Raw genomic sequence first — 57,671 nt, 5'->3', positions numbered from 1 at the left:
GCTCATAGCCTGCATCGGCGGCAAACTCAGCGCGCCTTGCGGTGTCATCAGGTGGGTCAGTTCCCCGGCCAACAGTTCATCCAGCAGTTGCTCCTGTTCAGCGCAGAGCGCCGCGCTACGGGCCGTGGCTTGCGCAAAATGCGGCCAGCGCTGGCTGAGCAGTGGTACGATATGCAAACGGAGGAAGTTACGATCGTAGGCATCGTCCTGATTGCTCTCATCTTCAATCCACGAAAGCTGGTGCACTTGCGCCCATGCCAGCAGTGAGGCACGCGACGCATTCAGCAAGGGACGAAGCAGATACCCGCTCGCAAAGGGCATACGGGCAGGCATGGCAGAAAGCCCCGCCGGGCCGCTTCCGCGTTTAAGCGCCAGCAGGAAGGTTTCACACTGATCGTCCAGATGCTGCGCCGTAACCAGCGCCTCGCCATCCTGTAACGCTTCAGTGAACGCCTGATAACGCGCCTGCCGGGCCTGCGCTTCAATTCCCAGCCCTTCCTGCGCCAGCGTCACGCGTACAACGTCTAACGGGACATTCCACGCTAAACATTGTTGCTCACAATGCGTAACCCAGGCATCCGCGTGCTGGCTCAAGCCGTGGTGAATATGTATTGCCCGCAGCGTGATGGACGGATTTTCCTGCCGCCAGCATACCAATTGATGCAGCAATACCGTGGAGTCCAGACCACCACTAAAGGCCACCAGAAACTGGCGGTGAGGCTCAAGGGATGAAGTAAAAGCAGGCGTCGTCATGATATTGTCACTAGAAGGCTAAGCCCGGCACGTTATCGGGCCGGGATCAGGGTTGCAAGCCCTACTGCTGGTACAGTTCCAGCGGCAGGCCGTCGGGGTCATTAAAAAAGGTAAAGCGTTTGTCCGTAAACGGATCAACGCGAATCGCTTCGCAGGTTACGCCATGCGCCTGCAAATGCGCGACCGCCGCATCGAGATCGTCAACGCTAAAGGCCAGATGACGCAGGCCACAGGCTTCCGGGCGACTTGGACGCGCAGGCGGAAACGGGAACGAAAACAGTTCAATCACATACTGCCCGTTCAGCGCCAGATCGCCCTTCCAGGAATCGCGCTCTTCGCGATAAAACTCGCTCTGCAGGGTAAACCCCAGAATGTCGCAGTAGAAGGCCTTACTCTTCGCGTAGTCGGTGGCAATAATGGCAATATGGTGAATCCGTTTTAAACCCAACATTCTTATGCTCCTTTATCGTTTTCAACACGTTACCTGTGCCGGGGCTTAACGCGCAACCTCTTCGCCGCTTTTTAAGACTCGAACCCGGTAAACACCGTTCTCATCACGTTTCGCACCATGAATATCCGTCTCAAAGCCCGGATAGTGACGCCCCACCGAGCACAGCATAAGCAGGAAATCGAGCACCGCACGGCTCTCTTCGGTGATCATCTCACCCGGCATCAACAATGGTACGCCCGGCGGATACGGCAGGATCATATTGGCCGAAACGCGCCCCACCACCTCTTCCAGCGCCACCGTCTCAACATCACCTTTAATCTGACGCTGCCACGCCTGATGCGGCGTCATCTTCATTTCCGGCAGCACGTCAAACGCACGCAGCATTAAACGCGGCAGATCGTGCTGGCGGATCAGTTTGTGGATCCCCTGCGCCAGATCCTGAATGCGCATATTGCGGTAAAAATCCGGATCTTCCGCGTAGAGATCCGGCAGCATGTTTTTCACCCGCAGATTAAGATCGTAGGCGCGCTTAAACTCCGTTAACCCGCGCAGCAGGCCCATTGCTCGGGTTTTATCAATACCGATGCTAAAGAGAAACAGCAGGTTATAGGGCCCGGTTTTCTCCACTACCACGCCGTGCTCATCAAGATATTTCGCCACCAGCGCGGCAGGAATACCCTCGTCGCTCATGTTGCCCTGCTCGTCCATACCTGGCGTCAGGATAGTCACTTTGACCGGATCGAGGAACATATGATCGCTGTCGGCATCGGCAAATCCATGCCAGTCTTCTCCCGGCGAGACCGGCCAGCATTCTGCTTCGTCGATCTCTTCTGGCTGCCAGATGTCAAAGAACCAGCTATCCGACTCTTCACGCAACCGCTGAACCTCTTTGCGGAAATGCAACGCACGCTCCACCGAACGGGTGATCAGTCGCTTACCAGGGTTGCCGCGCAGCATCGCCGCCGCCGTTTCAATTGAGGCGACAATCGGGTAACTCGGCGATGTCGAGGTGTGCATCATAAAGGCTTCGTTGAAGGTATCTTCATCGTAGTCGCCTTTGATGTGAATAAGCGAAGCCTGTGACAGTGCGGCCAGCATTTTATGCGTCGACTGCGTTTCGAAAAACACTTTCCCCGGCACACGATCGCCGCTCATGCCGCTTTTTCCCTGATATATCGGGTGGAAGTGAGTATACGGCACCCATGCAGAGTCGAAGTGAATCGACGGGACATCCAGCGTTTGCTTGATCCAGTTGGTGTTATACAGCAGGCCATCGTAGGTGGAATTCGTGATCACCGCATGCACCGGCCACTGTGCGTTTTTCGTCGCATCCACTTTTTGTTGCAGGCTATCGCGGGTAAATTCATGGCGCGGGATGCCCCCGAGAATACCGAGCGCGTTCCTCGTCGGCTTCAGCCACAATGGCACCACATCGCTCATCATCAGCAAATGGGCGAGCGATTTATGGCAGTTACGGTCAATCAACAACGTGCTGCCCGCTGGCGCGGCGTACATACCGACAATTTTGTTCGATGTTGAGGTTCCGTTGGTCACCATATAACTTTGTTCAGCACCAAAAGTACGGGCGATGTACTCTTCCGCTTCCAGATGCGGGCCGGTGTGATCGAGTAGCGAACCCAGCTCGGTGACGGAAATCGAGACATCCGCCTTCAGCGTATTGGCGCCAAAGAAATCATAGAACAGGCAACCAATCGGGCTTTTTTGATACGCCGTTCCCGCCATATGACCGGGCGTACAGAAGGTGTATTTACCCTCATTCACATAGGTAAACAGCGCCTTGGTGAACGGCGGCGTAATGTTATCGAGGTACTCATCGGTGTACTGGCGGATGCGGGTAGCAATATCACCAGACTGCCCCAGCGCATATTCAAAGAACCACAGCGCCATCCGCAGATCGTGAACGCTGACATCCATCGTCGAATGGGTATTAATGAAGGCGTAGAGCGGAAGATATTCGTTTAGCTGATTGATGTCGCTACACAAATCAACATTGTATTCATCCCAGTCGAAGATAACACCGCAGATACGCGGGTTATGTTCGATAAATTTCAGCAGGTCTGCGCTGTTTTGTGGCCAGATAATTTTGAAGCCCTGCGCCAGCAGCGCACTTTCCAGCTCCTTGATAGGTTCATCTTTGTAATAGACGCCGTGCGGCCCCATAATGGCGATGATATTCATGCGCTTCTCCTGACGGATCCCTGAGATAAGCATAGTAACAACCAGCCCAGTGCTGTGCACAGATGTATTCATCTCAAATATCATTCGCACTATCCAGCAGCGCAGAAATGAAAAAGGACCGAATCATCGGCCCTTTTGGGAAAGCATCTACATCTCTATCGTTATTATTCTGCTTTCGCTTTTTCCGAGTTCTCAGCAATACGACGTAAGTACTCGTTATTCTTGAACGCGACCATGATCAATTCAAAGGTCATTCGGCAGCCAATCAGGCTAAATATCATCCCAAAAAAGCCAGAGATGAGACTTACGGTGAACATGCTATATATACCGGCCCCCAGCACGATCACCATCGCGATCCAGTAAAAAAACACCAGAACCCGCGGCATTAACAGGTGGTCAAATCCCAGAATTACTTTCAATGTTTTCATCCTTAAAAAAAACGAAATAACGCTATAGTTTAGCGTAGTTATTATAATATCAGATTCTCAAAATGGCAGTATTACAGCAGGTTGGATACGGACTCATAAGGTACGAATCAGGAGAGAAATAATCGAACGTCGAGCGATATAAAAAAGGCCACCCTGGGTGGCCTTTTTCAGGAAAGTCATATTTACGCGTAGCCGTAGCTCATCAGGCGCTGATAACGACGATTTTTAAGGTCGTCTGTGCTCAGCACGTCAAGATCGGCCAGATCTTCCAGCAGTTGTGCTTTCAGTGATGCCGCCATGGCTTCCGGATTACGGTGGGCGCCGCCCAACGGTTCAGGAATGATAGAGTCAATCAGTTTCAGCTCTTTCAGGCGCGGGGCAATGATGCCCATCGCTTCTGCGGCCAGCGGGGCTTTGTCCGCACTTTTCCACAGAATGGACGCACAACCTTCCGGTGAAATCACCGAATAGGTGCTGTACTGCAGCATATTCACTTTATCACCCACGCCAATCGCCAGCGCACCGCCGGAGCCACCTTCACCGATAACGGTACAGATAACCGGCACGCTCAGACGTGACATTTCACGCAGGTTACGGGCAATCGCTTCAGACTGACCGCGTTCTTCCGCGCCCACGCCAGGGTACGCCCCCGGGGTATCGATGAACGTGATGATCGGCATCTTGAAGCGCTCAGCCATCTCCATCAGACGCAGGGCTTTACGGTAACCTTCTGGTGCTGGCATACCGAAGTTGCGACGGATTTTCTCTTTGGTTTCACGCCCTTTCTGATGACCAATGATCATCACCGGACGTCCATCCAGACGCGCGATCCCGCCCACGATAGCTTTATCGTCAGCATATGCGCGGTCGCCGGCCAGTTCGTCAAATTCGTCAAACGCCAGGCGGACATAATCCAGGGTGTACGGGCGCTGCGGATGGCGCGCCAGTTGGGCTACCTGCCATGCGCCAAGATCGGCAAAGATTTTGCGCGTCAGCTCTACGCTTTTTTCACGCAGACGATGCACTTCTTCGTCGATGTTAATATCCAGTTTCTCATCCTGACGGCTAACCGCAGTCAGAGAATCGATTTTCGCTTCCAGCTCTGCGATCGGCTGTTCAAAATCAAGGAAATTCAGACTCATAGTATTCCTGTATTAGTCAAACTCCAGTTCCACCTGCTCCGAACCAATAAGGCCACGCAGATCGTTAAGTAAACGATCGCTCGGAGAGACACGCCACGTTGCACCGAAACGCAACCGCGCACGTGCATCCGCCCTCTGATAGTAGAGATGTACTGGAATTGTCCCAGAGCGGTGGGGTTCCAGAGACTGACGGAGTCGGTTTAAAAGCTGGTCATCAATTTGCCTGTCCGTCAGCGAGATAGCAAGCCCGCGAGCGTATTTTTCCCGGGCTTCGTCAATATCCATAACTTCGCGGGCCATCATTTTAAGCCCGCCGCTGAAGTCATCAAAGCTGACCTGTCCGCTGACGATAAGTATGCGGTCTTTTTCCAGCAAATGCTGGTATTTATCCAGTGCCTCGGTAAACAACATGACTTCGAGACGCCCGGAACGGTCATCCAGCGTGCAGATGCCGATACGATTGCCGCGCTTGGTGACCATTACCCGCGCCGCAATGACGAGCCCCGCAGCCGTGGTCACTTTACCACGTTCTGTCGGATGCATGTCTTTTAGCCTGTAGCCTCCGACATAGCGCTCAATTTCTTTTAAATACTGATTGATCGGGTGGCCCGTCAGGTACAGACCCAACGTTTCCCGTTCACCATCCAGCACCACCTGCTCCGGCCACGGCTGGCAGTTGGCGTAGGACTGTTCAATTTGTTCCGGCTCTTCCGCCAGCACGCCAAACATATCGGCCTGCCCGATGGCTTCCGCCTTCGCGTGTTGATCCGCCGCTTTCAACGCATCGCCAAGCGAGTTCATCAACGCCGCGCGATGCGGGCCTAGCCGGTCGAACGCGCCGGACATGATCAGTTTTTCCAGCACGCGACGGTTTAGCTTTTTGGTATCAGTGCGCGCGCACAGGTCGAACAGTTCGCGGAAATAGCCGCCATTGTTACGCGCTTCGATGATAGCCTCAATCGGCCCTTCACCGACGCCTTTAATCGCGCCGATACCATACACGATTTCCCCGTCATCATTAACGTGGAAATGATATAAACCGGAGTTAATGTCTGGCGGCAGGATTTTCAGCCCCATGCGCCAGCACTCATCCACCAGCCCGACCACCTTCTCGGTGTTGTCCATATCCGCGGTCATTACCGCCGCCATAAACTCTGCCGGGTAGTGCGCTTTCAGCCACAGCGTCTGGTAGGAGACCAACGCATAAGCGGCGGAGTGAGATTTGTTAAACCCGTAACCGGCGAATTTCTCCACCAGGTCAAAGATTTTCATCGCCAGTTCGCCGTCAACACCGCGTTTTTTCGCGCCTTCTTCAAACGCGCCGCGCTGCTTGGCCATCTCTTCAGGCTTCTTCTTACCCATCGCACGACGCAGCATATCCGCGCCGCCAAGGGTATAGCCGGAGAGTTCCTGGGCAATCTGCATCACCTGTTCCTGGTACAGGATGATGCCATAGGTCGGCTCCAGAACCGGTTTCAGGCATTCGTGCTGCCACTGAACGTCCGGATAGGAAATTTCTTCGCGACCATGCTTACGGTCGATAAAGTTATCTACCATCCCTGATTGCAGCGGGCCCGGACGGAACAGGGCCACCAGGGCTATCATATCTTCGAAGCAGTCAGGTTGCAGACGTTTAATCAGGTCTTTCATGCCGCGCGATTCAAGCTGGAATACCGCCGTGGTTTCCGAGCGTTGCAGCATGTCGAAGCTTTTCTTGTCATCCAGCGGGATGGCGGCAATATCCAGCGGGGGCTCGCCATTTTTCTCGCGGCGGGCGTTGATCATCTCCAGCGCCCAGTTGATGATAGTCAGGGTACGCAAACCAAGGAAGTCGAACTTCACCAGCCCGGCGTATTCAACGTCGCTTTTATCGAACTGGGTAACCGGGTGCTGACCCGCTTCATCACAATAAAGTGGCGCAAAATCGGTGATCTTTGTTGGCGAAATCACGACACCACCGGCGTGCTTACCGGCGTTACGGGTGACCCCTTCCAGCTTACGCGCCATGTCGATCAGCGCTTTTACTTCTTCGTCCGCTTCGTAGATTTCCGGCAGTTGCGGTTCTGCTTCAAACGCTTTTGCCAGCGTCATACCTGGATCGGGCGGCACCAGTTTAGAGATACGATCGACGAAACCGTACGGATGGCCCAGTACGCGCCCTACGTCACGGATAACCGCTTTTGCCGCCATTGTACCGAAGGTGATGATCTGCGATACCGCATCACGGCCGTACATTTCCGCCACGTGATCGATAACCCGGTCGCGTTTCTCCATACAGAAGTCAACGTCGAAGTCAGGCATTGAGACACGTTCCGGGTTAAGGAAACGTTCGAACAGCAGGTCAAATTCCAGCGGGTCGAGGTCGGTAATTTTCAGCGCGTATGCCACCAGAGACCCCGCACCGGAGCCTCGCCCCGGGCCGACTGGTACGCCGTTATCTTTCGACCACTGGATGAATTCCATTACGATAAGGAAGTAACCGGGGAAGCCCATCTGGTTGATAACTTTAAGTTCTGTTTCCAGACGTTCATCATATGGCGGACGACGCTTTTTACGCTCTTCCTCGTCCGGGAACAGAAACGCCAGACGCTCTTCCAGGCCCTCATGAGATTTGGCGACCAGGAAGTCTTCGGTGCTCATATCGCCGGTTGGGAATTGCGGCAGGAAGTATTCACCCAGACGCACCGTAACGTTACAGCGCTTGGCAATCTCTACGGTATTTTCCAGCGCTTCCGGGATGTCGGCAAACAGCTCGCACATCTCCTCTTCGCTGCGCATATACTGCTGCGGCGAATAGTTACGCGGGCGTTTAGGGTCATCGAGCGTAAAGCCATCGTGGATGGCGACGCGAATTTCGTGCGCGTCAAAGTCGCCGGTTTCGAGGAAACGGACATCATTGGTTGCCACGACCGGCAGTCCACGCGCTTCCGCCAGCTCAACGGCGGCATGCAGATAAGACTCTTCGTCCGGACGACCGGTACGAATCAGTTCGAGGAAATAGCAATCAGGGAAATGTTCTTCATAGAACGAGACGCACTCCTCAACCAATTGCGCATTGCCACGCAGCAGGCAGCGCCCGACATCGCCCATGCGGCCACCGGAGAGCAGGATCAGCCCCTCTTTCAGTTCAACCAGCCAGTCACGATCGATCCACGGACCCGCGGCGCCGTACCCACGCTGATAGGCGCGCGAAATCAGCAGTGTCAGGTTCTGGTAGCCCGTATTATTGGCCGCCAGCACGGTGAGCTGCGTCATTTCATCGCCAAGCAGATCGCACTGCACGTGGAAATCTGCCCCAACGATCGGTTTGATCCCCGCACCATGGCCCGCACCATAGAACTTCACCAGACCACACAGGTTGGTGAAATCGGTGATCGCCAGTGCAGGCTGGCCTAACGACGCCGCCTTTTTCACCAGCGGCGCCGTTTTCGCCAGGCCATCGATCATGGAGTAGTCACTGTGCACCCTAAGGTGTACGAAACGTGGTTCAGCCATTGTTAGATCCCGCGTTGCTTACTGAGGGCGTAGATAGAGTCAGGATACCAGACCCAGTGCCCGTTTAACCGGGCCAAAACTGCGTCGGTGGTGCTCGGTGGCACCGTATTCTGCCAGCTTTTCCAGATGAAAAGCGGTTGGGTAACCTTTGTGCTGGGCAAAGCCGTACTGCGGAAATATACCATCAAGGGCAGCCATTTCGGCGTCGCGCGTCACTTTCGCAATGATAGATGCGGCGCTGATTTCCGCCACCCGGCTGTCGCCCTTCACCACCGCCATTGAAGGCATCGGTAACGCAGGGCAACGGTTGCCATCGATGAGCACGTATTCCGGCGCGATACTCAAGCCCGCTACAGCGCGCTGCATCGCCAGCATCGTGGCATGCAAAATGTTCAGTTCGTCGATTTCATGGGGTTCTGCGCGGCCCAGGCTCCAGCAAAGCGCTTTCTCTTTGATTTCATCAAACAGCGCCAGACGGCGTTTTTCGCTCAGCTTTTTAGAATCATTCAACCCAATAATCGGGCGGGCGGGATCGAGGATCACCGCCGCAGTCACCACGGCGCCGACCAGCGGGCCACGGCCAACTTCATCCACACCCGCCACTAAATGGGTGTGCGGATAAACAAATTCAATCATCGTGCTAACTCCAGAACCGCGTCAGCTGCCTGCTCATCGGCATTACAGCGGATTTGCAAATGCAGTTCGCGGAAAGTGTCGTGCATCGCATGGCTGGTTTTGCCATTCGCCAGCAGCGGCAGCAGCGCATCAGCAAGCGCCTGCGGCTGGCATTCATCCTGCAACAGTTCTTTCACCAGCTCGCGCCCGGCAAGCAGGTTTGGCAGCGACACATAATCAGTTTTGACCAACCGTTCCGCCAGCCAGAAAGTGAAGGGTTTCATACGATAACCCACCACCATCGGGCATTTCGCCAGCATGCATTCCAGCGCCGCCGTACCTGAAGCCAGCAGTGCCGCATCGCTGGCCACCATCGCTTCACGCCCCATGCCATCCAGCAGGTGAACGTGGAGATCCGGCGCAACCTCGGCCTTAATGCGTTCGAACTGTTCACGGCGTTTGGCATTCACCAGCGGGACCACCACTTCGAGATCCGGATAGTGATGACGCAGGATTTGCGCCGTTTTCAGAAAATCAGCGCTGAGCATTTCCACTTCCGCGCCGCGGCTGCCCGGCAGCAAGGCCAGACAGTGCGCATCGTGCGGAATACCCAGTACATCTCGCGCCGCATTTTTATCGGGGTCCAGCGGCATGGCGTCGGCCATGGTGTGTCCAATAAAGCGGCAGGGAACGTTAAATTTGTCGTAAAACGCTTTTTCGAAAGGCAGAAATGCGAGCACCAGGTCGGTGGCTCTGCCTATTTTGAAAACGCGTTTCTGTCGCCAGGCCCAGACGGACGGGCTGACATAGTGAATGGTTTTAATGCCCTGCTTCTTCAGGTTGCCCTCAAGCGTGATGTTGAAATCCGGGGCATCAATGCCGACGAAAACATCGGGTTGCAGCGCAGTAAAACGCTTTGTGAGATCGGCACGAATGTGTAACAGACGACGCAAGCGCCCGAGGACTTCGACAATCCCCATCACCGCCAGCTCTTCCATCTCATACCAGGCTTCACAGCCTTCAGCCTGCATACGCGGGCCGGCAACGCCGACAAACCGCGCATCAGGAACCCGGGCTTTTAGGGCACGGATCAGGCCTGCGCCAAGAATATCGCCGGAAGTTTCTCCGGCGACCAGGGCAATCGTTAATGGACGCTGCTCAGTCATTAACGAATCAGACCGCGAGTTGAACGCGCGAAGAATTCCGTAAACGCTTTAACTTCCGGGTACTGCTCAGCCAGTGCAGCGATTTCAGCTTTCGCTTCATCCAGCGTTTTACCATTACGATACAGTGCCTTGTACGCGTTACGGATAGCAGTAATCGCCTCACGGCTAAAGCCGCGACGTTTCAGACCTTCGATGTTCACCCCAAACGGCGTGGCATGGTTGCCCTGCGCAATCACGAACGGTGGAACGTCCTGCGCAACGCCGGAACAACCGCCAACCATCACGTGCGCACCAATGATGCAGAACTGATGGACCGCGGTCATACCGCCGATAATGACGTAGTCGTCGAGCGTAACGTGGCCTGCCAACGTGGCGTTGTTGGCAAGGATGCAGCGATCGCCAAGCTGGCAATCATGCGCAACGTGCGCGTTGATCATCAGCAGGTTATCGCTACCCACCTTCGTCAATCCACCGCCCTGTACTGTGCCACGATGAATGGTGACGCTTTCGCGAATGCGGTTGCGATCGCCAATCTCCACACGGGTAGGTTCGCCAGCATATTTCAGATCCTGGTTCACTTCACCGATGGAGGCGAACTGATAAATCTCGTTATCACGGCCAATTTTGGTGATGCCGTTAACAACAACGTGAGACTTCAGTACGGTACCTTCGCCGATTTCGACGTTGGACCCCACAATACAAAACGGGCCAATGTGAACGTTAGCGCCGATAACGGCACCGTCTTCAACAATGGCGGTAGGATGGATAAAGGCGGTTTTATCAATCACGGATCAGGCCTCCCGGCTACGCGCACACATCATAGTCGCTTCGCAAACAACCTTGCCGTCAACCAGCGCAACGCCTTTAAAGCGAGTCAGGCCGCGACGGGTTTTCTCGAAGGTGACTTCCATAATCATCTGATCGCCAGGCACAACCGGGCGCTTGAAGCGCGCTTCGTCGATACCTGCGAAGTAGTAAAGTTCGCCGGGTTCCAGTTTACCTACGCTTTTGAACGCCAGGATACCGGTCGCCTGCGCCATCGCTTCCAGAATCAGCACGCCAGGTAAAATCGGCTTACCAGGGAAGTGCCCCTGGAAAAACGGCTCATTTACGGAAATGTTTTTCACTGCGCGCAGAAAACGACCTTCTTCAAAATCCAGCACGCGGTCAACCAGTAAGAACGGGTAACGGTGCGGCAGAAGTTCTAAAATCTCTTCAATGTGCAGAGTATGAGTGTCGGTAGTCAAAATACTCTTCCTGTCAAAATATACTGAATGGCAATAATAACACGGCCTGCCGGATTTTCAGAAAGCCGACAGGCCGATAAATGTCGCTCCGTCATCACAAGGCTCAGCCCTGTCAATTCGGCGACAATCCAATGTGGGTGACTGTTTAGTCTTGTTGATTGATCTTGCGCTCTACAGCTTTCAGGCGCTTGCTCATATCATCAATATTCATCACCAATGCTGCTGTCTTACGCCACGCCTTATTCGGCTGAAGCGGAATACCAGAAGAATAGACGCCAGGCTCAGTAATCGGGCGCATCACCATGCCCATTCCGGTTACTGTCACCTTGTCGCAAATTTCCATGTGTCCGTTAATGACGCTGGCGCCGCCAATCATGCAGTAACGGCCAATTTTCAGGCTACCTGCCATAATGACGCCACCGGCGACGGCGGTATTGTCGCCAATCACCACGTTGTGCGCAATCTGACACTGGTTATCAATGATAACACCGTTGCCGATTACCGTATCGTCAAGTGCGCCACGGTCAATGGTGGTACAGGCGCCAATCTCCACGCGATCGCCAATAATTACGCGACCTAATTGTGGGATCTTCACCCAGTTACCGCGATCGTTGGCATAACCAAAACCATCCGCGCCGATCACAGTGCTGGACTGGATCAGGCAATTCTCACCGATCTCGATGTCGTGGTAAATGCTGACGTTTGCCCACAGACGCGAGCCGGCTCCGATTTTCGTCTTTTTACCGACGAAAGAGCCTGCGCCAATCACCACGTTATCGCCAAGCACAACGTCAGATTCAATCACCGCGTTCGCGCCGATAGAGACGTTTTTGCCGAGCGTCGCCGTAGGATCGATGACTGCGCTGGGTGCGATATCCTGCGCCGGTTGCGGCGTGGTATCTAAAATTTGGGCCATACGGGCGTAAGTCAGGTAGGGATTCTTCACTACCAGCGCCGCGCTTTTGGCAAAAGGAAGATCGTCTGCGGTCATGACAACGGCAGAGGCCTGGCAAGCGGCCAGGTGCTCACGGTATTTAGGATTCACCATGAACGTAATATGGCCTGTGGTCGCGGATTGCATGGACGCGACAGCGGTGATGACGATATCGCCATCACCGTGTAATTCCGCATCCAACTGCTGCGCGAGATCAGCCAGTCGAATTGAAGGCATTACTTATTTAACCTGTTTCAGTACATCAGCGGTGATGTCTTTAACATCGCTGCTGTTGAATGCAACGGCGTTAGCGTCAACAACCAGGTCGATGCTCTGGCTGTTTGCAACAGATTTCACCGCAGTCTGGATACGAGTAACCAGTTTGCCGCGCTCTTCGTTGGTGCGACGCTGACGATCCTGCTCAAATGCCTGGGCTTTCTGAGCGAAAGTCTGGCGCTGAGAAGTGATGTCTTTTTCCAGCTTGGTGCGATCTGCACCTGCTTTCATGGACTGCAGACGCTGCATTTTAGACTGCAGGTCGCCTTCCATACGCTGAAGTTCACCGGCACGGCCTTTGAACTCATTTTCCAGCGTGCTGGAAACACCGGTTTTCTGTGCAACTTGTTGGAACAGGTTGCCCATGTTAACAATTGCGATTTTATCTGCTGCCTGAGCAGACGCAGCCATTGCTAAACCTAAACCTGCAGCTACTAACCACTTTTTCACAATAAAACTCCTTACCATCCCATGCGTACCCGAAGGTACCGTTTTTTATGTGGCCCGAAGGCCACTTAACGCTATGCCTATACAGCGTCACTACACTGCACTGCATTCCTTTGCAAGTGAGCAATTACCAGGTTTTACCAATGTTAAACTGGAACTGCTCGGCTTTGTCTCCATCGTATTTCTTGAACGGCTGGGCGTAGGAGAAGACCAACGGCCCCAATGGGGACATCCATTGTAATGCGATACCCGCAGACATACGGATGTTGCTTGGATCGCTGTAGTCAGGGATCCCCGCAGCACGCGTTTCTGCAGTGTCTTTCCAGTTAGTATCCCACACGGTACCCGCATCCCAGAAGACAGAAGTACGAATAGAGTTCGCGTATTTATCGCTCACAAACGGCGTAGGTACAATCAGTTCCATGCTGGCAACAGCCATGGCGTTACCGCCGACTGCATCATCTGAATCACAGATGCCTGGCTTACCGTCTTTAGTCACTTCGCAGTTATCGGTGCCAGGGCCATAGTAAGCGGCTTTAGGACCGATGTTGTTCGACTGGAAGCCACGCACAGTGCTGGAACCACCGGCATAGAAGTTTTCATAGAACGGCAATTCTTTGCCGCCCAGGCCATCACCGTAACCCCAACGCGTACGACCCAGAACAACCCACTTGTGGTCGTCATCAATTGGGAAGTAGGACGCGGTATCCAGCGTGACTTTATAGAACTCGTTATCAGAGCCCGGAATCGTGACCTTACCGTTCAGGTTAACGCGCGAACCGTCCGTCGGGAAGTAGCCGCGGTCCAGTTTGTTATACGTCCAACCATAGTTGAAGGTGAAGTCATCCGCCGAGAAGTTATTATCATCAGACGTCGTGCTGGCATTCTGACCAATAGAATCCAGATAACGGTTCATCGCTACCTGCGGCTGCATGTTAGACAGGTCGTTATGGACATAGCCCAGACCCGCACGCAGCGTGTTGTATTCGTTGATCGGGAAGCCCAGCGTGCCATCTACACCATAACTTTTGTTGGTGTAGGAGGAGAGGTCCGCATCATCTGCTTTAAAGTCATTGTAGAAGATACGACCGCCGAGGCTCACGCCATCGACCGTAAAGTACGGGTTGGTCACAGAAAACTCAGAATAGGTCTGGTAGTCGTTCTTGGTCCCGTTGATACCCACGGAGTAGCCCGTACCTAACCAGTTATCCTGCTGTACGCCAACCTGGAAGCTGACGCCGCTTTCTGTACCGTAACCAATACCGAAGTTGAAGCTACCGGTGTTACGCTCTTTCACCTTGTAAACCACATCCACCTGGTCCGGGCTACCCGGAACGCGTTGGGTGTCGGTATCGACGGTTTCGAAGTAACCCAGACGGTTCAGACGCTCTTTACCCTGGTCAACTAAATCGCTGCCCAGCCATGCCCCTTCCATCTGACGCATTTCGCGACGCAGAACGGCATCTTTGGAAGTGTCGTTACCTTCAAAGCGGATTTTGCGCACGTAGAAACGGTTACCCGCATCAACGTTCACATGCAGCTTAACGGTTTTATCCGCATCGTTGATTTCCGGCTGAGACTGAACGCGCGGATAAGCGTAACCATAGCGACCCAGAAGCTTTTTAATATCATCTTCCATTTTGGTCACTTTGGTGCCGTTATACAGCTCGCCCGGCTCGATTTTAGTCAGCGCTTCGATTTCAGCGGAGTGCCCGGCCAGATTACCGCTCACCTGTACGCTATCGAGTTTGTACTGATCGCCTTCCGTCACGTTAACGGTGATGTAGATGCCTTTTTTATCAGGCGTCAGGCTCACCTGCGTGGAGTCGATGTTGAAACGTGCGTAACCGCGATCCAGATAGTAGCTGCGCAGGGTTTCAAGGTCGCCCGCCAGTTTCTGTTTCTGATATTTGCGATCGCCCACTACGTTCCACCACGGCACTTCATCACGCAGCTGGAAGTTCGAGATAAGATCTTCTGTGCTGAACGCGTGGTTACCCACGATGTTGATCTGCTGGATTTGCGCGGAGACGCCTTCCTGGAAGACCAGTTTCAGGTCGACACGGTTACGCGGCAGCGGGGTGACAACGGCTTTTACGCTCGCGCTGTATTTACCCACGCTGTAGTAGAAGTCTTCGAGCCCTTTTTCGATATCCGAAAGCGTGGTGCGGTCAAGAGATTCACCTACGCGAACGCCAGATGCTTCAAGGTTCTGCTTGAGCATGTCATCTTTCACCGACTTGTTGCCGGAGAAGGTGATGCTGGCAATCGTTGGACGCTCTTTCACCTGAACCAGTAACGTATCGCCGTCTCTCAGAACGCGAACATCCTCAAAGTTGCCAGTGGCAAACAGAGCGCGGATGGTATTACTGATATCGTCATCAGTTATGGTATCACCAGGACGTACTGGCATACTGAGGAGGGCCGCACCAACAGCGACTCGCTGCAAGCCTTCGAAATGAATGTCCTTCACTACGAACCCGTCAGCACCGTATACGGTCGCGCTGCTAAACAGCAGCGACGCTATAAGCAACTTTTTCATCGCCATCGTTATTATGCGTTCTTCCTAACTAACTCTCATAACCGAGAGAAATCATTGAAAAGTGCAAGCCCCATTAACAACACCAGCAATATTGAGCCAATGCGATAACTAAAGTCTTGAACTCGCTCGGATACCGGACCGCCCTTCAGCTTTTCAATCGCCAAAAACAGCAGATGGCCCCCATCTAACACGGGGAGCGGGAACAGGTTGATGATGCCCAGATTTACACTGATGAGCGCAAGAAACATCAGATAGTAAATCAACCCGTACTCCGCTGACATCCCAGCCCCCTGAGCGATCGAAATCGGCCCACTGAGGTTGTTCAGTTTGACGTCACCGGTGATCAATTTTCCCAGCATGCTAACCGTCAGCTTCATCAACTGCCACGTTTTATCCGTGGCCTGGGCGATGGCGCTGAACGGCCCGTACTGGCGCACTGTTTTGTATTCGTCAGGCAGCGGGATAACTTTTGGTACCACACCCGCAAACCCTTCCGCCTTTCCGTTACCGTGTTTTGTATCCGGTATCAGCGTTAAAGACAAGGGACTCCCCTGCCTTTCGATATCTAACCGCAGGCCTTTACCGGGATTATCACGCACCAGCGTGACAAACATCATCCAGTTTTCCAGCGGTTGACCATCGACTTTAACGATCCTGTCGCCCGCTTGCAAACCGGCTTTGCTGGCAGCAGAGTCGGCCTGAATCTCGGCAAGGACAGGTTCAATCTGCGCACCGCGCGGGCGAATACCGAGTGAAGCGATAGGATCTTCTTTATCCGGTTCGAACGCCCAGTGCTGCAAATTCAGGATTTTATCCTGGCGCTGTTCACTTCCGAAAGGGGCAACAGTGAGGGTGGCGCGCTCGTCGCCAATTTTAGCGACCATCGCCAAACGCACTGCATCCCAATCAGGCGTTTCGATACCATCTACGGCTTTTAGTTCCGTACCAGGTGCAATTTGTGCTTCTGCCGCAATCGAATTGGGGGTTATTTCACCGACAACCGGACGAATGCCAGGGACGCCGATGATAAACACCAGCCAGTAAGCGAAGATGGCAAAAAGGAAGTTGGCGACAGGGCCGGCAGCAATAACGGCGGCGCGTTGGCCGACCGTTTTATTGTTGAATGCGAAGTGGCGCATCTCCGGTGCAACCGGCTCGACGCGCTCATCCAGCATTTTAACGTAGCCGCCCAGGGGGATAAGGGCGATAACAAATTCGGTGCCGTGTTTATCAACGCGACGCCAGAGCGATTTCCCAAAACCAATTGAAAAACGCTCTACGCGAACGCCACAGCGGCGAGCAACCCAGAAGTGACCAAATTCATGGACGGTGATCAATACACCCAGGGCAACAATAAATGCCGCCAGATTCCAGAGTATGCTCAGCATAGACCCATCCGTTAAATCGTCCTGAAAACTAACAACAGCAAGCACGCAAAGACCGGAACCGCCGCCGTCAGGCTATCAATACGGTCCAGAATTCCGCCGTGGCCGGGGATCAAATGTCCACTGTCCTTGATGCCGGCTTCACGTTTAAACATGCTCTCGGTCAAATCGCCAAGCACAGATGCCAGCGCAGCGACAATGGAGCATATTAATAGCGTTGAGGGGGCTACGTCCAGATTTGCCCACAATCCATAGGCCCAGGAAATAACCGCAGCCGTTAACAGGCCACCGATGAATCCTTGCCAGGTTTTCCCCGGCGAAACTTTAGGCGCCAGCTTATGTTTGCCAAACAGTTTGCCAAACATATACGCGCCGGAATCCGCACCCCATACGAGGATCATGACATACAGCAGCCACAGCGCACCGCTGTAGTGATTATCGTCGTAGTGCCATGCGCGCAACGCCACCATGCCCCAGAAAAACGGCACGATAGTCAGCAAGCCAAACAGCAGACGTAACGTCTTCGAATGACGCCACGACGCGGCTGACCCTGGATAGGTCAGAACCAGCACCAGCGCCACAATCCACCACGCAAGCGAGGCCCAGAGCGAAATCTCAACAACGGGTTGATGGAGATTATGATGATACTCCGGAAGCAAGAAGAGCATCACCGCCAACAACAGGCCGCAAAGTACCGCCAGCCATACCCGCTGCGTACGCGAGCTAAATCCGCTCAGTTGTCCCCATTCCCACGCGGCCAGCATACAGACGACCAGCGTAACAATGGCGAACCCGACTGGCGGCAGCAAAAACAGCGCCGCAATAACAACGGGTATTAAAATCAATGCAGAAATCAGGCGATACTTCAGCAAAAGCTACCCCCATCAGGCCTATTCGCCACCAGGCTCGGTGCCGCCGAAACGTCGCTCACGATTTGCAAAAGCATGCAGCGCACCCTCAAAGTCTTGTTCATCGAAATCGGGCCAAAGAACATCGGTAAAGTAAAGTTCAGCATAGGCAATTTGCCAGATAAGAAAATTACTGATGCGATGTTCTCCCCCTGTCCTAATTACTAAATCTACGGGAGCCAGTTCATGCATGCAGATTTGCTGACTCAGCAGATCTTCACTGATGTTGTCGGGACGGAGTAACCCTTCCTGAACCTGTTCAGCCAGTCGCTGAACTCCCTGAATAATATCCCAACGCCCACCATAATTAGCGGCGATATTTAACGTCAGCCCGGAATTATTTTCGGTTAACGCTTCCGCTTTACGGATGCGCTCCTGTAGGCGGGCATTGAACCGGCTGGTATCACCGATGATACGCAACCGCACATTGTGGCGATGCAGGCTTTTTACTTCGCTATCAAGCGCCCACACGAAAAGCTCCATCAATGCGCTAACTTCTTGCTCGGGGCGGTTCCAGTTTTCACTGCTGAACGCATAAAGGGTTAATGCCTCAATGCCATTATTCGCCGCATACGACACGGCGCGGCGAACAGACTTCGCCCCAGCTTTATGTCCAAAGGCGCGAATCTTCCCTTGTCTCTTCGCCCAGCGACCATTGCCGTCCATGATGATAGCCACATGGCGACACCCGTGGGCAGGCACATTTTCGCTGATTGGTTGATTAGCAGACAACATAACGCGTTTTTAGTCCATGAAAAGGAATGAGCGGTACCCCGGAATACTGATATTTCTGTCGCAAAAAAGCCGTGTTGAAGCACGGCTTGCACGATTGCCCCTGAAAATAGAGGCGCAATCGGTGGCGCAGACTATATCACTGAAGCCAGACGCTAACAAATACCATGACAGTTCACAGGCTGATAATCCTCAGCTTGCGAAACGCGTCACTTGTTTTCGCGCCACATCACGCGCATGCGCGTCAATTACCAGCACCTCATCGACGGAATGAGGCTCTGTAAGCGACATCGCGTCAAGCACAGCCAGGTTCGCCGCCGCAATATCGGTAAAGCGAATCTGCGAATCCAGGAATGCAGCAACGGTAATTTCGTTCGCCGCATTCAATGCGGTTGTCGCCGCCTGCCCCTGCTCGAACGCGTCCATCGCCAGCTTAAGGCAAGGATAACGATCGTAATCCGGTTCGCTAAACGTCAGCGCGCCCAGTTTGCAGAAATCGAGCGGCTTAACGCCGGATTCCGCACGTCCAGGCCAGGCCATCGCATTGGCGATAGGCGTGCGCATATCCGGCTCGCCGAGTTGTGCAATGACGCTGCCGTCTTTATAGCGCACCATCGAGTGAATCACCGACTGTGGATGAATCACCACTTCCATTTGCGCAGCGGAGGCGTTAAACAGCCAGCGGGCTTCAATGTATTCGAGACCTTTATTCATCATGGTGGCAGAGTCGACGGAAATTTTACGTCCCATCGACCAGTTCGGATGACGGCAAGCCTGATCCGGCGTCATTGCGCGCAGTTCACTGATTGGCGTCTCACGGAACGGACCACCAGACCCGGTAAGCAGAATGGACGTGACGCCATGCTGCCCGAGATCAGCGTACCCCAGGTCTTGCTGAAAAGTTTGCGGCAAACTCTGAAAGATGGCGTTATGTTCGCTGTCGACCGGTAAAAGTTGCGCGCCGCTGGCTTTCACCGCTTCCAGGAACAGGCGTCCGCAGGTCACCAGGGACTCTTTGTTCGCCAGTAAAACCGTTTTGCCGGCATGAATAGCGGCAAGCGTCGGGACCAGGCCCGCCGCGCCAACGATGGCGGCCATCACCTGATCAACATCGTCCAGCGCAGCCACTTCACACGCCGCCTGTTGCCCACACATCACTTCGGTGCGGCTACCGTGTTCACGCAGAGCGATTTTCACCGCTTCGGCGCTATGGGCGTCATCCATCACCGCGAAACGCGGGGAAAACTCCAGACACTGCTCGACCATGCGATCGACGTTTTTACCGGCAACCAGCGCGGCAACGGAGAAATGGTCAGCGTTATGGCGTACAACATCCAGCGTGCTACAGCCAATTGAGCCCGTTGAGCCAAGAACGGTTATTTGCTTCATGAAAGGTCCAGCTTAGCGACTTGAAGGGTGAAGAGTATAAATGCAAAACGCCGCCAGCAAAGCGATACGCTTCCTGTACGGCGTTATTCCTGCAAACAAATGCAGATTAGAACTGCATCAGTTCCGCTTCTTTCTCTGCCAGCGCCGCGTCAATTTTCTTGATAGCCGCGTCGGTCAGTTTCTGCACGTCATCCTGAGAACGGCGATCGTCATCTTCGCTGATCTCTTTGTCTTTCAGAAGCGCTTTCACTTTGTCGTTCGCGTCACGACGGACGTTACGCACAGAGACACGCCCCTGCTCAGCTTCACCGCGCACCACTTTGATCAGGTCTTTACGACGCTCTTCAGTCAGCGGCGGCAGCGGAACGCGAATGTCGGTGCCTGCAGAGCTTGGGTTCAGACCAAGATCAGACGCCATAATCGCTTTCTCTACAGCCGGGCCCATAGAGCGATCGAACACGTTGATTTTCAGCGTACGGGTATCTTCTACAGTGACGTTCGCCAGCTGACGCAGCGGAGTCGGGGTGCCGTAATACTCAACGACGATGCCGTCCAGCAGGCTGGGAGAAGCACGACCCGTGCGTATTTTGCTGATTTGGTTTTTGAACGCTTCTACGCATTTGTCCATGCGCACTTCAGCATCTTTTCTGATATCGCTAATCACGTTACGAATCCTTGAAAACTTGTCTCAGTCAGACCAGACGGTAGCACAGATGCGCTAAGTATAGTCCTGTTTAAAATATGCCACCGGGTAAGTGACCCGCATGATTAAAGCGGAATCTTACCCGTATTTGGCCTCGACGGAAATTATTCCGTGATTAAAGTGCCTTCTTTTTCGCCCATGACCACACGACGCAGTGCGCCAGGTTTGTTCATGTTGAAGACGCGAATCGGCAATTTGTGGTCACGAGCCAGCGTAAACGCCGCCAGATCCATGACTTTCAGTTCTTTATCCAGTACTTCGCTGTAAGTCAGCTGTTCGTACATGGTCGCCGTAGGATCTTTCGCCGGGTCAGCGGTAAACACACCGTCGACTTTGGTGGCTTTCAGTACCACGTCGGCTTCGATTTCAATACCGCGCAGGCAGGCTGCGGAGTCGGTTGTGAAGAACGGATTACCGGTACCCGCGGAGAGGATCACCACGCGGTTGTTGCGCAGCAGGCTAATCGCCTCTGCCCAGCTGTAGTTGTCGCACACGCCGTTCAGCGGAATGGCAGACATCAGGCGAGCGTTCACATAGGCGCGATGCAGTGCGTCACGCATTGCCAGGCCGTTCATTACCGTGGCCAGCATGCCCATGTGGTCGCCCACAACGCGGTTCATACCCGCTTTCGCCAGACCTGCACCGCGGAACAGGTTACCGCCGCCAATCACTACGCCAACCTGAATGCCCAGTTCAACAAGTTCTTTAATCTCTTGCGCCATACGGTCAAGGATGCTTGCGTCAATACCGAAACCTTCAGTCCCCTGCAATGCTTCGCCGCTCAGTTTAAGCAGAATGCGTTTGTAGACGGGTTTTGCGTTGGTAGCCATTTTCTTTCCTGCGAGTGTCACGAATGGGATGATTTAAATCAGGTGACATCATGCGCTTCCTGCCGATTTGCCCCTATAAGAGCTGGCTGATTTTCACATGACGGGTACAAAAAGGAGCCGCCCTGAGGCGGCTCCGAACAGTACAATTAAGACTGTTTAGACATTGCAGCAACTTCTGCTGCGAAGTCAGCTTCAACTTTCTCGATGCCTTCGCCCACTTCAAAGCGGATGAAGCCAGTCACGTCAGCGTTGTGCTCTTTCAGCAGCTGGCCCACGTTTTTGCTCGGGTCCATGACGAAAGGCTGACCAGTCAGAGAAACTTCGCCGGTGAATTTCTTCATGCGGCCTTCAACCATTTTCTCTGCGATTTCTTTCGGCTTACCAGACTGCATCGCGATATCCAGCTGTACCTGGTATTCTTTCTCTACCACTTCAGCAGACACGTCTTCTGGTTTAACGAATTCTGGTTTGCTTGCAGCAACGTGCATTGCCAGGTGTTTAACCAGCTCTTCATCTGCGCCTTTAGCCGCAACCAGAACACCGATGCGCGCACCGTGCTGGTAGCTACCCAGAACGTCGCCTTCCAGGATTGCAACGCGACGGATGTTGATGTTTTCACCGATTTTAGCAACCAGTGCAACACGCTCTTCTTCGAACTGTGCTTTCAGGACTTCAACGTCAGTCACTTTGCCAGCAACAGCTGCGTCCAGAACTTTGTCTGCGAACGCCTGGAAACCACCATCTTTAGCAACGAAGTCAGTCTGGCAGTTAACTTCCAGAATCACGCCGAAGTTGCCTTCGATTTTGGTTTTGATCACGCCGTCAGCAGCAACGTTGCCTGCTTTTTTAGCTGCTTTGATCGCGCCAGATTTACGCATGTTTTCGATTGCCAGCTCGATGTCGCCGTTAGCTTCAGTCAGTGCTTTTTTGCAATCCATCATGCCTGCGCCGGTACGTTCACGCAGCTCTTTTACCAGGGATGCGGTAATTTCAGCCATTCTAAAATCCTCGGAAGAGTGATCCGCCCGGCCTGATAACCGAACGGATTTAAAAAAGTGAAAAAGGGGCCATAAAGGGCCCCTTAACCAAACTTGATACTACCTGGTCTATAAGGGGGCTCTAACGAGCGTTCCTTATTACTCAGCTTCTACGAAGCTTTCTTCAGCCTGGGAAGCCAGGTCAGAAGAACGGCCTTCACGAACGGTAGCCGCTACAGCGCTCAGGTACAGGGTTACAGCACGGATTGCATCGTCGTTACCCGGGATAACGAAATCAACGCCGTCTGGATCGGAGTTGGTATCAACGATAGAGAACACTGGAATACCCAGGTTGTTCGCTTCTTTGATAGCGATGTGCTCGTGGTCAGCATCGATGACGAACAGTGCGTCCGGCAGGCCGCCCATGTCTTTGATACCGCCCAGGCTGTTTTCCAGTTTCTCAAGCTCACGAGTACGCATCAGCGCTTCTTTCTTGGTCAGCTTGTCGAAAGTACCGTCCTGAGACTGAGTTTCCAGGTCTTTCAGACGTTTGATGGACTGACGAACGGTTTTCCAGTTAGTCAGCATGCCGCCCAACCAGCGATGGTTCACGAAGAACTGGTCGCAGCTGTTAGCAGCTTCTTTCACCGCTTCGCTTGCAGCGCGTTTAGTACCAACGAAAAGGATTTTACCTTTACGAGCAGAGATCTTGTTCAGTTCAGCCAGAGCTTCGTTGAACATCGGTACAGTTTTCTCAAGGTTGATGATGTGAACTTTGTTACGCGCGCCGAAGATGAAAGGCTTCATTTTCGGGTTCCAGTAACGGGTCTGGTGACCAAAGTGAACACCAGCCTTGAGCATGTCGCGCATGGAAACAGTTGCCATGATTTAAAACCTCTATAGATTAAGTTGGGGTTATGCCTCCACGTATCCCATATTACCGACCCCGAAGGGCACCCCGGAACATGTGTCGATACGTGTGTGTTGTTACACAAAGTGAGATTGTCGCTTCAGTCCATTCTGTGTATATCAAATGGAACGGAAGTCCGGCGCGCTTTATACCACAAATACGCCGCCGACACCAATACTTGTTGGCACTCTATGCTGTAACTGATTCTCAATCTGGTAGTGGATGCTTCAGACTGTTAACATTGATAGCACTTACACAATTATTGTCGATAAATTCGACCCTGATGGACAAACTCCATGGCTATTTCTATTAAAACACCTGAAGAAATCGAAAAGATGCGCGTCGCGGGTCGTCTGGCAGCCGAAGTGCTGGAGATGATCGAGCAGCACATCAAACCGGGCGTAAGCACCGGCGAACTGGATCGCATCTGTGACGACTGGATCGTCAACCACCAGCATGCGATCTCCGCCTGCCTCGGCTACCACGGTTATCCAAAATCAGTCTGCATCTCCATCAATGAAGTGGTTTGCCACGGGATCCCGGATGATGCTAAGCACCTGAAAGATGGCGATATCGTCAACATTGATGTGACCGTGATTAAAGACGAGTTCCACGGTGACACCTCAAAAATGTTCATCGTCGGTAAACCAACTATTCTGGGCGAGCGCCTGTGCCGCGTCACCCAGGAAAGCCTTTATCTGGGCATCAAGATGGTAAAACCAGGCATCCGCCTGCGCACCATCGGCGCGGCAATCCAGAAATACGCGGAAGCAGAAGGTTTCTCTGTGGTGCGGGAATACTGCGGCCACGGTATTGGTCGCGGCTTCCACGAAGAACCGCAGGTACTGCACTATGATGCAGATGACGGCGGTGTCGTGCTTAAAGAAGGCATGACCTTCACCATCGAACCGATGCTGAACGCCGGTGATTACCGCATCCGCACCATGAAAGATGGCTGGACGGTAAAAACCAAAGATCGCAGCTTGTCTGCTCAGTACGAGCATACTATTGTGGTAACGGCAAACGGCTGCGAAATTCTGACGCTGCGTAAGGATGACACCATCCCGGCTGTCATCTCGCACGACGAATAATTGATTTGCCTGATGGCGATGCTTTCGCATCTTATCAGGCCTACAAATTGCACTATCCCGTAGGCCGGATAAGGCGCTTGCGCCGTCATCCGGCTTTTTACATGGGTGGCGCAAACATAAATGAATACTCTTCCTGAACAGCTCGCGAATACCGCACTCCCCACCCTTCCCAATCAGCCGCAAAATCCCGGTACCTGGCCTGCGGATGCGCTGAACATGGTCACAATCAAATCCCATCTTGATGATTTCCAGCGCTGGCTGGGTGAAGCCTTTGATAGCGGAATTTCCGCCGAACAGCTCATCGAAGCACGCACCGAATTCATCGACCAGCTCCTGCAACGCCTGTGGCTTCAGTACGGTTTTGGCGATGTGGAAGATGCGGCGCTGGTTGCCGTTGGCGGCTACGGGCGCGGTGAGCTGCACCCGCTCTCGGACATCGACCTGCTGATTTTAAGCCGTAAGAAACTGCCCGATGAGCAGGCGCAGAAAATTGGCGAGCTGTTAACGCTCCTCTGGGATCTCAAACTGGAAGTGGGTCATAGCGTACGAACGCTGGAAGAGTGCCTGCTGGAAGGTCTTTCAGACCTGACCGTCGCCACCAACCTGATTGAATCACGCCTGTTGATTGGCGACGTCGCCCTGTTCCTGGAACTGCAAAAACACATTTTCAGCGAAGGCTTCTGGCCATCAGAAAAATTCTTCCCGGCGAAAGTGGAAGAGCAAAACGCGCGCCACCAGCGCTACCACGGCACCAGCTATAACCTTGAGCCGGATATTAAAAGCAGCCCCGGTGGCTTGCGCGATATCCACACTTTACAGTGGGTCGCCCGCCGACACTTTGGTGCCACATCGCTTGATGAAATGGTTGGTTTTGGCTTTTTGACTGAAGCCGAGCGCAATGAGCTCAATGAGTGTCTGCATCTGCTGTGGCGCATCCGCTTTGCACTGCATCTGGAACTTAACCGCTACGACAACCGCCTGCTGTTCGACCGTCAGCTAAGCGTCGCCCAGCGCCTGAACTACGGCGGCGAAGGCAATCAGCCGGTTGAGCACATGATGAAAGATTTTTACCGCGTGACGCGTCGCGTCGGCGAGCTCAATCACATGCTGCTTCAGCTGTTTGATGAAGCGATTCTTGCCCTGACGGAAGATGAAAAACCGCGTCCGATTGACGATGATTTCCAGTTACGCGGCACGCTAATCGACCTGCGCGATGACACGCTGTTTATGCGCGAACCGCAGGCGATTCTGCGCATGTTCTCTCTTATGGTGCGCAACAGCACTATTACCGGAATTTACTCCACGACCCTGCGCCACCTACGCCATGCACGTCGTCATCTGGCGCAGCCGCTGTGCTATATCCCGGAAGCCCGCTCGATTTTCCTTAGCATGCTGCGCCACCCCGGCGCGGTGAAACGCGGCCTGCTGCCAATGCATCGCCACAGCGTGCTGTGGGCCTACATGCCGCAGTGGTCGCATATCGTCGGTCAGATGCAGTTTGACCTGTTCCACGCCTACACGGTGGATGAACACACCATTCGCGTGCTGCTCAAGCTGGAAAGCTTTGCCGAAGAAGAGACGCGCCCGCGCCACCCTTTGTGTGTCGATCTCTGGCCGCGTCTTACCCATCCCGAACTGATTCTGATGGCCGCGCTGTTCCACGACATCGCCAAAGGACGCGGGGGCGATCACTCGATTCTTGGCGCGGAAGACGTGCTGAAATTCGCCGAACTGCACGGTCTGAACTCCCGTGAAACGCAGTTGGTTGACTGGCTGGTACGTCATCACCTGTTAATGTCCGTCACCGCCCAGCGGCGTGATATTCAGGACCCGGAAGTGATTAAACAGTTCGCTGAAATTGTGCAAACGGAAAACCGTCTGCGTTATCTGGTGTGTCTGACGGTTGCCGATATTTGTGCCACCAATGAAACCCTGTGGAACAGTTGGAAGCAAAGTCTGTTGCGCGAACTCTATTTCGCCACCGAAAAACAGCTGCGCCGGGGAATGGATAATACGCCGGATATGCGCGAGCGCGTGCGTCATCATCAGATGCAGGCGCTGGCCCTGCTGCGCATGGATAACATCGACGAAGAGAAGCTGCATCAAATCTGGAACCGCTGCCGCGCCAACTACTTTGTACGCCATACGCCAAATCAACTCGCCTGGCATGCCCGACATCTGTTGCAGCACGATCTCGCGAAACCGATGATCCTGTTAAGCCCACAGGCCACCCGTGGCGGCACCGAGATTTTCATCTGGAGCCCGGACCGCCCTTACCTCTTTGCGGCGGTATGCGGCGAGCTGGACAGACGTAACCTTAGCGTGCACGACGCACAGATTTTCACCACCCGCGATGGCATGGCGATGGATACCTTTATCGTGCTGGAGCCCGACGGCAGCCCGCTCTCATCCGATCGCCATGAGGCTATCCGTCTTGGGCTGGAACAGGCGATTACCCAACGTAGCTGGCAGGTGCCGCAGCCGCGTCGCCAGCCGGCAAAATTGCGTCACTTCTCCGTCGATACCGAGGTGAGTTTCCTGCCAACCCATACGGACCGAAAATCATTTCTTGAACTGATTGCGCTCGATCAGCCAGGTCTGTTAGCGCGCGTCGGGAAAGTGTTCGCTGACCTCGGAATTTCCCTTCACGGAGCCAGAATTACGACAATTGGTGAACGAGTAGAAGATTTATTTATAATCGCCACTGCCGACCGGCGTGCGCTTAATAATGCGCTGCAATTAGAGGTACAACAACGGTTGACAGCAGCCCTCAATCCAAACGATAAAGGGTAATCATTTTTTTTACACAGATGGAAAGAGTAACAATGCAGCAATTACAGAACGTTATTGAGTCCGCTTTCGAGCGTCGCGCCGACATTACCCCAAACAATGTCGACACCGTAACCCGCGAAGCGGTAAACCAGGTTATTTCATTACTGGATTCCGGCGCGCTGCGTGTCGCTGAAAAAATTGACGGCCAGTGGGTCACTCACCAGTGGTTGAAGAAAGCGGTTCTGCTCTCTTTCCGTATTAACGATAACCAGGTTATCGATGGTGCGGAAAGCCGCTACTTCGATAAAGTGCCGATGAAATTCGCCGACTACGACGAAGCGCGCTTCCAGAAAGAAGGCTTCCGCGTGGTGCCGCCAGCGGCCGTTCGTCAGGGTGCGTATATTGCTCGCAACACCGTATTGATGCCGTCTTACGTTAACATCGGTGCCTACGTTGACGAAGGCTCTATGGTTGATACCTGGGCAACCGTTGGCTCCTGCGCGCAAATCGGTAAAAACGTTCACCTGTCCGGCGGCGTCGGCATCGGCGGCGTACTGGAACCGCTGCAGGCTAACCCAACCATCATCGAAGATAACTGCTTCATCGGCGCGCGCTCTGAAGTAGTCGAAGGTGTGATTGTCGAAGAAGGCTCTGTTATCTCCATGGGCGTATACCTGGGTCAGAGCACCAAAATCTACGACCGCGAAACCGGCGAAGTCTTCTATGGTCGCGTTCCGGCGGGCTCCGTTGTCGTCTCCGGCAACCTGCCGTCGAAAGATGGCAAATACAGCCTGTACTGCGCGGTTATCGTGAAGAAAGTGGACGCCAAAACCCGCGGTAAAGTGGGCATTAACGAACTGCTGCGCACGATCGATTAATCATCGCGACAACGGGTGACATGAAGTCACCCGTTTTTACATCATGGACGACCAATGATTTCTCGCAGACGTTTTCTGTTAGGGGCAGCCGCTACGCTTGGCGCCGCAAGCGGTATAAGTTACGCCCATTACTGGGAGCCAGGCTGGCTTGAGGTTATCCACCAGCGAATCCCTTTCTTTCATTCTCCCTCACCTTCTACGCCCCCCTTTAAAATCCTGTTTCTGGCGGATCTTCATTACTCGCGTTATGTTCCTTTATCCCTGATTTCAGAAGCAATCACTCTGGGGCTTGCACACGATCCTGACCTCATTCTGTTGGGTGGCGATTATGTATTATTTGATATGCCGCTGAATTTTCCGGCATTCATTCAGGTACTCTCGCCACTGGCCGCGCACGCGCCGGTTTTTGCCTGTTTCGGCAACCACGACCACAAAGTTGGCAGCCCGCACAATGATGCGATAAGTCAGGCAATTATCCATGCGGGTGTAACGCCTTTATTTAATCGCACCACGGTTATTACCAAGGGGAAACAACAATTTGAATTAACCGGCGTGGGCGATTTATGGTGTGGGCAATGTAACAGCGCAGCGGTTCCCGGCTGGCGCAACGGCATATTACCGCGCCTGGTGCTGGCACATAATCCCGATAGCAAAGCAGTACTGCGCGATGGCATATGGGATTTGATGCTGTGTGGGCATACCCACGGTGGGCAAATGCACATCCCGCTGATTGGCGAACCTTTTGCGCCCGTCGAGGACAAAAGGTATGTCGCAGGGCTGAATGCGTGTGGCGAACGACAAATCTACACGACGCGCGGCGTGGGAAGCTTATATGGATTGCGGCTGAACTGCCGGCCTGAAGTGACGATTCTGGAATTGGTTTAAAGGGAGAGAAAATGATGGATTATTATCTGGGCGGCTATCTTTTATTGCATTGTTTGCCAATTAAACATTCACAGCCACAATTGAATGGTAAACCGTTACTCACCTGCAGTACCTGTTTTAATGAAAGCCTTCTCGATGATTGGTCGTACTGCTGGCTCGGTTTTGATAAAAATGCTCTTTACGACGCCACGTCGACAATAAGTGAACATCTTGCCGCTGCATTTTCTTTAAATAGTGAGAGATGGGAACAAATTTGTGTCTGGGCCAATGAAAATTATGAGCGTGAAAAAATAGGTTGGCCCGATCTCTTCATGGATGCCGATACCGCCATTGAGTACAAGCAAACTTTTTTTCCTGATTTAAGCCACTGTTATCTTCTTGCTTTGTATTTCTCCGAAAAAGACACCTTACGATTTATCGATTCATGGCAACCTCGCGGCGTGATGGAAGGTGCACCGGGCATTCATCAGAAACTGAGTGTTATGCAACCGGAAGAGCACAATGAAAATGAGCGGTTGCTTGGTTATGATATCGTCGGCCTTGATGGCGGGTTCCATACCTCCCACTGTCACGGTCTGCACGACATCCTCCACCAGCGCTTCGGCCTCACGCTCAATGAACACGGTCTCTACAACAGCATTCTCGACTGGCAACCCGTCGTTGACTATATGAATGATGAAAAGACCGCATGCGAACCGGTACCGTGGGGTATCGCTAAGATAAAACAGGTAATTTTCTAATTTTTACGCCATGATAATAGTCGGGCAAAAAGGCTTTCGTGCGATCTCAGTCGAGCCGGGGCCACCGGGCTGGATGATAAGATAATCAAAATTAACTGACTCCTTTTGAGGTACCGCTATGTACGATAATCTGAAAAGTTTGGGCATTACCAATCCTGATGAAATCGATCGTTACAGCCTCCGGCAGGAAGCCAACAACGATATCCTGAAAATCTACTTCCAGAAGGATAAGGGTGAGTTTTTCGCTAAAAGCGTGAAGTTTAAGTATCCGCGTCAGCGCAAAACCGTTGCCGCCGACGGCGTTGGGCAGGGTTACAAAGAGGTGCAGGAGATAAGCCCTAACCTGCGCTATGTGATTGATGAACTGGATCAGATTTGCCAGCGCGATCGTACCGAGGTGGATCTGAAGCGTAAGATCCTGGACGATCTGCGTCACCTGGAGTCGGTGGTGACCAATAAGATCAGCGAGATTGAAGCGGATCTGGAAAAACTGACGCGGAATAAATAGCCCCTCACCCCGGCCCTCTCCCACAGGGAGAGGGAGAAAACCGGCGCGCGAAATAACCGTTGTGCACAGTCAGTCCCCTCTCCCTCAGGGAGAGGGTTAGGGTGAGGGTGGTCCGCGGTTCAGCTACGGCTGCTCATCCAGCTGCAACGCCACATACAGCAGCAACCTATCGTCAAAATTACTTAAATCCAGCCCCGTTAATTCTGAAATGCGATTCAGGCGGTACTCCAGCGTATTACGGTGAATAAACAGCGCCTTCGATGTTGCCAGCGGCTGCACATTATGGCGGAACCACGCCGCGAGAGTGCGCCTGAGTAATCCGTTGTTATCCATCGCCTTTAACCGCGTTAACGGGCGGGCCAGCTCATTGGCCTGCCAGCCGCCGCGCAGGCTGTCGAGCAGTACCGGCAGCATCAGGTCCTGATAAAAGTAGCTGCGGCTTTCCGGCATGCGCTGTTTTCCCACCATCATGGTGGTGCGCGCCGTGCGGTAAGAACGTGCAATACTGCCCGGCCCGGTAAAATAGTTACCCAGCGAGACGCGAAAACGCAGTTGTCCGTTCTCTTTCATTCGCGCGATAAGTTGCTCGACGCGTTTGCGGTGATCTTCCGCATCCCAGCGGCCAAACTGATTCAGCGCCGGTTTCAGCACCACCATTTCAGTCAGTGAGACAATCGCAATCAGGTTATTTCGCTCGGGCGTGGTCAACGCATTTTGCAATTGCTGAAGCTCAGCCATCGCGCTATCCACCCCAAGCTGCCCGCTGTCCACTTCCACCACCGCCACCACGCGCGGCTGGTTTAAATCGATGCCCAGACGCTGGGCCCATTCGGTTAACGCGGGCGTATTCTCTTCCGCCTGAATCAGGTTCATCACCAGCTCTTCACGCAGGCGGCTATCCTGCGCCAAAAGATGCATCAGACGTGACTGTTCGAGCATCATTTCGGCGGTCATGCACACCAGTTCGCCATATTTACGCAGCGTCTCCGGTTCGCCAGTCAGTCCGATGACGCCAACAATCTCGCCCTCCAGTCGCAGCGGCAGGTTGATCCCCTGACGCACGCCGTGCAGATGCCTGGCAACCGCATCATCAATGTCCACCACCCTGCCCTGAGAAAGCACCAACAGCGCGCCTTCGTGCAATTCACCAATACGCTCGCGATCGCCGCTGCCGATGATGCGACCACGGGCGTCCATGACGTTAATGTTGGTGTCGATAATGCGCATGGTTCGCGCCACGATATCCTGCGCCATTTTGGTATCAAGATGCCAGCCAGCCATGTAATCCTCCTGTGAGCAGCTTACAGCATAAGGAAGATGACTAATCGTCGCACTGTGCAAATGCACAAAGCCAGGGTGAGAAATATGGAGTTGTGGAAGGCTTCACAGAACAAGGAGAAAACCCTTTCCCCAGGACAGGGAAAGGGTTGGCTGAGGGGATTACTGCATCAACAGGTAGATAGAGCTATCGCCACGCTGAATGTTCAGCGCCAGTACAGACGGTTTGCTGTCGAGAATTTTGCGCAGCTCAGCGATGTTTTTCACCGCCTGCTGGTTTGCGCCCACAATCACATCACCTTTTTTCAGGCCAATCTGTGCAGCAGGGGAACCGGCTTTCACCGTATTCACCACCACGCCTTTATCCTGGCCTTTATTGCTCATTTCCGCCCCTTCAATGCCGCTGAAGATGGAGCTGGAATCAACCTGATTCTGGCTGCTTTGCTGCAGTTCCAGGCTCACGGTCACCGGTTTGCCGTCACGCAGCAGGCCGAGGCTGATTTTGCTGCCGATCGGCATGGTGCCAACCTGTGCACGCAGCGCCGCGAAGCTGCTGATTTGTTTACCGTTCAGGGAGGTGATCACATCACCCGCTTTAATCCCCGCTTTTGCTGCGGAAGAGTTCGGCATCACCTGGCTGACAAAGGCCCCGCGCTGAGCGTCAACTTTCATCGCTTTCGCCAGTTCGGAGTTCAGCTCGGTCCCCATGATCCCCAGCTCACCGCGTTTCACCTGACCGAATTCCACCATCTGTGAGGTCAGGTTTTTCACCATGTTACTCGGGATAGCAAAGCCGATACCGATGTTGCCGCCGTCCGGTGCCAGAATCGCGGTGTTGATACCGATCAGTTCACCGTTCAGGTTCACCAGCGCACCACCGGAGTTGCCCCGGTTAATCGCCGCATCGGTCTGGATAAAGTTTTCATAGTTTTCAACGTTCAGGCCGCTACGTCCCAGCGCAGAAACGATACCGGAGGTCACGGTTTCGCCCAGACCAAACGGGTTACCGATGGCAACGGTATAGTCACCCACGCGCAGCGCGTCAGAATCAGCCAGTTTAATCGCCGTCAGATTTTTCGGATCCTGAATCTGGATCAGCGCGATATCGGATCGCGGATCTTTGCCGACGATTTTGGCATCAAACTTACGGCCGTCACTCAACTGCACTTTAATGGTTGTCGCGTTATCCACCACGTGGTTATTCGTGACGACATAGCCTTTCGCCGCGTCAATCACGACGCCAGAACCCAGCGCCTGGAATTTTTGTTGCTGACCGCCGCCCTGGCCGCCATCAGGTCCGCCGCCCTGACAGAACGGTGAGTTCTGGAAGGGAGAACCGTCCTGGCAGAAAGGCGAGTTGTCGCCGAAGAACTGCTGGAAGTTACGCCCCATGCGCGGGGTGTTCACGGTCGTGCTGCCTTCAACGTTGATACTGACTACGGACGGCATCACTTTTTCCAGCATTGGCGCCAGGCTTGGCATTTGCTGTGCGGTCGTGGCGGATGACGCCGTCTCAGCCGCGCTAGCGGACAACGGAGACAATGCCAAACTTAAACTAAGAGCCAGTGCACTCATTGCTAACGTGGTTTTTTTCATGTGTTTCAATCTCAATTTCAGATTATGCAAAGTTGCTGTGTACGTGACTATCAGAGTCGTATTCTGACGCGAAGTTCCGCGCTTAAGGCGCTGGAAAAAGTAAAAATTTATTGTCTGTCTTTACAAAACTCGTGGTTATTCCACCGCCATCAGACGACGATATTCATCCCACGCGTAAAGATCGGTCATTCCGCTGATATAGTCCTGAATCAGGCGACAGCGATAATAGTATTCCATCACCGGGAATTCTGCTGAGTCACGCGATACTTTATTTACCGCCTCAATATACGCCAGTCGATGGTTACGCGAGAGTTTCTGGAAAAGGCGCGATTCTATCGGCAGCGATACGATGCGTTCTTTCTCAACCAACAACGTGAAGTCACTTTGCGATAATTTCAACAGGGGAGAATAGATTTCCAACAACCCACTAATCACCCGATAACCCTGAAGTTCAAGCATCTCGACATCAGAATGACTAAACACATGTTTTATCGCGACTTTTTTATAGAGATCCAATAACTGGTTATAATCGCTTTCATCTTCCAGCAGGGCATGATTAAAGTCGCCACGATAGATATCCGGCAGATTATCAATAAAGCGCTGGGCGGCGAAGGGCACCAGTTTATTTAGCGTATTGACGCGTAAATACATAAAGAACTGATCGACCGTACTGCGACTTAATGAATTGGAACGCGATTTATCCCAGGCATTTTCGACCACCTGCGCGAACAGAGAACCTTTCCCATGTTCGGGCCAGGCATCATGTAAATGTTGATAAAGCTGCTCGACGCTAAAGATACGTTTTTCTACCGCATCCTCAAGATCCGCCACACAATAGGAGATATCGTCCGCCGCCTCCATAATCCAGGTTAGGGGGAAGCGATTGTAAGGCGCTAAATCCAGTTCTTTACGTAAGCGCGTAATATAGTGTTCTTCGGCTAAATAATAGCCAGGTTTTTTCATTAAATAGCTGTGGCTTGCCGGCACGTCGCTGGCCCACCAGGCGGGGCGAGTATATTTCAGAATACAGCCGACCTGCGCCCACGTAAGATTCATGCGCATTAAGGTATGTACCATGCGAATGCCCTGCGCATTGCCTTCAAAATGACAGAGATCCTGACGCACCTTCCGACGCAATTCATTCTGCGTCTCATCGCCTTCTTGCAAACGCAGTGTAGCAACCACACAGCGATCGTGGCTCAGCGGTTGCTGGGTGGCATCCGCCGGAACCAGCCGTTGGCGGAACCAGTCATTGATGGCCGCTTCGCCAAAATGACCAAACGGTGGATTACCAATGTCGTGCATCAGGCAGGCCATCTCAACGATGCTTTCGAATGGCCCGGTCAGCTCATTCAGCCCATAAGTGGCTAACAGCTTTTTCTCTTTCAGACGGCTGAGCACTTCTTTCGCGATGTAACGCCCTACCTGCTGTACTTCCAGCGAATGGGTAAGACGCGTGCGCACGGCAGCATTGCGCTCCAGCGGGAAAACCTGGGTTTTCTGCTGTAAACGACGAATCGCCGGTGAGTTAATAATGCGCCCGCGATCGCTTTCGAATATTTGCAGAATTTCATGCTCAGAGCTGACGCCTTCTGGCGAGCGATAACGCCGGCCCCAGTTAATCTTGTTGCGAAAATCAATCTTAGCCATAGCCTCTCCATCGCGAGAAATGCGCTTCCCCTGAACCCCATGGTAGACTATGCATCCAATTAGGGCATATCGCGAGTAAATCTATGAAAATCGGCATCATTGGCGCAATGGAAGAAGAAGTTACGCTGCTGCGTGACAAAATCGAAAACCGTGAAACTCTCTCCATCGGCGGAAGTGAAATTTATACCGGCCAGCTTAACGGGGTGGATGTCGCGTTACTGAAATCCGGTATCGGTAAAGTCGCTGCCGCGATGGGTGCAACCCTGCTGCTGGAACGTTGCCAGCCGGACGTGATTATCAATACCGGTTCTGCGGGTGGCCTGGCGCCGACGCTGAGGGTGGGTGATATCGTGGTTTCCGATGAAGCGCGCTATCACGATGCGGATGTGACCGCGTTCGGCTACGAGTTTGGTCAGCTTCCGGGTTGTCCGGCAGGTTTTAAAGCCGACGAAAAGCTGATCTCTGCGGCAGAAGAGTGCATTAAAGCATTAAATCTGAATGCGGTACGTGGGCTGATCGTCAGCGGCGACGCCTTCATCAACGGCTCCGTAGGCCTGGCGAAAATCCGTCACAACTTCCCGCAGGCAGTGGCCGTTGAAATGGAAGCGACCGCCATCGCGCACGTCTGCCACAACTTTAACGTCCCGTTCGTGGTGGTCCGCGCGATCTCCGACGTCGCTGACCAGCAGTCTCACCTGAGCTTTGACGAGTTCCTGGCGGTAGCGGCAAAACAGTCCACCCTGATGGTGGAAACCCTGGTGCAGAAGCTGGCGCGTGGTTAAGTCGCTGCTTAAAGGGCTTCTCGCCCTCGCACTGGTTGCCCCGGCGTGGCTTGGTGCCGCGCCGCGGGTCATTACTCTCTCTCCAGCCAATACGGAACTGGCCTTTGCGGCCGGGATCACCCCGATTGGCGTCAGCAACTATTCCGACTACCCGGAAGCGGCAAAAAGTATTGAGCAAGTCGCCTCATGGCAGGGGATTAACCTCGAACGCATCGTGGCACTTAAGCCCGATGTGGTGCTTGCCTGGCGAGAAGGCAACGCCGAACGTCAGGTTAACCAGTTGAGTTCGTTGGGCATTAAAGTCGTATGGATAGACAACCATACGGTGGAAAGCATTGCCGCTACGCTGCGCGAAATCGCCCGATGGAGCCCACACCCGGAAAAAGCGGAACAGGCCGCCAGCCAACTGCTGCGCGACTACACCGAACTCAAAGCCCGCTATGCAAATCAGCCCAAAAAACGGGTATTTCTCCAGTTCGGTTTTAATCCTATCTTTACCAGCAACAAAGCCGCCATTCAGAACCAGGTGCTGGAGATTTGCGGGGGTGAAAACATCTTCGCCGACAGCCGCGTTCCCTGGCCACAGGTGAGCCGCGAACAGGTGCTTACACGCCAGCCACAGGCGATTGTGGTTGCCGGCGGCGCGAGTCAAATTCCGAAAATCGAGCAGTATTGGGGCAGTCAGCTCACAATCCCGGTGATTCCTCTCAATAGCGACTGGTTTGAACGTGCAAGCCCACGTATTATCCTCGCCGCGAAACAACTCTGTACTGCCCTGGCGCAGGTTAATTGATAGGTTAACTCAGGATATGCTCGTCTACTGGCTGGATATTCTTGGCACAATGGTATTTGCCGTTTCCGGCGTTCTGCTCGCCGGAAAACTGCGTATGGACCCGTTTGGTGTGCTGGTGCTGGGCGTGGTCACCGCTGTCGGCGGCGGAACAATCCGCGATATGGCCCTTGATCACGGCCCGGTTTTTTGGGTAAAAGATCCCACTGACCTGGTGGTGGCGATGGTCACCTGTATGCTCACTATCGTGCTGGTGCGTCAACCGCGCCGCCTGCCAAAGTGGGTATTACCGGTGCTGGATGCCGTCGGCCTCGCGGTGTTTGTCGGCATTGGCGTGAATAAAGCGTTTCTTGCTGAAACCGGGCCACTGGTCGCCGTTTGTATGGGCGTTATCACCGGTGTCGGCGGCGGGATTATCCGCGACGTGCTGGCGCGCGAAGTACCGATGATCCTGCGAACGGAAATTTATGCCACGGCCTGTATCATCGGCGGCATCGTCCACGCCACGGCGTTTTATACTTTCAAGGTTCCGCTGGAGAGCGCCAGTATGATTGGCATGGTGGTGACGTTGGTCATTCGCCTGGCAGCGATCCACTGGCATCTGAAACTGCCGACCTTTGCGCTGGACGAACCGGGGAAATAGCCTGATTTAACCGGATAGCGCGCACGCCATCCGGTAATCATCAGATACTGAACGAAGAACCGCAGCCGCAGGTGCTGGTCGCGTTCGGGTTGGTCACGATAAAACGGGAACCTTCCAGACCTTCGGTGTAATCAACAGAACCGCCAACCAGATACTGCAGGCTCATCGGGTCAACGACCAGGCCTACGCCCTGTTTCTCAATGGTCATATCGCCTTCGTTGATCTGATCGTCAAAAGTGAAGCCGTACTGGAAACCGCTGCAACCACCGCCGGTGATATACACGCGCAGTTTCATATTCGGATTGTCTTCATCTGCAATCAGGTCTTTTACTTTAGAGGCTGCGGCGTCGGTAAACTCCAGCGGCAGCACAACTTCATCACTCATTTTTTGCTCCCATTAATACTGTAATCTGGGCAAATAATAACCCGATTCTTTTGGTCATTATCTAATACCCTGGTAATTCATTCAAGTATTCTGCCCGGCCGCTTGCTGGGCTTTTGCCGCCTGTTCTGCTTCCTGTTTCGCCAGCGTTCGCGCCAGGATCGTGGCGTAGAGCGGCTTGCCGCCCAGGAACTGCGCCAATAGCGTGGCACCTAAGCAGGTAATAATCATTGGCAAAATGAGCTGATAATTGTCGGTCATCTCCAGCACCAGCACAATCCCGGTAAGCGGCGCACGCACCGACGCGGCCATTAATGCGCCCATGCCTGCGATAGCAAACGTACCCGCCTCAAGATGGTAGCCCGGAAAAACGTTCATTGCCGCCATGCCGAACGCGGTGCCCAGCAGTGTGCCCAGCGCCAGCATTGGGGCGAAAATCCCGCCCGGCGCGCCAGAGGAGAAGCAAAGCAGCGTGGTCAGTACGCGTGCGATAAAGATAAACAGCAGCAAACCTACGCTGTAGTTGCCTGCAGCCGCAATCGGAATCAGGTTAAAACCGCCACCCGCCGCCGCCGGTTCAATCAACCCAAGCACGCCGCACAGCCCGCCAATCAGGCCGCCGATTAAGACCCACTTTTTGATTTCGCCACCGTGAATGCGCTGGAACATATCCTGCGTTCTCAACACCAGCGTATTGAAGATGGGGCCGACGATACCAAAAATCATCCCCAGCACCAGATAAAGCCACAGCGTGTTCACCGGTGCGTTGGTCAGTTTGCCCACTTCAATTACCGGCGTCTCGCCGTTAAAGATGCGAAACACGATGCTCGACATAATGACGCCGGTAAAGACAGCTTTTATGGAAACCAGGTTATAGCGAAACTGCGAGCGCATCTCTTCAATGATGAACAGGATCCCCGCCAGCGGTGCATTGAACGCCGCCGACAACCCCGCCGCCGCGCCGGTTGCCAGCAGGGTGTGACGCGCTTCGGCGCTGCGCATACGGAAGATATCGCCAATCATGCGCCCGATATTACCGCCGATTTGCACCGTCGGCCCTTCTCGCCCGAGTACCATCCCGGCCCCGAGTGTCCCCATCCCGCCGATAAATTTCACTGGCAGCACGCGCCACCAGCGCACCGGACGCAACTCTTCCAGCGCGCCCTCAATTTCAGGAATACCCGAGCCCCCCGCTTCCGGCGCAAAGCGCCGTACTAAGAAGTATCCCACCATCGCCAGCAGCCCGGAAAGAATAAAGGCCAGCGGCCAGACGATAAACCAGTGATCCGCCACCTGCGCGATCGACGCCATACGGAGGTTAGACACCCAGTTCACCGCTTTTTCGAACGCCACGCCAACGAAACCGGCGACGGTGCCGACCAGCGCGGCCATCAACAGAACTTTTAGCGGCGTTTTATCGCGGTTCAATAACCGGCGTATCGTATCGCCACGACGTAAGCGTGCAATTTGCTGTGACTCAAAAGAGGAAGAATCTGCTTTCATCTGCTTATCATAAATTGGTAATACAAATCCGAAGGAGGCATTCTAACGGGCCTCTCGCCCCTCGTCGCGTAAAAAATCCCCTGAATGACCGAGTGTTTCATTTCGGCAAAACTTTCATAACCTTCCTGGAATAATTAGAATAGCCCGTTAATCATTTTCCTCCCCCGAATCAGGAGCCGTTTCATGAGCAAATCGGAAAACCTCTACAACGCCGCACGAAAACTTATTCCCGGCGGCGTCAACTCACCGGTACGCGCCTTCACCGGCGTGGGTGGCACACCGCTGTTTATCGAACGTGCGGACGGGGCTTACCTGTATGATGCGGATGGCAAAGCCTACGTCGATTACGTCGGCTCCTGGGGTCCGATGGTGCTGGGCCACAATAACCCGACCATCCGTAACGCGGTGATTGAAGCCGCCGAACGTGGTCTGAGCTTCGGTGCGCCAACCGAAATGGAAGTGAAAATGGCGGAACTGGTGACTGAACTGGTGCCGACCATGGACATGGTTCGCATGGTGAACTCAGGAACGGAAGCGACCATGAGCGCCATTCGCCTGGCGCGTGGCTTCACGGGCCGCGATAAAATCATCAAATTCGAAGGTTGCTACCACGGTCACGCCGATCACCTGTTGGTAAAAGCCGGTTCCGGCGCGCTGACCCTCGGCCAGCCAAACTCCCCAGGCGTTCCGGCAGATTTCGCCAAACACACGCTGACCTGCACCTATAACGATCTCGCCTCCGTGCGCGAGGCGTTCGAGCAGTTCCCGCAGGAGATCGCCTGCATCATCGTGGAACCGGTCGCGGGCAACATGAACTGTGTACCGCCGCTGCCGGAATTCCTGCCGGGCCTGCGCGCCCTGTGCGATGAATTTGGCGCGCTGCTGATCATCGATGAAGTCATGACCGGTTTCCGCGTCGCACTGGCGGGCGCGCAGTCTTACTATGACGTCGTGCCGGATCTCACCTGCCTTGGCAAAATCATCGGCGGCGGCATGCCAGTCGGCGCTTTTGGCGGACGCCGTGATGTGATGGACGCGCTGGCGCCAACTGGCCCGGTTTATCAGGCGGGTACGCTTTCCGGTAACCCGATTGCAATGGCCGCAGGCTACGCGTGCCTGACGCAGGTGGCGCAGCCAGGCGTGCACGAAACCTTAGACGAGCTTACGACCCAACTGGCAGAAGGTTTGCTGGAAGTGGCTGCAGAGACAGGAATTCCTCTGGTGGTTAACCACGTTGGCGGGATGTTCGGGATTTTCTTCACCGATGCAGAAACGGTGACCTGCTATCAGGACGTCCTGAAATGCGACGTGGAGCGCTTCAAGCGTTTCTTCCACCTGATGCTGGACGAAGGGATTTATCTGGCGCCATCGGCGTTTGAAGCGGGCTTTATGTCCGTGGCGCATACGCCGGAAGATATTAATAAAACCATTGATGCCGCGCGTAAGGTGTTTGCGCAGCTGTAGCCCCCTCACCCTAACCCTCTCCCACAGGGAGAGGGAACCGACCGTGCAATTGTTTTCTCCCTCTTACACAGGGAGAGAGAACCGACCGGGCGCTTGTTTTCTCCCCCCACACACAGGAAGAGAGAACCGACCGGCGCTTGTTTTCCCCCTCTCCCTCAGGGAGAGGGCCGGGGTGAGGGTCTTTTCTAACGACTCTGCTTTCTCAGTAAATAAATAAAGTACGGCGCGCCGATAAAGGTCGACAGCAACCCTGCCGGGATCTGATACGGGAACATGATCATGCGCCCACACCAGTCGGCAAACACCAGCAGCAAGCCCCCTACCAGCGTAGACATCACGATATGCGGCATTGTACGGCGGAAGCCCATCATGCGCGCGATATGCGGTGCCATCAGGCCAACAAAGCTCAGCGGGCCGATGGTGAGCGTGGCCGCCGCCGTCAGACTGGCCGCCAGCAGCAAAAGCGCAATACGCGCAGGCGTTAGGGCGATCCCGACAGATCGTGCGGTATCCCCGCCCAGCGGCAGAATCGTTAACCAACGGCGACTCAACGGTACCAGCAGGAACAGCGCCGCCATCACCACCGCCGATTGCAGCACCTGCGTGCTGGTCGCATTGTAGGTTGAGCCCGAAATCCACGTCAGGATTTGCGCCATACGCGGATCACCACTCGCCTGCAACATCATCAGCAACATGGTAAACGCCGTGCTGAGCGCCATCCCTGCCAGCAGCATGCGGTGTGGCGAAAAGCCACCGCGTCCGGCGGCGATCAAAATAATCAGTAGCGTCACTGCCGCGCCAATACTGCCCGCAGGCAACAGCCAGCCAAAGGCATTCCCCGGCACGACAAACAGCATCAACACCACGCCGAACGCCGCGCCGGAACTGATCCCCAGCACTTCCGGGCTGGCCATCGGATTCCCCGTCAGACGCTGGATAATACAGCCCGCCACCGCCAGCATCATCCCGGCGATCAGCGCGGAGAGAACGCGAGGCCAGCGCCATTGCAGCAGTTCATCCAGTAGCGTTCCGCTCGCCCAGCGCCAGCCGTCGGCATCACGGCCAAACGCCAGTGCGGCGAACATCGCTACCAGCAGAATCACCAGACCAGCGATGGCCCATGCAGGCACGTTGTAACGCTCCTGCGCAACGCTATCGCTGGCGTTCATGGCCGGTGCGGTCATGCTGCGTAAACGTGGGAGCAGCCACAGCAGCAATGGCGCGCCAATCAGCGCGGTGACTGACCCGGTCGAGACTTCCATCCACACGCGGGTGAGCCAAATAATGATTTGGTCGGAGAGCCAGAGGATCAGCGCGCCAATCAGCGGCGCCAGCATCAGACGCGCCAGAAGACGGCGCGCGCCGAGCATTTTCGCCAGCAGCGGCGCAAACAGGCCGATAAAGCCGATAATGCCTACCGCGTTAACGAGGAAGGCGCTGATCACAATCGCCAGCGTTAACGCTGCCAGACGCGCCAGAGATAACGCCAGCCCCAGGTTGCGGGCCACGCCATCATCCAGGCCCATCAGCGTCAGTGGGCGCAGCAGCAGCAACGTGAGCATCACCCCGCCCAGCAGTTGCGGCCACAGACGTTCGACGATGCTCCAGTCGGTTTGTGTCAGGGTGCCGGTACTCCACAGGAACATGCTTTGTAACTGGTCATGATGGAATATCACCATCAGTTGATTAATCGCGCCGCAGTAAAGGCTGACCACCAGCCCCGCCAGAATCAGCGTCACCGGCGAGAGTCGCTTGCCCCACGCCACACCAAATACCAGCGCACCGACAATACACGCCCCGGCCAGCGCGGCAAACTGTGAGGTCAACGCGCCCGGGATAGCCCACAATGTGGTGACGGTCATACCAAGCTGCGCGCCGGTCGCCACGCCAAGCGTAGTCGGTTCCGCCAGTGGGTTACGCAACACCTGCTGGAACAGAACGCCAACCAGCCCAAGCCCCGCGCCAACCAGCAGCGAAATCGCCAGTCGCGGCGTCAGGCTATAGTGGAATAGCATCTGGTCGATAGAATCGATGTTTGGTTGACGAAGCGCCTGCATCCACTGCCCTCGCGGCAGCGCAATGTTAAAGTTAAACCAGGTCAACGTCAGTGCGACAATAAACAACGCCAGCAGCAACAGGGCGGCAAACGGGGAGATTTTGGTTCTCATGCTTTGCCTCCCAGCGCGTTATCCAGCACGCGGCCAAAATGCATTGCCGAGAGCGTCGCGCCGTAGAACCAGACCGCCGGCACACGCTGAAAACGGTTGGCCCGTACAAACGGCATCGCCTGCCACAGCGGCGTTGCCATCAGCTTACGCATCTCCGGGTCGTTGCCGTGGTCGAAGCAGAGCACATCCGCATCTTTGTAGGCGGCCAGGCGATCAATACCCACCGCCACGCTGCCCCAGAAGTTGGTTTCGCCCTGCCAGGCGTTTTTAACGCCAAGCGTGTCGAGCATCTCCTGAAACAGGCAGTTCGGCCCGAAGACCAGCATATGCCGCGCATCCAACAGCGTGACCATCAATAATGGGCGATCGCCACGCATCGCAAAACGCGGCTTCAGGCTTTCTACAAAGGCATCATATTCCCGCAGGTGCTGTTGCGCCTGCGGCTCGCGGCCAATCAGTTGTGCCATTTCAATAAGCGAATGACGCGCCTGCGTCAGCGGTTGCTTACCATCGCTAAAGGCAAAACCGCGCCCTGGCGCAATTTTCGCCAGTGTCTCGGCCGAAGGGCCATAGCCCGCCGACCAGACCAGAAACGACGGTTTCATCTGAGTCAGCAGTTCGAGGTTGGGTTCGGTACGCAGGCCAACGTCAATCACCGAATCCGGCAACGCGGGTTCATTCACCCACAGCGTATAGTTTGGGATATCGGCAATACCGTAAGGCGTGACGCCCAACGCCAGCAGCAGCTCAACCGGGAGCCACTCCAGCGCCACAATACGGTGAGGATCGACAGTCGCCGCCTGCGCGTTGCGCATTTGCCAGAGCAGCGGCGAGAGCGCCATTGCTGTTAGTAAACGCCGACGGCTAATCAAAGAGGAGGCATCCATCAATAAACAAAACTTACCGGCGCAGCGCCTGCCGGGTGTGGCAGTATTCCCATCGGAATACCGTAAATGTGTTCCAGCGTTTCGCTGCGCATCAGCTCGGCAGGTGTGCCCTGAGCGATCATCTCGCCGCCGCGCAGCGCCACTAAATAGTCGCAGTAACGCGCAGCCATGTTGATGTCGTGCAGTACCGCCACCACCGTCAGCCCGCGCTGCTGGCTTAAACGGTGCACCAGCGCCAGCACATCAACCTGATGCGCGATATCCAGCGCGGAAGTGGGCTCATCCAGCAGCAGGCAGCGGCTGTCCTGCGCCACCAGCATGGCAATCCACGCCCGCTGACGCTCGCCGCCGGAGAGGCTATCCACCAGGCGATTGGCCAGCGGTTTTAACCCTACCAGCGTGATCGCTTCTTCCACTTTTTCGCGGTCGGCTACGCCAAAACGCCCCAACGCCCCGTGCCACGGATAGCGACCAATCGCCACCAGCTCACGCACAGTCATCCCTTCCGCCTGCGGCAACTGCTGCGGCAGATAGGCGACTTTACGGGCAAACGCTTTGCTGTTCCAGCTGTCGAGCGGCTGCCCGTCCAGCAGAATCTCACCTTCCGACGGCGGCTGATGACGTCCAAGCATTTTCAGCAGCGTGGATTTACCGGAGCCGTTGTGGCCGATAAGGCCGGTGACTTTTCCCACCGGGAACGTGAGGGAGAGAGGGTGAAGCAGCGTGCGACCTGGAACCCGAAACGAGACGCTATCGAGTGCAAAGGTGGTATCTGGAGGGGTTGTGATGTCCTGCATAGCCGTCAACTTGTCAAAGGGCGCGGATAAACCGCGCCCGATAGGAGTGATTAGAAGCGGAAGGTCGCTGTCGCGACAACCTGACGTTCCGCGCCCCAGTAGCATGCATATTCGCTATAGCAGCTGGAGACATATTCACGGTCAAACAGGTTGTTGACGTTCACAGCAACAGACGACCCCGGCAGGCCGAAACGTGCCAGATCGTATTTCACCATCGCATCCGCCACGGTGTAGCTGCCGACATTGAACGACTCGTTTTTCTTCCCGGTCGAGGTATCGTATTTGTAGTAGCTGACGGTTGAACCCGTATAACGCACACCCGCACCGAAGGTCAGACCGCTCAGAACGGTATCGTAGAAGGTATAGTCCGTCCACAGAGAAGCCTGATTACGCGGAACTTCCGCCGGACGCTTACCTTTGAAGATAGTATCTTCAGTATACTCTGCGTCGGTGTAGCTGTAGGCAGCCGTCAGGTTGATGTTCGCATTCAGCGCCGCTTTTGCTTCCAGCTCAACGCCACGAGAACGGATTTCACCCGCCTGTACGCTATACATACCGGTAGGATCGTTCGGATCCGCCGTCAGGTTTTTATTCTTGGTGAGCTCGTACAGCGCCGCAGTCAGCACAATCGGTCTGTCGTTAGGCACGTACTTCACGCCCGCTTCGTACTGCTTACCGCGAGACGGATCAAACGGCGTGCCCTCTTTCGTTGAGCCAGAGGTCGGCTCGAAAGATTCGCTGTAGCTGAAGTACGGAGAAATACCGTTATCGAACAGATAGTTCAGGCCACCGCGCCAGGTGAACTGCTGGTCGTTCTTCTCAGCTAAAGAGTTGCCTGAACGGGTAAGGGTTGAGGTTTTCGCGTAGTCGTAGCGCCCCCCGAGCGTCAGTACCCACTTATCCCACTCGATTTGATCCTGCGCGTAGAGCCCCGTCTGTTCCATACGGTTGAGTACCGCATACGGGAAGTTGACGGACACATTCGCATTACCATACTGCGGGTTGCTCATATCCAGCGGGCTGGCAGAGCCGTAAAGCGCATCAACGTCGTTACGCATACGCGAGTAATCGACGCCGGTCAGCAGCGTGTGGTCCACGTCGCCGGTAGCAAAGTTGGACTGGAGTTGCGTATCAACGGTAAAGGCATTCAGCGCTTCGTCAGAACGAACATAGTTGCGGTTAATTTTACCCGCGCCGTTATAGCCAAAACCGTATACCGCTTTATAAAGCGTTTTCACCTGGTCGTAGCGCAGATTCTGGCGCACGGTGAAGGTATCGTTAAATGCGTGAGAGAAGTTGTAGCCCACCATCTGCTGGCGACGCTGCATCTTGTTGTCTTTCTCGCCTTCGTTGAAATCGGTCGGCAACTTATGTGAGTTACCATTCGCATCGACATAAGGCACAACGGTGCCCTCGCGCGGCAGCCAGCCATAGTAACCAGCATCAGGATCGCTCTGGAAGTTGCTCAGGAAAGTGAAGTCGGTTTTATCATCCGGACGCCAGCTAAAGGAAGGTGCGATGGCGTAGCGGGTTGATTTCGCCATCTCCTGCTTCGTGTCCTGGCTGCGGCCTAAACCGGTCAGACGATAGGACCACACGCCCGCATCATCGATCGCGTCGCTGAAGTCAAAGCCGGTCTGCCACAGGTTGTCCGTACCCATTTTAAACTGAATTTCGCGCAGGGGTTCGGTGGTCGGGCGTTTGCTGACCATGCTCACGATACCGCCTGGGTTGCTGTTGCCGTACAGCACCGACGTTGGCCCGCGCATGACTTCAACGCGTTCCAGGAAATAGGGGTCCATGGAGACTTCAGAATAGTTGTTACCCTGAAGTTTCATACCGTCCAGATACTGGTTGGTGTTTACGGTAGTAGGCGCAGTAAATCCGCGAATAGAAACAACATCATAAGTGGAAGAGCTACCGCGGGTAGAGAAAACGCTCGGCGTGTAGGCCATCGCTTCCTTTACGGTCGTCGGCTGACGCATTTCCATTTCCTGGCGCGTGATCACCGAAACAGACTGCGGCGTCTTTTCAATCGGCGTGTCGGTCTTGGTTGCGGTCGCTGAACGTTTCGCCGCGATTGTCGGTGCCGGGCCCCACGCGCTTTCCTGAGAAACAGGTGCCGCAGTGACGGTAATGGTTTCTTCTTTCGGTTGGTCCGCCGCCTGTGCATAGACAGACATGCCGCTAACCGCTGTGGCTACTACAACTGCGATTTTACGCAGCGAGTGGTTTGGCTGAGCAGTTTTCAGATGCGCCATTGGTATATCTCTGATGAAATGATGAATGATAACGTAAACGAGAATTATTATTATAACCGCCGAATAATAGGCCAAACGGCGGCGATATAGCAAGCAGTAAAGGGAGTGTTGTGGATTAAAGGTTCAAGAAATAACCAGATGAAAACAGAGGGTTAATAGATTGGTTTTAGTCATTACGTCATTCTGACAATCGCGCATAAAAAAGCCCGCTGACATAAGCGGGCTTTGCGCGTTGACGATATTAATTACCGCCAAACATATCCTTGATCCAGCCAGCGACGCCATCGCTGTCTTTCTCTTCTTTCTTCGGCTGCTCTTGTGGCTGCTGCTGTTGCTGCGGCTGAGAAGACTGGTCGAACGGGTTGCCCGACTGCTGCTCCTGTTGCTGCTGCATCATCTCACCCTGCTGGCAGAGCGCATCCGGCTCGGTCGTCCACACCGGTAACATACGTGAACCGCCAGAGCACACAAAGTTACCGTTGTAATCTACGCCCATATCAACAATATCTTCCGGCGGCGTCAGCACCAGCGGAATCGGTGACTGGTTTGCCAGATAGCGTTGATAAATCGACATTGCGCCGCTCGCCCCGTACAGCTTAGTCGGCTGGTTGTTATCGCGACCGACCCAGGTGATTACCACTTCACGACCGTCGATCCCGGCAAACCAGGTATCAACGTTGTTGTTGGTGGTGCCCGTTTTACCCGCCAGATGCAGGCCTGGATATTTTGCGCCCAACTGACGACCCGTACCCCGCTGCACCACCTGCTGCATGGTCCACAGGGTCATGTACGCGGCCTGCGCCGGAACAGCACGCTCAGCCTGTGGGTAGCTCTGATACAGCACCGTGCCGTCTTCCGCAATCACCGAACGCAATGCAGAAAGCGTCGCACGGTTACCGCCGCTGGAGATGGTCTGGAACGCCTGCGCCACTTCGATTGGCGTCAGGTTCAGAGCCCCCAGGATCATCGCCGGAACCGGGTGCAACTGATCTTTCGGCACGCCCAGTTTTTGCCAGGTATCGGTAATGGCTGGCAAGCCCAGCGCCATACCAAGGTTAACTGTCGGCACGTTCATGGAACGCGTTAGCGCATCCACCAGCATCACCTGACCGCTAAAGCGACGGTCATCGTTCTGCGGCGACCACACCTGACCATTAGGCTGACGCAGAGAAATCGGCGCATCAGCAATCCAGGTGTTCAGGCGATACTGATTCGGCTGGCTTAACGCCGTCAGATAGGTGGCCGGCTTCGCCAGCGAGCCAATGGAACGACGGGCCTGCATCGCGCGGTTATAACCGGCGAACTGCGGCTCTGCGCCCCCTACCATCGCCCGAACTTCACCGCTAAAGCGGTCAACCACCACCATCGCCGTTTCGAGATCGCTCAGCTTACGCTGCTTCTTCAGTACCGGAATACCCTCGGTCGCCGCTTTTTCTGCCGCATCCTGCGCCACGGAGTCGAAGGTAGTGAAGATCTTCACGCCGGAGAGATCTTTCACTTTATCGCCCAGTTTCGCCTGCAACTCCTGACGCACCATCTGCATAAACGCTGGCTGAGGTGAAATCACCCCGCCGCGTGGCTGCACGCCCAGTGGACGCGCACTCAGCATGTCGTACAACTCCTGGTCGATAACATTCTGCTGCTGAAGCAGACGCAGCACCAGGTTACGGCGTTCCAGTGCCAGTTTCGGGTTACGCCACGGGTTGTAGATGGACGCCCCTTTCACCATCCCGACCAGCAGTGCTTGCTGATCAAGACTCAGCTCTTCAACCGGACGGCCAAAGTAGTACAGGCTCGCCAGCGGGAAACCGCGAATTTCATTATCGCCGCTCTGACCGAGATAGACCTCGTTCATATACAGCTCAAGAATACGATCTTTGCTGTAGCGCGCATCCATCAGCACAGCCATGTACGCTTCGTTGGCTTTACGCCAGTAGGAACGTTCGCTGGAGAGGAACAGGTTCTTCACCAGCTGCTGCGTCAGCGTACTCGCGCCCTGCACCGTACGCCCAGCAGTCAGGTTCGCCAGCACCGCACGACCGATAGAGTAGAGGCTCACGCCATCATGCTCGTAGAAGTGACGGTCTTCGGTTGCCAGCAGAGTGTCTACCAGCAGGTCCGGGAAACCGCTACGCGGCACAAACAGACGCTGCTCGCCGTTTGGCGACGAGAGCATGGTGATCAGGCGCGGATCAAGACGGAAGAAACCGAACTGACGGTTGTTCTCCATGTTTTCGATCGTATCCAGATGATCGCCATCAAAGGTCAGACGTGCGCGTACTTGCCCTTCTTTGCTGTCCGGGAAATCGAAGGGACGGCGGATCATCTCAATGCTGTTAGCCTGCACGGTGAACTCGCCCGGACGCGTCATCGCGGTTACCTGGCGGTACTGTGTCGCCGTTAACAGCTGCACCATCTCTTTCTTGCTGATGGGCATATCCGGCTCAAGGTTAACCATGCGGCCATACACCGCCGCCGGCAGTTGCCAGACTTTACCGTCGATACGGCTGCGAATTTTCTGGTCCAGATAGACACCGTAAATCGCCAGCAGAACGGCAAAAACGATAGCCAGCTTCACCAGCAGCCAGAACCAGCCGTGTTTTCTACGAGGCTTGCCGCCCTTGCCCTTTCCTTTACGTGGTGGCATTGGCTCATCATCCTCATAGTCATCATCATAATCGTCGTCGTAATCCTCATCTCTGAGACGACGACGGCTCACCTTTTGTTTCGCCGGACGCGCAGGCTTGCCTTTACGTCCAATCGGCTCGCGGTCATTCCCCGCCATGCTTTCTCTCCGCAACATTCAGGCGCAAAGGCCTGATTCTCAGTTCTTCTGTTTTGGAACAGAAGAAGATATCTCTCAAATTTGCTCGATCTATCCCCTCTCCCATAGGAAGAGGGGGAAAACCCGTGCTGAACTTAGCCACAAGCACTGTCTGTCTCCTCTCCCTTGAGGGAGAGGGTTAGGGTGAGGGGGAACGTGCGCGCTGTTGCCCTCACCCCGGCCCTCTCCCACAGGGAGAGGGGGAAAACCCGTGCTGAACTTAGCCACAAGCACTGTCTGTCCCCTCTCCCTTAAGGGAGAGGGTTAGGGTGAGGGGGGAACGTGCGCGCTGTTGCCCTCACCCCGGCCCTCTCCCACAGGGAGAGGGGAAAACCCGTGCTGAACTTAGCCACAAGCGCTGTCTGTCCCCTCTCCCTTGAGGGAGAGGGTTAGGGTGAGGGGGGAACGTGCGCGCTGTTGCCCTCACCCCGGCCCTCTCCCACAGGGAGAGGGGGAAAACCCGTGCTGAACTTAGCCACAAGCACTGTCTGTCCCCTCTCCCTTGAGGGAGAGAGTTAGGGTGAGGGGGGAACGTGCGCGCTGTTGCCCTCACCCCGGCCCTCTCCCACAGGGAGAGGGGAAAATTCCCTCACGAATACTTTTTCGTCCGCCGCGTCGGCGCCGTGTTCGCCGGATCGTCCGGCCAGACATGTTTGGGATAACGCCCTTTCATCTCTTTTTGCACCTCCCGGTACGCCCCCTGCCAGAATGCACTTAAATCGCGCGTAATCTGCAAAGGACGCTGCGCCGGGGAGAGCAACTCCAGCACCAGCGGCACGCGCCCCTGGGCGATAGTCGGCGTGCTCGCCTCACCAAACATCTCCTGCATTCGCACCGCCAGCGCGGGCGGATTTTCATCATCGTAGCGAATGGCTATCCGGCTTCCAGTGGGCACAGTGTAATGAGTTGGTAGCTCACTATCCAGACGTTGTCGTAATGTCCAGGGAAGCCAGGCGTGTAATGCCTCTCTGACATTGACGTTTTTCAACGCCCGCAGCGATTTTACGCCACTCATATGCGGCAGCAGCCAGGCTTCAAGTTCCGCCAGCAACGACGCCTCATCAACCGCCGGCCAGGCTTCATCTGGCAGCCAGCGCGCAGCACATTGCAGACGCAAGCGTAGCTGCTGCGCGTCTTCTGTCCAGTTCAGAACATTTAAACCCTTATCACGGATGCCGTTGAGCATCGCCTGATGTAGCTCGTCTTCCGAGGGCTTTGCCAGCGGCTGGACTTTTACCGTCAGTTGCCCAATGCGGCTACGGCGCAGGGCTTTCAGAGTTCCCTGCGCCTCATCCCATTCGATGGTATCGGACTGTTCAAGCAGTTGAGGGCAGCGCGTAGCCAGTGCGTCAACATCCAGCGCGTACGCCTGTAAAATACGCGCATCGGGCGACGCGTTGCCCTGTAACAGCAGCGGCGCAATCAGCCATTCATGGCGGCTTAACGCATCATCGCTATCGAGCATTGCGCCCATACCGTTCGCCAGTTGATAGCGCCCATCCAGCCCACGTCGCCGCGCGATACGATCAGGAAAACCTTGTGCCAGTAATGCGGGAATGGCGTCGCTATCCGGTTTGCCGCCACGCCGATTCAAACGCCTGAGCAACTGCTGACTACGCTGTTGCCTGTTCGACTGATTGCGCGAAAACGCCTGGCCCAGATCGCTACCCGCACCGCGCGGCGGTTCTTCAAGAATCGCCGCCAGCCGGGCCGCCGTGGCAGCCTCGTCATCACTTTTCGCGGTAATCAGCATCGCCGCCAGACGCGGGTCGTTACCCAGCGCCGCCATTTTCTGCCCCTGCGCCGTCAGACGTTCACCGTCCAGCGCCTGTAACTGCGTGAGTAAGCGACGTGCGGCAGCCAGATTGGCCGCGGGGGGCGTATCCAGCCAGTTCAGTTGCTGCGGGTCATAGCAGCCCCATTGCAACAGTTCCAGCTGAAGCGAAGAGAGATCGCTTTGCAGAATTTCCGCATCGCTTTGCACCGCTGCGCGTTCCGCCTGCTCTTTACCCAGCAGATGTAAACAGATACCCGGTTCCAGTCGCCCTGCGCGGCCTGCACGCTGGGTCATCGACGCCTGACTGACGCGTTGCGTTATCAATCGGGTTAAGCCCGTACGCACATCAAACCGTGCCACGCGCTCCTGCGCGCAATCAACCACCAGGCGAATGCCTTCGATGGTCAGACTGGTTTCGGCAATATTGGTAGCCAGTACGACTTTACGCTTGCCGACCGGTGCAGGAAGAATGGCCTGACGCTGTTCGCTGAGCGGCAATGCGCCATAGAGGGGACAAAGCAGCACATCAGAGGATACACGCGAACTCAGATGCTCCTGTACACGCTGGATTTCACCTACGCCGGGTAAAAACAGCAGCAGTGAGCCTTGCTCTGCGCGGAGCAGTTCCGCAGTAGCGATAGCCACCGCTTCATCAAAACGTTGGTGGGTGGGGAGAGCCTGATAGCGGCGATCCACCGGGAATGCGCGCCCTTCGGAGGTGACCACCGGCGCATCCGGTAACAGGGCGTGCAGCTTATCGTTGTCCAGCGTGGCGGACATAATCAGCAGTTTCAGGTCATCGCGTAGCCCTTGCTGAACGTCCAGCAGCAAAGCCAGCGCAAGGTCAGCCTGCAAACTGCGCTCATGGAACTCATCGAGGATCACCAGCCCGACGTCCGTCAGTTCGGGATCGTGCTGGATCATGCGCGTCAGGATGCCCTCAGTCACCACTTCAAGGCGTGTATTTGGCCCGACGCAGGTTTCTGCACGCATCCGATAACCGACCGTTTCACCGGGCTTTTCATTCAGTAATTCAGCCAGCCGTTGCGCGACATTACGCGCCGCCAGCCTGCGCGGCTCGAGCAAAATAATCCGCCCGCTGATATTGCCCTCACGCAAAATTTGTAGCGGCAGCCATGTCGATTTCCCCGCCCCCGTCGGCGCGTTAAGCAGTACCGCAGGCGCGTTTGCCAGTGCGGAAAGAAGATCGGGAAGAACAGCGGCGACTGGCAACAGCGACACGTTTGGCTCCAAAGGGTTAACATTGAATGGCGGACATTGTAGCATCGCCACAATTCATTACCGAGTACCCACTATGTCTGAGTCGAAAAGAGTCTTTTTCGCCATTGAGATCCCGTCCAAAATCCAGCGCCAGATTGTACGCTGGCGAGCGGACAACTTCCCGGAAGACGCAGGAAGGCCGGTTGCGGCAGCGAATATGCACATCACTCTGGCGTTTCTGGGTGAGATTAGCGCCGAGAAGCAGGCCGCGCTGGCGACCATGGCGGGCCGTATCCGTCAGCCAGGCTTTACGCTGCATCTCGACGACGCCGGACAATGGCTGCGCTCGCGAGTAGTGTGGCTGGGCACGCGTCAGCCGCCGCGTGGATTGTTACAGCTGGCTAATCTGTTAAGAGCTCAGGCGGCGCGCAGCGGCTGTTATCAGAGCCCGCAGCCGTTTCATCCGCATCTTACTTTGCTGCGCAATACGGCGCATGCAGTGCCGATCCCGGCGCCAGGGTTTCACTGGGAAATCCCGGTGAACGAATTTGTGCTCTACGAATCGCATTTTTTGAACGGGCGAACGCGCTACACGCCGCTTCAACGCTGGACACTTTCAGAATAATCAAGGATGCCTCATGCACTTTACGCCTGCTCTCCAGCACGCCACGCTGATTCAACGTTATAAACGCTTTCTGGCAGACGTGGTGACCCCCGAGGGAGAAACACTCACCCTCCACTGCCCAAATACCGGTGCAATGACCGGTTGCGCCACGCCTGGCGATACGGTTTGGTATTCCACATCAGAAAATACTAAACGCAAATATCCGCACACATGGGAAATTACGCAAACCCAAAGCGGCGCATTTATTTGTGTCAACACGCAACGCGCGAACCAACTTGCCAAAGAAGCGATATTGTCTGAAACAATCCCGGAGCTGCTCGGCTATAATTTGCTGAAAAGTGAAGTGAAATATGGTGCCGAGGGCAGCAGAATTGACCTTATGTTACAGGCGGATGATCGTCCCCGGTGCTATATTGAAGTGAAATCGGTCACGCTGGCGGAAAAGGAGTACGGCTACTTCCCGGATGCAGTTACCCTGCGCGGGCAGAAGCATTTACGCGAGCTGATGGGCGTGGTCGCAGCGGGCGATCGGGCGGTGTTATTGTTCACTGTTTTACACTCAGCCATTGAATATTTCGCACCTGCACACCATATTGATGCTCAATACGCACAACTGTTAGCGGAAGCACATAAACGGGGGGTGGAGATTCTGGCTTATAAAGCGGAACTTTCTGCCAATAACATCACTCTGAGATCACCGTTGCCCGTCACGTTACCACGGGTGTGATCTGGATATTTAGTGTTCGGGCTGCGTCGCAAATACGCTTTTCCTCACAGCATTGTCAAGTGTTACGTTTAGATAATTGCCATACGGAATCGCATCTGCTATTTATAGCGGCCTGATTTTTCCCCCGAACACGGGGATCGATAGTGCGTGTTAAGGAGAAGCAACATGCAAGAAGGGCAAAACCGTAAAACATCGTCCCTGAGTATTCTCGCCATCGCTGGGGTGGAGCCGTACCAGGAGAAGCCGGGCGAAGAGTATATGAACGAAGCCCAGCTGGCACACTTCCGTCGTATTCTGGAAGCATGGCGTAATCAACTTCGGGATGAAGTCGATCGCACCGTTACACACATGCAGGATGAAGCAGCGAACTTCCCGGACCCGGTTGACCGTGCAGCCCAGGAAGAAGAGTTCAGCCTCGAACTGCGTAACCGCGATCGCGAGCGTAAGCTGATTAAAAAGATCGAGAAAACGCTGAAGAAAGTGGAAGACGAAGATTTCGGCTTCTGCGAATCGTGCGGTGTCGAAATTGGCATCCGTCGTCTGGAAGCGCGCCCGACTGCCGATCTGTGCATTGACTGCAAGACGCTGGCGGAAATTCGCGAAAAACAGATGGCTGGCTAATCAAGCGCTAATGACCATGACTATTCTCAAGGCGGGAGCGATTCCCGCCTTGCCGTTTTTATAATCAGTAAAAGCATGTCATCACAACCTTACATCGGGCGATTTGCCCCCTCCCCTTCCGGTGAACTGCATTTTGGTTCGCTGATTGCCGCGCTCGGCAGCTATCTCCAGGCACGCGCCCGGCGTGGTCGCTGGCTGGTCCGCATTGAAGATATCGATCCCCCTCGTGAAGTTCCCGGTGCCGCAACCACGATTTTGCGCCAGCTGGAACATTATGGGCTAGAGTGGGACGGCGATGTGCTTTGGCAATCTCAACGTCATGACGCTTATCGCGAGGCGCTGGCCTGGTTGCATCAGCAAGGGCTCTGCTATTACTGCACCTGCACCCGCGCACGCATTCAGAGTATTGGCGGTATGTATGACGGGCACTGTCGCGATTTAGCCCTCAGTGCGGAAAACGCCGCGCTGCGTATTCGACAAAATGAGCCGGTGCTGGCCTTCCACGATAACCTGCGCGGTAATATTCACGCCGACCCGCGACTGGCGACGGAAGATTTTATTATTCATCGCCGTGATGGACTGTTCGCTTATAACCTTGCCGTTGTGGTCGACGACCGCTTTCAGGGCGTAACGGAGATTGTCCGTGGCGCAGATTTAATCGAACCGACGGTGCGCCAGATTTCGCTCTATCGTCATTTTGCCTGGCCCGAGCCCGAATATATTCATCTGCCGCTGGCACTCAACGCAGAAGGCGCTAAACTTTCCAAGCAAAATCATGCGCCTGCCTTACCACAAGGCGATCCTCGCCCCATTTTAACCCAGGCGCTACGCTTTTTAGGGCAGGACGTTGTGGCGCAGTGGCGGGATCTTACGCTTGCCGAATTACTGAAAAATGCTGTAGATAACTGGACGCTTGACACCGTGCCGGAAAGGGCGATTGTAAATCCGCCATTCTCAAATGCATGATGCTGAGCTATGATTAGCCGCTATTTTTTAGTCCATAAGACTGACACTACCGAGGTGTACCATTTTTACCCGAGTCGCTAATTTTTGCCGCAAGGTGCTAAGCCGTGAGGAAAGCGAGGCTGCTAATGCCGTCGCCCGTCCTCAAATGACGGTCATTCCGCGCGAGCAGCACGCTATTTCCCGCAAAGATATCAGCGAAAACGCCCTGAAGGTTCTCTATCGTCTGAACAAGGCGGGTTACGAAGCCTATCTGGTCGGTGGCGGTGTTCGCGACCTGCTGCTGGGCAAAAAACCGAAAGATTTCGATGTCACCACCAGCGCGACACCGGAGCAAGTGCGTAAACTGTTCCGCAACTGCCGCCTGGTCGGTCGTCGCTTCCGTCTGGCCCACGTCATGTTTGGCCCGGAAATCATCGAAGTCGCCACCTTCCGCGGGCATCACGAAGAGACACAGTCTGACCGAACCACCTCTCAGCGTGGGCAAAACGGCATGCTGTTGCGCGATAATATTTTCGGTTCCATCGAAGAAGATGCCCAGCGCCGCGATTTCACCATTAACAGCCTTTATTACAGCGTCGCCGATTTCACCGTTCGTGATTACGTCGGCGGTATGCAGGACCTGGAAGAAGGTGTGATTCGCCTCATCGGCGATCCGGAAACGCGTTATCGCGAAGATCCGGTGCGCATGCTGCGCGCCGTGCGTTTCGCCGCCAAACTGAGTATGCGTATTAGCGAAGAGACCGCCGAGCCCATCCCGCGTCTGGCGACATTAATCAACGATGTGCCACCTGCGCGTCTGTTTGAAGAGTCTCTGAAATTGCTGCAGGCAGGTTACGGTTACGATACCTACAAACTGCTGCGTGAATACAATCTGTTCCAGCCGCTTTTCCCCACCATCACCCGCTACTTCACTGAAGAAGGCGACAGCGCGATGGAACGGATAATCAACCAGGTCTTCAAAAATACCGATAACCGCATTCGTAACGATATGCGTGTTAACCCGGCATTCCTGTTTGCGGCCATGTTCTGGTATCCACTGCTTGAGATGGCGCAGAAAATCACCCAAGAAAGCGGCCTGACGTATCACGATGCTTTCGCGCTGGCAATGAACGATGTGCTGGATGAAGCCTGCCGTTCACTGGCCATTCCAAAACGTATTACCTCGCTGGTCCGTGATATCTGGATGCTGCAACTGCGTATGTCTCGCCGTCAGGGTAAACGTGCGTGGAAACTGATGGAGCACCCGAAATTCCGTGCCGCCTACGATTTGCTGGCGCTGCGCGCTGAAGCAGAACGTAATACGGAGCTGCAACGCCTGACTCAATGGTGGGGCGAATTTCAGGTGGCTGCACCGCCTGCGCAGAAAGATATGCTCACCAACCTGGATGACGAGCCGGATACCCGCCGTCGCCATCGTCGTCCGCGCAAACGCGCGCCGCGTCGCGAGAGCAACAACGCATGACCCTTGCGTATATCGCTATCGGCAGCAATCTGGCCTCTCCGATGGAGCAGGTCAATGCTGCCCTGAAAGCGTTAGACGACATTCCTGAAAGCCACATTATTACCGTTTCTTCGTTTTACCGTACCCCGCCGCTGGGCCCGCAGGATCAACCTGATTACCTGAACGCCGCCGTGGCCCTGGAAACATCTCTCGCGCCGGAAGCGTTGCTCAATCACACGCAACGTATTGAGTTGCAGCAAGGTCGTGTCCGTAAGGCTGAGCGTTGGGGACCCCGCACGCTGGATTTAGACATCATGCTGTTTGGCAATCAGGTCATAAACACGGAGCGCCTGACCGTTCCACACTATGATATGAAGAATCGTGGCTTCATGCTTTGGCCACTGTTTGAGATTGCGCCGACATGGGTGTTTCCAGACGGAGAAACGCTACATTCCCGCCTTACCCAACTTAACGCTTCTTGCCCCGCATTGTGGTAATCCCGCTACCGTTTGCACGGTGTAAATAAAAGGATATTAAGAAATATTATATTCATATTTGTGACATCACGTTTACATTTTAATGTATTTAGCTCACCTTATGGCATTAAATATCCTTAAATCTGATTTAATTATAATTAATCAATCCCACATAAAAATACATCGTAACCATGATATAACCACAAAGAATTAAAGCAAAGCCATCAATAGCCACTATGAATATATAAAAACCAGGACTGGTGCAGGCAAAATAACGCCTTCCACCCCAGTGAATCCGCCACATAGCAGAATAAAAACACGTCCTCCCCTGTCGATGATAAACATGAAACCTAAATTATATGAAAATAAAAACATAGAAACACACCAAA

At 54.5% G+C, this 57,671-nt stretch carries 48 protein-coding genes (1 of these 48 cut by a window edge); 16 read left to right on the top strand and 32 right to left on the bottom strand.

The window, feature by feature from the left end; genetic code table 11:
* The 21 genes from tilS to rpsB form a co-directional block, all read right to left on the bottom strand.
* Nucleotides 1-753: the 5' portion of a tRNA lysidine(34) synthetase TilS gene (gene tilS / locus F0Q32_RS11640; protein WP_149463189.1), read on the bottom strand. Its footprint begins 543 nt before the window's first position; only the first 753 of its 1,296 coding nucleotides appear in the window; the start codon lies at nucleotides 751-753; its stop codon lies beyond the left edge, outside the window.
* Between the two features lie 61 nt (nucleotides 754-814).
* Nucleotides 815-1,204, bottom strand: a complete 390-nt coding sequence (locus tag F0Q32_RS11635) for a VOC family protein (RefSeq protein ID WP_149463188.1) — start codon at nucleotides 1,202-1,204, stop codon at nucleotides 815-817.
* Nucleotides 1,205-1,249: 45 nt separating this feature from the next.
* Entirely contained in the window at nucleotides 1,250-3,403 is a 2,154-nt protein-coding gene (ldcC, locus tag F0Q32_RS11630; protein ID WP_149463187.1) for a lysine decarboxylase LdcC, read from the bottom strand.
* Between the two features lie 164 nt (nucleotides 3,404-3,567).
* On the bottom strand, nucleotides 3,568-3,822 hold the full coding sequence (locus F0Q32_RS11625) for a DUF4282 domain-containing protein (RefSeq protein WP_149463186.1): 255 nt from the start codon (nucleotides 3,820-3,822) through the stop codon (nucleotides 3,568-3,570).
* Between the two features lie 191 nt (nucleotides 3,823-4,013).
* Nucleotides 4,014-4,973, bottom strand: coding sequence for an acetyl-CoA carboxylase carboxyl transferase subunit alpha (gene accA, locus F0Q32_RS11620; RefSeq protein ID WP_149463185.1), 960 nt, complete (start codon nucleotides 4,971-4,973; stop codon nucleotides 4,014-4,016).
* Between the two features lie 12 nt (nucleotides 4,974-4,985).
* Nucleotides 4,986-8,468, bottom strand: a complete 3,483-nt coding sequence (dnaE, locus tag F0Q32_RS11615; protein ID WP_149463184.1) for a DNA polymerase III subunit alpha — start codon at nucleotides 8,466-8,468, stop codon at nucleotides 4,986-4,988.
* A 39-nt stretch (nucleotides 8,469-8,507) separates the two neighbouring features.
* The gene (rnhB, locus tag F0Q32_RS11610) at nucleotides 8,508-9,104 is read right to left on the bottom strand and encodes a ribonuclease HII (protein ID WP_149463183.1); all 597 of its coding nucleotides are present in this window, start codon (nucleotides 9,102-9,104) and stop codon (nucleotides 8,508-8,510) included.
* Complete coding sequence (gene lpxB, locus F0Q32_RS11605; RefSeq protein WP_149463182.1) at nucleotides 9,101-10,249, bottom strand: lipid-A-disaccharide synthase; 1,149 nt, start codon at nucleotides 10,247-10,249, stop codon at nucleotides 9,101-9,103. Before lpxB ends, rnhB begins: the two co-directional genes overlap by 4 nt.
* Nucleotides 10,249-11,037, bottom strand: coding sequence for an acyl-ACP--UDP-N-acetylglucosamine O-acyltransferase (gene lpxA, locus F0Q32_RS11600; protein WP_149463181.1), 789 nt, complete (start codon nucleotides 11,035-11,037; stop codon nucleotides 10,249-10,251). The genes lpxB and lpxA overlap by 1 nt, the downstream gene beginning before the upstream one ends.
* Before the next feature lie 3 nt (nucleotides 11,038-11,040).
* A complete protein-coding gene (gene fabZ / locus F0Q32_RS11595) occupies nucleotides 11,041-11,496 on the bottom strand; it encodes a 3-hydroxyacyl-ACP dehydratase FabZ (protein ID WP_015965836.1) in 456 nt (151 codons plus the stop codon).
* 145 nt (nucleotides 11,497-11,641) lie between these two features.
* The gene (gene lpxD, locus F0Q32_RS11590) at nucleotides 11,642-12,667 is read right to left on the bottom strand and encodes a UDP-3-O-(3-hydroxymyristoyl)glucosamine N-acyltransferase (RefSeq protein ID WP_149463180.1); all 1,026 of its coding nucleotides are present in this window, start codon (nucleotides 12,665-12,667) and stop codon (nucleotides 11,642-11,644) included.
* Between the two features lie 3 nt (nucleotides 12,668-12,670).
* Nucleotides 12,671-13,156 (bottom strand): molecular chaperone Skp, encoded by a 486-nt coding sequence (gene skp / locus F0Q32_RS11585; protein ID WP_149463179.1) that lies wholly within the window; start codon nucleotides 13,154-13,156, stop codon nucleotides 12,671-12,673.
* A 124-nt stretch (nucleotides 13,157-13,280) separates the two neighbouring features.
* Complete coding sequence (gene bamA / locus F0Q32_RS11580) at nucleotides 13,281-15,701, bottom strand: outer membrane protein assembly factor BamA (protein WP_149463178.1); 2,421 nt, start codon at nucleotides 15,699-15,701, stop codon at nucleotides 13,281-13,283.
* A 29-nt stretch (nucleotides 15,702-15,730) separates the two neighbouring features.
* On the bottom strand, nucleotides 15,731-17,083 hold the full coding sequence (rseP, locus tag F0Q32_RS11575) for a sigma E protease regulator RseP (protein WP_149463177.1): 1,353 nt from the start codon (nucleotides 17,081-17,083) through the stop codon (nucleotides 15,731-15,733).
* A gap of 11 nt (nucleotides 17,084-17,094) precedes the next feature.
* Nucleotides 17,095-17,952 carry a phosphatidate cytidylyltransferase gene (gene cdsA, locus F0Q32_RS11570; RefSeq protein WP_149463176.1) on the bottom strand — a complete coding sequence of 286 codons (858 nt, stop codon included), beginning with the start codon at nucleotides 17,950-17,952 and terminating at the stop codon, nucleotides 17,095-17,097.
* Nucleotides 17,953-17,970: 18 nt separating this feature from the next.
* Entirely contained in the window at nucleotides 17,971-18,723 is a 753-nt protein-coding gene (gene ispU, locus F0Q32_RS11565; protein WP_149463175.1) for a (2E,6E)-farnesyl-diphosphate-specific ditrans,polycis-undecaprenyl-diphosphate synthase, read from the bottom strand.
* A 189-nt stretch (nucleotides 18,724-18,912) separates the two neighbouring features.
* Entirely contained in the window at nucleotides 18,913-20,109 is a 1,197-nt protein-coding gene (gene ispC / locus F0Q32_RS11560) for a 1-deoxy-D-xylulose-5-phosphate reductoisomerase (RefSeq protein WP_149463174.1), read from the bottom strand.
* 106 nt (nucleotides 20,110-20,215) lie between these two features.
* Nucleotides 20,216-20,773, bottom strand: coding sequence for a ribosome recycling factor (frr, locus tag F0Q32_RS11555; RefSeq protein ID WP_015965844.1), 558 nt, complete (start codon nucleotides 20,771-20,773; stop codon nucleotides 20,216-20,218).
* Between the two features lie 143 nt (nucleotides 20,774-20,916).
* Nucleotides 20,917-21,642, bottom strand: coding sequence for a UMP kinase (gene pyrH / locus F0Q32_RS11550; protein ID WP_015965845.1), 726 nt, complete (start codon nucleotides 21,640-21,642; stop codon nucleotides 20,917-20,919).
* A gap of 146 nt (nucleotides 21,643-21,788) precedes the next feature.
* Nucleotides 21,789-22,640 (bottom strand): translation elongation factor Ts, encoded by an 852-nt coding sequence (gene tsf / locus F0Q32_RS11545; protein ID WP_015965846.1) that lies wholly within the window; start codon nucleotides 22,638-22,640, stop codon nucleotides 21,789-21,791.
* A 138-nt stretch (nucleotides 22,641-22,778) separates the two neighbouring features.
* Nucleotides 22,779-23,504, bottom strand: a complete 726-nt coding sequence (gene rpsB, locus F0Q32_RS11540; RefSeq protein WP_015965847.1) for a 30S ribosomal protein S2 — start codon at nucleotides 23,502-23,504, stop codon at nucleotides 22,779-22,781.
* Nucleotides 23,505-23,825: 321 nt separating this feature from the next.
* Between rpsB and map the strand changes: the two genes are divergently transcribed.
* The 6 genes from map (at nucleotide 23,826) to F0Q32_RS11510 (ending at nucleotide 30,403) form a co-directional block, all read left to right on the top strand.
* Nucleotides 23,826-24,620 carry a type I methionyl aminopeptidase gene (gene map / locus F0Q32_RS11535; RefSeq protein ID WP_108476968.1) on the top strand — a complete coding sequence of 265 codons (795 nt, stop codon included), beginning with the start codon at nucleotides 23,826-23,828 and terminating at the stop codon, nucleotides 24,618-24,620.
* Nucleotides 24,621-24,740: 120 nt separating this feature from the next.
* Nucleotides 24,741-27,413 (top strand): bifunctional uridylyltransferase/uridylyl-removing protein GlnD, encoded by a 2,673-nt coding sequence (gene glnD, locus F0Q32_RS11530; protein ID WP_149463173.1) that lies wholly within the window; start codon nucleotides 24,741-24,743, stop codon nucleotides 27,411-27,413.
* Nucleotides 27,414-27,445: 32 nt separating this feature from the next.
* Entirely contained in the window at nucleotides 27,446-28,270 is an 825-nt protein-coding gene (gene dapD / locus F0Q32_RS11525) for a 2,3,4,5-tetrahydropyridine-2,6-dicarboxylate N-succinyltransferase (protein ID WP_108476970.1), read from the top strand.
* A gap of 54 nt (nucleotides 28,271-28,324) precedes the next feature.
* Complete coding sequence (gene yaeI / locus F0Q32_RS11520; protein ID WP_149463172.1) at nucleotides 28,325-29,155, top strand: phosphodiesterase YaeI; 831 nt, start codon at nucleotides 28,325-28,327, stop codon at nucleotides 29,153-29,155.
* A gap of 11 nt (nucleotides 29,156-29,166) precedes the next feature.
* The gene (locus F0Q32_RS11515) at nucleotides 29,167-29,895 is read left to right on the top strand and encodes a hypothetical protein (RefSeq protein ID WP_149463171.1); all 729 of its coding nucleotides are present in this window, start codon (nucleotides 29,167-29,169) and stop codon (nucleotides 29,893-29,895) included.
* Between the two features lie 118 nt (nucleotides 29,896-30,013).
* Nucleotides 30,014-30,403, top strand: coding sequence for a DUF3461 family protein (locus F0Q32_RS11510; protein ID WP_015965851.1), 390 nt, complete (start codon nucleotides 30,014-30,016; stop codon nucleotides 30,401-30,403).
* Nucleotides 30,404-30,526: 123 nt separating this feature from the next.
* Here the strand turns inward: F0Q32_RS11510 and cdaR are convergent, their stop codons facing one another.
* From cdaR to dgt, 3 genes are all read right to left on the bottom strand, one after another.
* On the bottom strand, nucleotides 30,527-31,684 hold the full coding sequence (cdaR, locus tag F0Q32_RS11505) for a DNA-binding transcriptional regulator CdaR (RefSeq protein ID WP_015965852.1): 1,158 nt from the start codon (nucleotides 31,682-31,684) through the stop codon (nucleotides 30,527-30,529).
* 159 nt (nucleotides 31,685-31,843) lie between these two features.
* Entirely contained in the window at nucleotides 31,844-33,277 is a 1,434-nt protein-coding gene (gene degP / locus F0Q32_RS11500; RefSeq protein WP_149463170.1) for a serine endoprotease DegP, read from the bottom strand.
* Nucleotides 33,278-33,412: 135 nt separating this feature from the next.
* Nucleotides 33,413-34,927 carry a dGTPase gene (gene dgt / locus F0Q32_RS11495; protein WP_149463169.1) on the bottom strand — a complete coding sequence of 505 codons (1,515 nt, stop codon included), beginning with the start codon at nucleotides 34,925-34,927 and terminating at the stop codon, nucleotides 33,413-33,415.
* A gap of 83 nt (nucleotides 34,928-35,010) precedes the next feature.
* On the opposite strand from dgt, the gene mtnN reads away from it, so the two are divergent.
* The 3 genes from mtnN to F0Q32_RS11480 are packed head-to-tail and all read left to right on the top strand — an operon-like array spanning nucleotide 35,011 to nucleotide 37,142.
* Nucleotides 35,011-35,709, top strand: a complete 699-nt coding sequence (mtnN, locus tag F0Q32_RS11490; protein ID WP_149463168.1) for a 5'-methylthioadenosine/S-adenosylhomocysteine nucleosidase — start codon at nucleotides 35,011-35,013, stop codon at nucleotides 35,707-35,709.
* The gene (btuF, locus tag F0Q32_RS11485; protein WP_149463167.1) at nucleotides 35,702-36,502 is read left to right on the top strand and encodes a vitamin B12 ABC transporter substrate-binding protein BtuF; all 801 of its coding nucleotides are present in this window, start codon (nucleotides 35,702-35,704) and stop codon (nucleotides 36,500-36,502) included. Before mtnN ends, btuF begins: the two co-directional genes overlap by 8 nt.
* A 16-nt stretch (nucleotides 36,503-36,518) precedes the next feature.
* Nucleotides 36,519-37,142, top strand: a complete 624-nt coding sequence (locus F0Q32_RS11480) for a TRIC cation channel family protein (RefSeq protein ID WP_149463166.1) — start codon at nucleotides 36,519-36,521, stop codon at nucleotides 37,140-37,142.
* A gap of 40 nt (nucleotides 37,143-37,182) precedes the next feature.
* Here F0Q32_RS11480 and erpA read toward each other — a convergent pair whose 3' ends face one another.
* Both erpA and clcA read right to left on the bottom strand, forming a co-directional pair.
* Complete coding sequence (erpA, locus tag F0Q32_RS11475; RefSeq protein WP_015965859.1) at nucleotides 37,183-37,527, bottom strand: iron-sulfur cluster insertion protein ErpA; 345 nt, start codon at nucleotides 37,525-37,527, stop codon at nucleotides 37,183-37,185.
* A gap of 81 nt (nucleotides 37,528-37,608) precedes the next feature.
* Nucleotides 37,609-39,027 (bottom strand): H(+)/Cl(-) exchange transporter ClcA, encoded by a 1,419-nt coding sequence (gene clcA / locus F0Q32_RS11470; protein ID WP_149463165.1) that lies wholly within the window; start codon nucleotides 39,025-39,027, stop codon nucleotides 37,609-37,611.
* A gap of 183 nt (nucleotides 39,028-39,210) precedes the next feature.
* Between clcA and hemL the strand changes: the two genes are divergently transcribed.
* Nucleotides 39,211-40,491, top strand: coding sequence for a glutamate-1-semialdehyde 2,1-aminomutase (gene hemL, locus F0Q32_RS11465; protein ID WP_149463164.1), 1,281 nt, complete (start codon nucleotides 39,211-39,213; stop codon nucleotides 40,489-40,491).
* Nucleotides 40,492-40,676: 185 nt separating this feature from the next.
* Here the strand turns inward: hemL and fhuB are convergent, their stop codons facing one another.
* The 6 genes from fhuB to hrpB all read right to left on the bottom strand — a co-directional run bounded on the left by fhuB (nucleotide 40,677) and on the right by hrpB (nucleotide 52,447).
* On the bottom strand, nucleotides 40,677-42,659 hold the full coding sequence (fhuB, locus tag F0Q32_RS11460; protein ID WP_149463163.1) for a Fe(3+)-hydroxamate ABC transporter permease FhuB: 1,983 nt from the start codon (nucleotides 42,657-42,659) through the stop codon (nucleotides 40,677-40,679).
* Nucleotides 42,656-43,546, bottom strand: coding sequence for a Fe(3+)-hydroxamate ABC transporter substrate-binding protein FhuD (fhuD, locus tag F0Q32_RS11455; protein WP_149463162.1), 891 nt, complete (start codon nucleotides 43,544-43,546; stop codon nucleotides 42,656-42,658). The genes fhuB and fhuD overlap by 4 nt, the downstream gene beginning before the upstream one ends.
* The gene (fhuC, locus tag F0Q32_RS11450) at nucleotides 43,546-44,448 is read right to left on the bottom strand and encodes a Fe3+-hydroxamate ABC transporter ATP-binding protein FhuC (RefSeq protein ID WP_370516876.1); all 903 of its coding nucleotides are present in this window, start codon (nucleotides 44,446-44,448) and stop codon (nucleotides 43,546-43,548) included. Before fhuC ends, fhuD begins: the two co-directional genes overlap by 1 nt.
* Nucleotides 44,394-46,604: a ferrichrome porin FhuA gene (gene fhuA / locus F0Q32_RS11445; protein ID WP_149463160.1), complete on the bottom strand. Its 2,211-nt coding sequence runs from the start codon at nucleotides 46,602-46,604 to the stop codon at nucleotides 44,394-44,396. The genes fhuC and fhuA overlap by 55 nt, the downstream gene beginning before the upstream one ends.
* Nucleotides 46,605-46,845: 241 nt before the next feature.
* Nucleotides 46,846-49,389, bottom strand: a complete 2,544-nt coding sequence (gene mrcB, locus F0Q32_RS11440) for a bifunctional glycosyl transferase/transpeptidase (protein ID WP_149463159.1) — start codon at nucleotides 49,387-49,389, stop codon at nucleotides 46,846-46,848.
* 628 nt (nucleotides 49,390-50,017) lie between these two features.
* Nucleotides 50,018-52,447 (bottom strand): ATP-dependent helicase HrpB, encoded by a 2,430-nt coding sequence (gene hrpB / locus F0Q32_RS11435; RefSeq protein WP_149463158.1) that lies wholly within the window; start codon nucleotides 52,445-52,447, stop codon nucleotides 50,018-50,020.
* Between the two features lie 73 nt (nucleotides 52,448-52,520).
* On the opposite strand from hrpB, the gene thpR reads away from it, so the two are divergent.
* The 6 genes from thpR (at nucleotide 52,521) to folK (ending at nucleotide 57,303) form a co-directional block, all read left to right on the top strand.
* Nucleotides 52,521-53,051: an RNA 2',3'-cyclic phosphodiesterase gene (thpR, locus tag F0Q32_RS11430; protein WP_149463157.1), complete on the top strand. Its 531-nt coding sequence runs from the start codon at nucleotides 52,521-52,523 to the stop codon at nucleotides 53,049-53,051.
* A 13-nt stretch (nucleotides 53,052-53,064) separates the two neighbouring features.
* Nucleotides 53,065-53,778 carry a DNA/RNA nuclease SfsA gene (gene sfsA, locus F0Q32_RS11425; protein ID WP_149463156.1) on the top strand — a complete coding sequence of 238 codons (714 nt, stop codon included), beginning with the start codon at nucleotides 53,065-53,067 and terminating at the stop codon, nucleotides 53,776-53,778.
* Nucleotides 53,779-53,943: 165 nt separating this feature from the next.
* On the top strand, nucleotides 53,944-54,399 hold the full coding sequence (gene dksA, locus F0Q32_RS11420) for an RNA polymerase-binding protein DksA (protein ID WP_002463986.1): 456 nt from the start codon (nucleotides 53,944-53,946) through the stop codon (nucleotides 54,397-54,399).
* A gap of 75 nt (nucleotides 54,400-54,474) precedes the next feature.
* Nucleotides 54,475-55,365: a tRNA glutamyl-Q(34) synthetase GluQRS gene (gluQRS, locus tag F0Q32_RS11415; RefSeq protein WP_149463155.1), complete on the top strand. Its 891-nt coding sequence runs from the start codon at nucleotides 54,475-54,477 to the stop codon at nucleotides 55,363-55,365.
* A 61-nt stretch (nucleotides 55,366-55,426) separates the two neighbouring features.
* Nucleotides 55,427-56,827, top strand: a complete 1,401-nt coding sequence (pcnB, locus tag F0Q32_RS11410) for a polynucleotide adenylyltransferase PcnB (RefSeq protein WP_223145801.1) — start codon at nucleotides 55,427-55,429, stop codon at nucleotides 56,825-56,827.
* Nucleotides 56,824-57,303 carry a 2-amino-4-hydroxy-6-hydroxymethyldihydropteridine diphosphokinase gene (folK, locus tag F0Q32_RS11405; protein ID WP_149463153.1) on the top strand — a complete coding sequence of 160 codons (480 nt, stop codon included), beginning with the start codon at nucleotides 56,824-56,826 and terminating at the stop codon, nucleotides 57,301-57,303. Before pcnB ends, folK begins: the two co-directional genes overlap by 4 nt.
* Nucleotides 57,304-57,671: the final 368 nt, after the last annotated feature.

Origin of the sequence: Pseudocitrobacter sp. 73 (genome assembly GCF_008369545.1) — a bacterium.
Lineage (GTDB): Bacteria > Pseudomonadota > Gammaproteobacteria > Enterobacterales > Enterobacteriaceae > Pseudocitrobacter > Pseudocitrobacter vendiensis.
This window is presented reverse-complemented; position numbering and strand designations above follow the sequence as displayed.

What these genes read in the sequence shown, in the direction of transcription:
- F0Q32_RS11635 (WP_149463188.1), bottom strand. Translation starts at nt 1,204, where the DNA reads ATGTTGGGTTTAAAACGGATTCACCATATTGCCATTATTGCCACCGAC.
- ldcC (WP_149463187.1), bottom strand. Translation starts at nt 3,403, where the DNA reads ATGAATATCATCGCCATTATGGGGCCGCACGGCGTCTATTACAAAGAT.
- accA (WP_149463185.1), bottom strand. Translation starts at nt 4,973, where the DNA reads ATGAGTCTGAATTTCCTTGATTTTGAACAGCCGATCGCAGAGCTGGAA.
- dnaE (WP_149463184.1), bottom strand. Translation starts at nt 8,468, where the DNA reads ATGGCTGAACCACGTTTCGTACACCTTAGGGTGCACAGTGACTACTCC.
- rnhB (WP_149463183.1), bottom strand. Translation starts at nt 9,104, where the DNA reads ATGATTGAATTTGTTTATCCGCACACCCATTTAGTGGCGGGTGTGGAT.
- lpxB (WP_149463182.1), bottom strand. Translation starts at nt 10,249, where the DNA reads ATGACTGAGCAGCGTCCATTAACGATTGCCCTGGTCGCCGGAGAAACT.
- lpxD (WP_149463180.1), bottom strand. Translation starts at nt 12,667, where the DNA reads ATGCCTTCAATTCGACTGGCTGATCTCGCGCAGCAGTTGGATGCGGAA.
- bamA (WP_149463178.1), bottom strand. Translation starts at nt 15,701, where the DNA reads ATGGCGATGAAAAAGTTGCTTATAGCGTCGCTGCTGTTTAGCAGCGCG.
- rseP (WP_149463177.1), bottom strand. Translation starts at nt 17,083, where the DNA reads ATGCTGAGCATACTCTGGAATCTGGCGGCATTTATTGTTGCCCTGGGT.
- ispU (WP_149463175.1), bottom strand. Translation starts at nt 18,723, where the DNA reads ATGTTGTCTGCTAATCAACCAATCAGCGAAAATGTGCCTGCCCACGGG.
- ispC (WP_149463174.1), bottom strand. Translation starts at nt 20,109, where the DNA reads ATGAAGCAAATAACCGTTCTTGGCTCAACGGGCTCAATTGGCTGTAGC.
- pyrH (WP_015965845.1), bottom strand. Translation starts at nt 21,642, where the DNA reads ATGGCTACCAACGCAAAACCCGTCTACAAACGCATTCTGCTTAAACTG.
- tsf (WP_015965846.1), bottom strand. Translation starts at nt 22,640, where the DNA reads ATGGCTGAAATTACCGCATCCCTGGTAAAAGAGCTGCGTGAACGTACC.
- rpsB (WP_015965847.1), bottom strand. Translation starts at nt 23,504, where the DNA reads ATGGCAACTGTTTCCATGCGCGACATGCTCAAGGCTGGTGTTCACTTT.
- map (WP_108476968.1), top strand. Translation starts at nt 23,826, where the DNA reads ATGGCTATTTCTATTAAAACACCTGAAGAAATCGAAAAGATGCGCGTC.
- glnD (WP_149463173.1), top strand. Translation starts at nt 24,741, where the DNA reads ATGAATACTCTTCCTGAACAGCTCGCGAATACCGCACTCCCCACCCTT.
- dapD (WP_108476970.1), top strand. Translation starts at nt 27,446, where the DNA reads ATGCAGCAATTACAGAACGTTATTGAGTCCGCTTTCGAGCGTCGCGCC.
- yaeI (WP_149463172.1), top strand. Translation starts at nt 28,325, where the DNA reads ATGATTTCTCGCAGACGTTTTCTGTTAGGGGCAGCCGCTACGCTTGGC.
- F0Q32_RS11515 (WP_149463171.1), top strand. Translation starts at nt 29,167, where the DNA reads ATGATGGATTATTATCTGGGCGGCTATCTTTTATTGCATTGTTTGCCA.
- F0Q32_RS11510 (WP_015965851.1), top strand. Translation starts at nt 30,014, where the DNA reads ATGTACGATAATCTGAAAAGTTTGGGCATTACCAATCCTGATGAAATC.
- cdaR (WP_015965852.1), bottom strand. Translation starts at nt 31,684, where the DNA reads ATGGCTGGCTGGCATCTTGATACCAAAATGGCGCAGGATATCGTGGCG.
- degP (WP_149463170.1), bottom strand. Translation starts at nt 33,277, where the DNA reads ATGAAAAAAACCACGTTAGCAATGAGTGCACTGGCTCTTAGTTTAAGT.
- dgt (WP_149463169.1), bottom strand. Translation starts at nt 34,927, where the DNA reads ATGGCTAAGATTGATTTTCGCAACAAGATTAACTGGGGCCGGCGTTAT.
- mtnN (WP_149463168.1), top strand. Translation starts at nt 35,011, where the DNA reads ATGAAAATCGGCATCATTGGCGCAATGGAAGAAGAAGTTACGCTGCTG.
- F0Q32_RS11480 (WP_149463166.1), top strand. Translation starts at nt 36,519, where the DNA reads ATGCTCGTCTACTGGCTGGATATTCTTGGCACAATGGTATTTGCCGTT.
- erpA (WP_015965859.1), bottom strand. Translation starts at nt 37,527, where the DNA reads ATGAGTGATGAAGTTGTGCTGCCGCTGGAGTTTACCGACGCCGCAGCC.
- clcA (WP_149463165.1), bottom strand. Translation starts at nt 39,027, where the DNA reads ATGAAAGCAGATTCTTCCTCTTTTGAGTCACAGCAAATTGCACGCTTA.
- hemL (WP_149463164.1), top strand. Translation starts at nt 39,211, where the DNA reads ATGAGCAAATCGGAAAACCTCTACAACGCCGCACGAAAACTTATTCCC.
- fhuB (WP_149463163.1), bottom strand. Translation starts at nt 42,659, where the DNA reads ATGAGAACCAAAATCTCCCCGTTTGCCGCCCTGTTGCTGCTGGCGTTG.
- fhuD (WP_149463162.1), bottom strand. Translation starts at nt 43,546, where the DNA reads ATGGATGCCTCCTCTTTGATTAGCCGTCGGCGTTTACTAACAGCAATG.
- fhuC (WP_370516876.1), bottom strand. Translation starts at nt 44,448, where the DNA reads ATGCTACTGGGGCGCGGAACGTCAGGTTGTCGCGACAGCGACCTTCCG.
- fhuA (WP_149463160.1), bottom strand. Translation starts at nt 46,604, where the DNA reads ATGGCGCATCTGAAAACTGCTCAGCCAAACCACTCGCTGCGTAAAATC.
- mrcB (WP_149463159.1), bottom strand. Translation starts at nt 49,389, where the DNA reads ATGGCGGGGAATGACCGCGAGCCGATTGGACGTAAAGGCAAGCCTGCG.
- thpR (WP_149463157.1), top strand. Translation starts at nt 52,521, where the DNA reads ATGTCTGAGTCGAAAAGAGTCTTTTTCGCCATTGAGATCCCGTCCAAA.
- sfsA (WP_149463156.1), top strand. Translation starts at nt 53,065, where the DNA reads ATGCACTTTACGCCTGCTCTCCAGCACGCCACGCTGATTCAACGTTAT.
- dksA (WP_002463986.1), top strand. Translation starts at nt 53,944, where the DNA reads ATGCAAGAAGGGCAAAACCGTAAAACATCGTCCCTGAGTATTCTCGCC.
- gluQRS (WP_149463155.1), top strand. Translation starts at nt 54,475, where the DNA reads ATGTCATCACAACCTTACATCGGGCGATTTGCCCCCTCCCCTTCCGGT.
- folK (WP_149463153.1), top strand. Translation starts at nt 56,824, where the DNA reads ATGACCCTTGCGTATATCGCTATCGGCAGCAATCTGGCCTCTCCGATG.